This is a genomic window from Pseudomonas sp. Pmew2, assembly GCF_058129885.1.
The window spans coordinates 918944-974809 of the sequence record NZ_CM176702.1 but is presented as its reverse complement, the minus strand read 5'-3'; the positions used below and the strand labels follow the sequence as shown (position 1 = coordinate 974809).

Sequence of the window (55866 nt, the reverse complement as noted above, 5' to 3'; positions counted from 1 at the left end):
CCTTGACGTCAGCTGGATACACGCATGCCTTTTACCCTGGTCGGCCCTTGCGAGTCTCGTGAAGAAATCCGCAAGAGCCGCTTCATGACCCTCGCCGCCCCCATCGCCAGCCCGGCCGACGCCCAGGCGTTCATCGAGCAGCACAGCGACCTCAACGCCACCCACAATTGCTGGGCCTGGAAGCTGGGTGGTCAGTATCGCAGCAACGATGACGGGGAACCGGGCGGTACTGCAGGCAGGCCAATCCTGGCAGCCATCGAGGCGCAGGAATTCGATCAAGTCGTGGTGCTGGTGATCCGCTGGTACGGCGGCATTCAACTGGGGACTGGCGGCCTGGCCCGCGCCTATGGCGGTGGTGCCAACAAATGTTTGCAGCAGGCCGAGCGTCTGCCGCTGATTCAGCGTTCGTCATTCCAGCTTGAATGCAGCTTCAGTGAACTGGCGCTGGTCAAGTTGCGTCTCGCGGAAGTCAACGGCCTGCTGGAAAGTGAAAACTTCACTGCCACTGGCGTGCAGATGGCAATCGCGATAGGCCCCGAGCATGCCGACACGCTGCAACGACAACTGGCTGATCTGAGTCGCGGCAGAATTGTTTTGCACAAGGCCACAACAGAGTAGGCAACGCGTCAGCAATTGCCCACATCTACTGTGCATCCGGCTGTGGATAAGCTGAGTACACTCCACTGCGGGCCTTGCCGGGCTTGCGTTTCAGGCGAATGATCGTTTTTTGAGCAATCGCCTGTCATGGATCCATAAACGGTGCAAAAACAGTCTGTTAGCGCTCGTTAGTCCCTTTGGATGCTAACCACCGACGTATTATTCTCCGCTGACGCGCTTGCGCACAGTATCTGTGGAAGAACCTGTGGATAACAGGTGCAAGGGTCGCGCATCCGTATAACGCACCTCGCTTGACGCCTGCTGTACATTTTTCACTCAAATCAAAGAGCCACCTTTGCCCCTCGCTCCGCCAGCGCGCCCCGAACTGGTGCCGAAATGATCGCGTCAGGTTGTCACTGCACGGCCATGAATGTCGAAAACACCTTACTCAACCTTGATTGAACGCACAGGACAGGAATCCTGACTCCTTGGCCAGGATTTTGCTTTATCCACAAGCGACCCACTTCTGCCTTCGAGCCTTTCATGTCAAACCACGCGATACCTGCGCGTCTACAACTGCGCCACATCACTAAACGGTATCCCGGCTGCCTGGCCAACGACGCTGTCGACCTGACGATTCAGCCCGGCGAGATTCATGCCCTGCTGGGAGAGAACGGTGCCGGCAAAAGCACGCTGATGAAGATCATCTATGGCGTGACGCAGCCCGACGCCGGGTCGATCATCTGGCAAGGCCAGGCGCAGACCATGCGCAATCCGGCACAGGCCAGAAGCCTGGGGATCGGCATGGTGTTCCAGCATTTCTCGCTGTTCGAAACCCTCAGTGTCGCGCAAAACATCGCCCTGGCGATGGGCGCGGCGGCAGGCACGCCCAAGCAACTGGAACCGCGCATTCGCGAGGTTTCGCAACGCTACGGCATGGCAGTGGAGCCCCAGCGCCTGGTCCATAGCCTGTCGATTGGCGAGCGGCAGAAAGTCGAAATCATTCGCTGCCTGATGCAGGACATTCGTCTGTTGATCCTCGACGAGCCCACCTCTGTGCTCACACCCCAGGAAGCCGAAGAGCTGTTCGTGACCCTCAGGCATCTGGCCGCAGAAGGCTGCAGCATTCTGTTTATCAGTCACAAGCTGGGCGAGGTTCGTGCCTTGTGTCACAGCGCAACCGTCCTGCGCAACGGTAAGGTATCCGGGCACTGTATCCCGGCTGAATGCTCCGATCTGGAGCTGGCGCGCTTGATGGTCGGTGATGCCGAAGGGTTGACCGCGCACTACGACAAAGTCAGCGGCAGCGAAGCCTTTCTGCGCGTCGACAAGCTGTCCTGGCACAACCCGGACCCGTTCGGTTGCTCACTGAAAGACCTGAGCCTGGAAGTACGCAGCGGCGAAATCGTCGGCATCGCGGGCGTTGCCGGCAATGGTCAGGATGAATTGCTGGCGCTGCTGAGTGGCGAACAGACCCTGCCTCATGCCCAGGCGACAACCCTGCGTTTCCAAGACACCCCGGTCGGCGACCTGCGCCCCGACGCCCGCCGCAAACACGGGCTGGCGTTCGTTCCGGCAGAGCGTCTGGGGCATGGCGCAGTGCCGGAACTGAGCCTGGCCGACAACGCTCTGCTAACCGCTTTCCAGCAAGGACTGGTGAGCCACGGCTTGATCCAGCGCGGCAAGGTTCGCGCACTGGCCGACGAAATCATCCGTCGCTTTGCAGTCAAGACGACGGACGCACAGGCCGCGGCGCGCAGCCTGTCGGGCGGCAACCTGCAGAAATTCATTCTCGGCCGGGAAATACTGCAAAACCCCAAACTGCTGATTGCCGCGCACCCGACCTGGGGCGTGGATGTCGGTGCTGCCGCAGCGATTCACCGGGCATTGATTGCCTTGCGTGACGCGGGGGCGGCCATTCTGGTGATTTCCGAAGACCTGGACGAGTTGTTCCAGATCAGCGACCGACTCGCCGCCCTGAGCGGCGGCCAGCTTTCCGACCTGATCCCCACTGAACAGACCAGCACCGTGCAAATCGGCGGCTGGATGGCGGGACAGTTCGATCATTCTCACACCCAGGCCCATACGGCGGGTTAACGGAGCAAAAGATGCTGCTTTCTCTGGAACCGCGCGGCCAGCAATCGCGCGCCATGTTGTGGTGTTCCCCTTTACTGGCTGCCGTCCTGACACTGGTCTGCGGCTCGCTGCTGTTCATCGGCCTTGGGCTCAACCCTTGGGTGACGCTGCACACCTTGCTGATCGCACCGGTCAGCGACTGGTATGGCGTGTCGGAATTGATGGTCAAAACCTTGCCGATTCTGCTCTGCGCGCTGGGCCTGGCGGTCGCGTATCAAGCGCGCATCTGGAACATCGGCGCAGAAGGCCAGCTGCTGCTCGGCGCGCTGGCAGGCAGTGCCGTAGCGGTAAATATCATTGAGATGGAAAGTCGCTGGGCCTTGGTCATGGTGCTGCTGGCCGGCACCCTGGCAGGCGCGGCCTGGGCGGGCGTGACCGCCTGGCTGCGCACGCGCTTCAATGCCAATGAGATCCTTACCAGCATCATGCTCAACTATATCGCCCTCAACTTGCTGCTGTACTTCGTGCACGGGCCGCTCAAAGACCCGGCGGGCATGAATTTCCCGGAGTCAGCGACTTTTGGCGACGCCAGCCGCCTGCCGCTGCTGATGGAAGATGGCCGCGCGCACATCGGCGTGTACTTCGCCCTGTTTGCGCTGGTCGCGGTGTGGGTGCTGCTGCAACGCAGTTTCGTCGGTTTTCAGATCAAGGTGCTGGGCCTGGACAAGCGTGCTGCCGGGTTTGTCGGCTTTCGAGAAAAACGCCTGGTCTGGCTCGCACTGTTGATCAGTGGCGCGCTGGCCGGGCTGGCCGGCGTATCGGAAGTGACCGGGCCGATCGGTCAACTGGTGCCGCAGGTCTCGCCAGGTTACGGCTATGCCGCGATCACCGTGGCCTTTCTCGGCCGCCTCAACCCCATCGGCATTCTGTTCTCCAGCCTGTTGATCGCCCTGCTGTATCTGGGCGGAGAAAGCGCGCAAATGACCTTGAACCTGCCCTTGGCAATCACGCAGTTGTTTCAGGGGATGATGCTGTTCTTCCTGCTGGCCTGTGATGTGCTGATTCTCTATCGCCCAAGTTTGAAACTGCACTGGACCAAGCGCCAGATGACAGCCGTCACAGGAGCCGCATGATGGATATCGACCTGCTGAGCAACATTTTCTATGCCATGGTCCGCTGCGGAACCCCCTTGCTGCTGGTGGCGCTGGGCGAACTGATCTGCGAAAAAAGCGGCGTCATCAACCTGGGTCAGGAAGGCATGATGCTGTTTGGCGCGGTGATCGGTTTCATCATCGCCCTGAGTACCGGCAATCTATGGCTGGGCGTGCTGCTGGCGATGCTCGCTGGCATGCTGCTGTCGGCACTGTTTGCGCTGGTGGCACTGGTGTTCAACGCCAATCAGGTCGCGACCGGGCTGGCGCTGACCATTTTCGGTGTCGGCCTTTCCAGCTTCGTCGGCGCCGCCTGGGTCGGCAAGCCATTGAGCGGTTTCGAACCGGTGGTCATCCCGCTGCTGAGTGACATTCCGCTGATCGGCCGCATGCTGTTTGCCCAGGACTTGCTGGTCTACCTGTCCTTCGCCTTGTTCGCTTTGGTCGCCTGGGCGCTGCTGAAAAGCCGCGTCGGGCTGATTATCCAGGCGGTCGGCGAAAATCCCGATGCGGCCAGCGCCATGGGCTTGCCAGTGTTGCGTGTACGCACGTTGGCCGTGCTGTTCGGCGGCGCAATGGCTGGGCTGGCCGGGGCTTACCTGTCGCTGGCCTATACGCCGATGTGGGCGGAAAACATGAGCGCCGGACGCGGCTGGATAGCCTTGGCGCTGGTGGTGTTCGCCAGCTGGCGCGTGTGGCGCCTACTGCTCGGTGCGTACCTGTTCGGCCTCGCCAGCATCCTGCACCTGGTCGCGCAAGGCATCGGCCTGGCCATCCCGTCCAACCTGCTGGCGATGCTGCCTTACCTCGCCACCATCATCGTCCTCGTCCTGCTCTCCCGCGACGCCCTGCGCACCCGACTGTATGCGCCGGTATCGCTGGGCCAGCCGTGGCGGGCGGGGCATTGAGGGAGCTCGCGGCGCAGATGGTTGACGCAGAGCGTCATGAACGGCATTCCCACGCTGGAGCGTGCGGAACGATAATCCCGACTATCGCGCCGATGCTCAGCGTCAGACATCTACCTTGAACGTTTCCGGCTCACGGAGATTCCAACACTGCATAGGCAGTAGTACGCTGCGGGGTCGAAACTTTCGAGAGGTCCTGCTTGCGCTGCCATGGAGTCTGTCTCTCAATTTGCCAAGGAATCATTCATGACCACTACCAAGAAAACCGCCCTCATTATCGGTGCTTCGCGTGGCCTCGGGCTCGGGCTGGTGCAGCGCTTGACCGAACAGGGCTGGCAGGTCACCGCCACGGTGCGTGATCCGCAGAACGCCGAAAACCTCAAAGCGGTAGAAGGCGTGCGCATCGAAGCGGTGGATCTGGACGAACCTGCTTCGCTGGAAGTGCTGGTCCAGAAGCTGCGCGGTGAAGTGTTCGACGTGCTGTTCGTCAATGCCGGCATCAGTGGCGCGGCACACCAGAGCGCTGCGAAGTCGACCGCTGCCGAACTCGGGCAGTTGTTCCTGACCAACGCTGTAGCGCCGATTCGTCTGGCCGAGCGCTTCGTTGAGCAAATCCGTCCCGGCACGGGCGTCCTGGCGTTCATGAGTTCGTGGCTGGGCAGCGTCACTTGCCCGGACGGCGCAAACCTTGCGCTGTACAAGGCCAGCAAGGCTGCACTCAATTCGATGACCAATACCTTTGTCACCGAGCTGGGCGAGAACCGTCCTACCGTGCTGTCGATGCATCCGGGTTGGGTGAAGACCGACATGGGCGGCGAAAATGCCGCCATCGACGTCATGACCAGCACCACCGGGCTTGTCGAACAGCTCAATGCCTACGCAGGCAAGGGCGGCCATCACTTCATCGATTATCAGGGCAAGACGATTGCCTGGTAATCGGCTGCTCGACTAGAATCGCCGTCCTTCGCCGGGGCGCACCTGACCCCGGCGACCCTGGATCAGCAGACAGGGCAACACTGAGCTGGCTAACCTGAACCTGTCTTTCAGAGGAGCCGGCCCATGCCTGCGATCCGTATCTGGTTGAAAAATCCCCTTGCCGTGTTCACTGCCAATGACCTGGACGCCCGTGGCGGTCTGGTGATCGAAGGCGGCGTCATCACTGAAGTGCTGGCCGCCGGACAACAACCGTCGACGCCCTGCACACAGACATTCGATGCCCGCGAGCATGTGCTGCTGCCGGGGCTGATCAACACGCACCATCACTTCTATCAAACCCTCACCCGCGCTTGGGCACCGGTGGTCAACCAGCCATTATTCCCGTGGCTGAAAACCCTGTACCCGGTGTGGGCGCGCCTGACGCCAGAGAAGCTCGCGGTCGCCAGCAAGGTGGCGCTGGCCGAGCTGTTACTGTCCGGGTGCACAACCGCTGCCGACCACCACTATCTGTTTCCCGACGGGCTTGAACACGCCATCGATGTTCAGGTGCAAAGCGTCCGCGAGTTGGGTATGCGCGCAATGTTGACGCGTGGTTCGATGAGCCTTGGCGAAGCGGATGGAGGCTTGCCGCCGCAGCAAACCGTGCAGCAGGGCGAGGTGATTCTGGCCGACAGTCAGCGCCTGATCGAGACCTATCACGAGCGCGGCGATGGTGCGCAGATCCAGATCGCGCTGGCACCCTGCTCGCCGTTTTCGGTCACGCCGCAGATCATGTCCGAGAGTGCCGCCATGGCCGAAAAGCTCGACGTGCGCCTGCACACCCACCTGGCTGAAACCCTCGACGAAGAGGACTTCTGCCTGCAACGCTTCGGCCTGCGCACCGTGGATTATCTGGACAGTGTCGGCTGGTTGGGACCGCGTACCTGGCTGGCCCATGGCATCCACTTCAACCCCGACGAAATCGCCCGTCTCGGCGCAGCAGGCACCGGCGTCTGTCACTGCCCAAGCTCGAACATGCGCCTGGCTTCTGGCATCTGCCCGACGCTGGAGCTGATCGCTGCCGGCGCGCCGCTGGGGCTCGGGGTCGATGGTTCGGCGTCCAACGATGCATCGAACATGATCCTCGAAACCCGCCAGGCGCTTTACCTGCAGCGCCTGCGCTACGGCGCAGAGAAAATCACCCCGCAACTTGTGCTGGGCTGGGCCACCAAGGGGTCAGCGCACTTGCTGGGACGCACAGACCTCGGTGAACTGGCGGTAGGCAAACAGGCTGATATAGCGTTGTTCAAGCTGGACGAACTGCGCTTTTCCGGCAGCCACGACCCGCTGTCAGCGCTGCTACTGTGTGGCGCGGACCGTGCCGATCGGGTGATGATCGCAGGACAATGGCGAGTGATCGACGGCCAGGTCGAAGGCCTGGACATCAAGCAGTTGATTGCCGATCACAGCCAGGCCGCGCGGGAGTTGATTCGGGGCTGAACGTGCGGGGCGATAATCTCAACTATCGTGCGACGCTCCGCGTCGGCATGCCGTTCAGGACGCTCTGCGTCCTCTTGCGACGCAGAGCGTGGGAGCGATAGGCAATAGGCCCTAAAGCCCCAGACACGAGAGCATGATGAACGTCGCGAACAGCACGAAGTGGGTCATGCCTTCGATGGCGTTGGTTTCGCCGTCGTTGAGGTTGATGGCGGACACCAGCAGGGTGATGAAGATCATCACGGTCTGCACCGGCGTCATGGCCATCTGGAACGGCTGGCCACTGTAAAGCGCCATCGCTTCCATGACCGGAACCGTCAGAATCACGGTGGACAACGATGCACCCAAAGCAATGTTGACCACTGACTGCATGCGGTTGGCGAGTGCCGCGCGCAGGGCGGTCAGAATCTCCGGTGCAGCGGAAATGGCGGCCACCAGAATGGCGGTCATCACTGGCGGTGCCCCCGTCCCTTCCAGGCCCAGGTCGACCGTCTTGGACATCACTTCAGCCAGCGCGCCAATCACCACCACACCGATGACCAATGTGACAATTGAGCGGGTCAGGTTGACCGGCTCTGCATGCTGTTCAGCCTGATCCGAGCCCTGGCGCTTTTTCTTTTCCGGGTAGCTGTAGCTGAAAAAGTAGCTGTGCGGGCCGACCTGCATGCGCAGGAACAGCGTGTAGAGCAGAATCATCGCGCCAATGGTGAACGCCGAATAGATCTTCCAGTCGCCTTTGGGGATGAACTCGGGCACCACCATCGACACGCCCATGGCGGTGAGGATCATCACGCTATAGGTGCGCGCCGAGTCATCGTTATAGGACTGCTCGCCGTGCTTGATACCGCCCATCAGCGCGGCCAGGCCAAGGATGCCGTTGATGTCGAGCATGACCGCCGAGTAAATCGTGTCTCGCACCAGCGTCGGCGATGGTTCGTTGCTCATCATGATCGCCAGAATCACCACTTCGACCAGCACCGCCGAGAGCGTGAGGATCATCGTCCCGTAGGGATCACCGACCTTTTCCGCGAGCATTTCGGCGTGGTGCGCGACGCGCATCGAGGCGCAGACGATGAAGCCGACCAGCGCCAACCCGGAAACCAGTGCGACGACCTGTCCGTTGCCCAGCAGCACATGCTCCAGCGGATAGGCGACAAACATGGCAATGATTGCCAGCAGTAGAAACTTTTCTTGCTTGAGCAAAGCGCCCATTACTTTCTCCAAACCCTTGCGACAGATCGCCGCGGATAGTCATGAACGTGTCTGTCATTGAAGCCGTTCAGAGTGCGGTGTGTGACAAAAGGTTTCAACAAATGACCCGAATGAGAACTGCACCCACACGTAAATGACTTTTGATCCCGTCGTCACGATGTGAAATAGTGCCCGCCGTTTTCCAGGCGCCTTTTCTGGCGCGTCTGTTTTTCACGATTCAGCTTCTGTTAGAAAGGACATTCGCCGTGCGTGCTTTTCGACTTCCGCATTTATTGGCTTGCGGCCTGCTCACTCTGCTGGCGAGCGCCGCCCAGGCCGCACCTATCGACATCGATGACGGCCAACACAAAGTCCACCTGCCTGACACTCCCAAGCGCGTGGTGGTGCTGGAGTTCTCGTTTCTCGACGGCCTGGCGTCGGTCGGCGTAACACCCGTCGGTGCCGCGGACGATGGCGATGCCAACCGGGTACTGCCCAAAGTGCGTAAGGCGGTAGGCGAATGGCAGTCCGTGGGGCTGCGCTCGCAACCCAATATAGAAGTGATCGCGCGGCTCAAGCCGGACCTGATCATTGCCGACCTCGGCCGCCATCAGGCGCTTTACAACGATCTGGCCAGCCTGGCACCCACACTGATGCTGCCGTCGCGCGGCGAGGATTATCAGGGCAGTCTGAAATCTGCCGAGCTGATCGGCGTGGCGCTCGGCAAAGGCCCAGAGATGCAGGCGCGGATCGCGGAGAACCGCCAGCACCTGAAGACTGTTGCCGATCAGATTCCGGCCAACACCAACGTGCTGTTCGGCGTCGCCCGCGAAGACAGCTTCTCGATACATGGCCCGCACTCTTATGCGGGCAGCGTGTTGCAGGCGATCGGTCTGAAGGTCCCGGAAGTACGCAAAGACGCCGCGCCCACCGAATTCGTCAGCCTGGAGCAGTTGCTGGCATTGGACCCGAACTGGTTGCTGGTCGGTCATTATCGTCGCCCGAGCATCGTCGACAGCTGGAGCAAGCAGCCGCTGTGGCAGGTGCTTGGCGCAGTACGTAACAAGCAGGTAGCTGAAGTGGATGGCGACAGCTGGGCGCGCAATCGCGGGATCATGGCGTCCGAGCAGATCGCCGACGATGCGCTTGCCGTACTCAAGGGCGGCAAGGCCGTGCTGAACCCGTAAATGCGCCGCTGGCTGATGGCGGGCGTGATCACCGCGACCTGCCTGGGACTGTTCTGGGTGTCGCTGTTCGCCCTGTCTTCGTTCAGCATTCGTCAGGTAGATGCCTGGAACGGACTGTTCACGCAGGGTCGCGAGGGCGGCAACATCGCTTATATCGTTGCGCAATTGCGCGTGCCACGCGCCTTGTGCGCGGCGCTGGTCGGTGCCTGCCTCGGCGTGGCCGGGGCCTTGATGCAGGGCATCACGCGCAACCGTCTGGCCTCCCCCTCATTGTTTGGCGTTACGGCGGGCGCGGCGCTGGGGCTGGCGCTGTTTTCCACCGGGCTGGTCGCCCTGCCCTTCCCCGGCGGCGCGCTGCTGATGACCTGCCTCGGTGGTGCGTTGGCATGGATCACAGTGTTCAGTCTTGGCGGCGCATGGTCGCCTGCCACCGCTCAGGGGCGACTGGTGCTGGCGGGTGTCGCCGTCGCCGCGCTGTGCGCAGCCTTGACCCGCCTCACTGTGATTCTTGTCGAAGCACAGGCGCAAAGTGTCCTCAACTGGCTGGCCGGTTCACTGGCCAACGTCGGCGCGGCGCAGTTGCAACTGCTCTGGCCGTGCACGCTGATCGGTCTGGTGCTGGCGATTGCCTGTGCGCCGCGCCTGAACCTGATCAACCTCGGCGAAGACGCTGCCCGCTCACTGGGCGTACGCATCGGTGCCTTGCGCCTGCTGGTGTTCGTGGTCAGCTTGCTGCTGGTCGGCGCCAGCGTCTGTGCGGTGGGGCCGATAGCATTTGTCGGCCTGATCGCGCCGAACATTGCTCGCCAGTGGCTGGGCAATGACTACCGCTGGCTGATCCCGATCAGCGCCGGCCTGGGCGCGGCCATCGTGCTGGCCTCGGACCTGATCAGCCGCGCCGTGGCATTCCCCGTGGAAACGCCGGCCGGCGTGGTCACGGCGTTGATTGGCGCGCCGTTCTTTCTGTTTCTGGCGAGGCGCGCGCTATGAACCAGTCCCGCTCACGGCTGTTGTTGCTGATTGTGTTACTGGTACTGGCCCTGCTGTTGAGCCTCAGCGCGGGCACCGTCTGGCTGACGCCCGGCGCGGTGCTTGATCATCTGATCGCCCACGACAGCAAGGACTTCGAAGTCTGGAATCACCGCCTGCCACGCGGACTGATCGCAATCATGACCGGCTGCGCGTTCGGCCTGGCGGGTGCCATCGTGCAAGGTGTGATTCGCAACCCGCTGGCCTCGCCGGAAATTCTTGGCGTGACCCAGGGCGCAGGGCTGGCGCTGACCATCGCGATTATCGGCCTGCCGCAATTGCCGGTGGCCGCGCTGCCGTTTGTGGCGTGTCTGGGCGGTGCAGCGGGGGCATTGCTGCTGGCGTTGTACAACACCGGCGTGCAGTTTTCCGGCGTGCGTTTCGCGCTCTCCGGGGTAGCGATTGCCGTGACGCTGTCGAGCATCACCGAATTTCTGATTCTGTCCAACCCGCTGGATATCAATACCGCCCTGCTGGCCCTGACCGGCAGTTTGTGGAGCCGTAACTGGCACCATGTGTTGCTGGCCTCGCCGCTTCTGCTGCTGATCCCGCTCAGCTTGCTGCTGGCCAAACCGCTGAACCTGATCGGCCTGGGCGATGAAGCAGCGCAGAGCCTGGGTACCGGCCTCAAACGTACGCGCTGGCTGGCGATGAGCAGTGCCGTGCTGTTGACCAGCCTGGGCGTGGGCATCATCGGACCGGTGAGTTTTGTCGGGCTGGTCGCGCCACACATGGCACGCCGTCTGGTCGGCGGTCATCATCAATACCTGCTGCCCGCCTCCATGGTATTGGGCGCGTTATTGCTGGTGCTGGCCGATACGCTGGGGCGCACATTGATCGCACCCAGCGAGATCCCCGCCGGTATTCTCACGGCGGTGATTGGCGCTCCGTATTTCCTCTGGCTGCTGGCCCGATTCAAAGGTTGATCCCATGAGTATTCTGAAGGCGCAGCAACTCGACATCGGCTATGGCGCAACGCGGATCGTGCAAGACCTGTCATTCAGCCCGCCGCCTGCGCAGGTCACCGCGCTGATCGGCCCCAACGGTTGCGGCAAATCCACACTGCTCAAAGCGTTTGCACGGATTCTCACCCCGCAATCGGGCAGCCTCAGCCTGGACGGCAAAGCCTATAGCCAGCTCTCCGCCAAAGAGCTGGCCCGCAAGGTGGCTTTTCTGCCGCAAGTGCTGCCCATTCCAGAAGGCGTCAGTGTGCGTCAACTGGTGGCTTACGGTCGCAGCCCGCACAACAGTCTGTGGGGACGCTTGAGCGGGGCCGATCAGCACAGTGTCGAACAGGCGCTGCAACGCATGGAGCTGGAAACCCTGGCCGACCGGCCGCTGTCCGACCTTTCCGGCGGGCAGCGCCAACGAGCGTGGCTGGCGATGATCCTTGCGCAGGACGCGGCCATCGTCCTGCTCGACGAGCCGACCACCTATCTAGACATCAGCCATCAGGTCGAACTGCTGGACCTGATGCGCGAACTCAGCGCCGAAGGCAAAACCGTGATTACCGTGCTGCACGACATCAATCAGGCCTGTCGCTATGCCGACCATCTGGCGGTCATGCAGGGTGGACGTCTGGTGACCTGCGGCGCGCCGGGCGAGGTGCTGACAGCCGAGCTGGTCTGCCAGGTGTTCGATGTGCAGGTGCAGATCATGCGCGAACCCGTGGCCGGTACGCCAATGTGCATTGTCGAGCGCAGCACGCGCTGCACCAGTTAGCGGCGCAGCCCACCGCACCTGCACCTTCTCGCTGCACTACGCGTTACACACAAGTCTGTTTTAGATTCTGGCCGAAGGCCGTGGGAGCGAACTTGTTCGCGAAAGGGTCGGCATATTCTCCGAAAATGCATCGTCTGAACGACCTCCTTCGCGGACAAGTCCGCTCCTACACACGCACTATTGCTATAGGGTGAAGCACGCTAGCATCGTAAGTTGTCCTGTTGGTCAGTTATTTGCATTGTCGGGGTATGCACTCCAACAAGACCGCAAGGAGCTAGACCCGATGCACCTGACCAACCCACGTCGTCCTCTGAAAAAACTGCTGTGTGCCATGGCCGCCGTTGTCGGCATTGGCTCCAGCCTGCTCGCCTCGGCAGCCGATCCGCTGAAAGTCGGATTTGTCTACATCGGCCCCATTGGCGACCACGGCTGGACCTATCAGCACGAGCAGGGCCGCCAGGCGATGGTCAAGGCGCTGGGTGACAAGGTGACCAGCAGCTACGTGGAAAACGTGCCGGAGGGCGCGGACGCCGAGCGGGTTATCCGCAACATGGCCAAGGGCGGTTACGACCTGATTTTCAGTACCTCGTTCGGCTACATGAACCCCACGCTGAAAGTCGCCAAGCAATTCCCCAAGGTGAAATTCGAGCACGCGACCGGCTACAAGCAGGACAAGAACATGGGCACGTATCTGGCCCGCACCTATGAGGGTCGTTACGTGAGCGGTTACATCGCCGCGAAAATGACCAAGACCAAGAAAATCGGTTATGTCGCTTCATTCCCGATCCCTGAAGTGCTGCGTGACATCGACGCCATCCAGCTGGCGCTGAACAAATACAACCCGGGCACCGAGATCAAAGTGGTGTGGGTCAACTCCTGGTTCGATCCGGGCAAGGAAGCCGATGCTGCCAACGCACTCATCGATCAGGGCGTTGATGTGGTCTTCCAGCACACCGACAGCCCTGCGCCGATCCAGACCGCCGAGCGTCGTGGCGTCTATGCAGTCGGCTACGCTTCGGACATGGCGCACTTCGGGCCGAAAGCGGTACTGGCTTCCATCGTCAACAACTGGGGCCCGCATTACATTCAGGCCGCCGAGGGTGCCATCGCAGGCACCTGGAAACCACAGGATTACTGGGGCGGCCTGAAAGAGGGTACGGTCGAGTTGCCAATCAGCGACGTGGTACCTGCTGATGTGAAGGCTGAGGCGCAGAAGATCATCGCCAGCATCGAAAGCGGCGAATTCCATCCGTTCACCGGGCCGATCAAGGACCAGAACGGTACCGTGAAAATTGCTGACGGCGTGGTTGCAACCAACGCTGAGCTGGCGTCGATGAACTATTACGTCGAAGGGATCAAGGCCGAACTGCCTAAATAACCGCCTGGCGTCTCGTGCCTGCTTCGGCGGGCACGCTCATCGACAGCGAACACCACATGATTTCCAGGACCGTTAATGGACCAGCTTCCCGTCATCGACATAGCCCCGCTCTACGGCACCGACCTTGAGGCCTGGCAGAATGTCGCCCGGCAGATCGACAGTGCCTGTCGGCAATGGGGTTTCTTTTATATCAAGGGCCACCCGATCAGCGCGCAACGCATCGAGCAGGTGCAATCGGCAGCCAAAGACTTTTTCGCTCGTCCGGCAGCCGAAAAGCTCATCATCGACATCACGCAAAGCACCCATCATCGCGGCTACGGTGCCATCGCTACAGAGCAACTGGACCCCAGCCTGCCGAGCGACCTGAAGGAAACCTTCGACATGGGCCTGCATCTGGAGGCAGGCCATCCCGACGTGCTGGCTGGCAAACCATTGCGCGGGCCCAATCGGCACCCGGACATTCCCGGCTGGGAAAGCCTGATGGAACAGCATTACCTGGACATGCAGGCATTGGCGCAAACCCTGCTGCGCGCCATGACCCTCGCGCTGGGCATCGAACGCGATTTCTTCGATCAGCGCTTCAAGGACCCGGTCAGCGTGCTGCGCATGATTCATTACCCACCGCGTGATACGGCGACCTCGGCCGAGCAACAAGGCGCAGGCGCGCATACCGATTATGGCTGCATCACCCTGTTGTATCAGGACACGGCGGGCGGCTTGCAGGTACGCGACGTGCGGGGCGAATGGATCGACGCACCGCCGATTGACGGTACGTTCGTGGTCAATCTCGGCGACATGATGGCGCGCTGGAGCAACGACCGTTATCTGTCCACGCCGCACCGGGTTATCAGCCCGCTTGGCGTCGACCGCTATTCGATGCCGTTTTTCGCCGAACCGCATCCCGACACGCGTATTGAATGCCTGCCCGGTTGCCAGAGCGAAAGCCAGCCAGCGCGCTATCCTGTTACCACCTGCGCCGAGTTTCTGCTGTCGCGCTTTGCTGATACCTATGCTTACCGCCGCGATCAGGAGGCAAGTTGAACGTTCGGTCAGGTTTTACCCTGCGCAGCGACGTGCATCTGTAGAATGCCCGCGATCTGCACCTGATGAGAAAAGAATATGTACGACTGGTTGAACGCCCTGCCCAAGGCAGAACTGCACTTGCACCTCGAAGGTTCACTGGAACCCGAGTTGCTGTTCGCCCTGGCAGAGCGCAACAAAATTGCCCTGCCGTGGAATGACGTCGAAACCCTGCGCAAGGCCTATGCCTTCAACAACCTGCAGGAATTCCTTGATCTGTATTACCGCGGTGCGGACGTTTTGCGCACAGAGCAGGACTTCTACGACCTGACCTGGGCTTACCTGCTGCGCTGCAAGGAACAGAACGTTATCCACACCGAACCGTTCTTCGATCCGCAAACCCACACCGACCGTGGTATCCCGTTTGAAGTGGTGCTGGCCGGGATTACCGGTGCGCTGAAAGACGGCAAGTCGAAGCTGGGCGTCGACAGCGGTCTGATCCTGAGCTTCCTGCGTCACCTGTCCCAGGAAGAAGCCGAAAAAACCCTCAATCAGGCGCTGCCGTTCCGTGATGCGTTCGTCGCCGTGGGCCTCGATAGCTCCGAGATGGGCCACCCGCCAAGCAAGTTCCAGCGCGTATTTGATCGCGCCCGCAGCGAGGGCTTCCTGACCGTCGCCCACGCCGGAGAAGAAGGCCCGCCGGAATACATCTGGGAAGCACTGGACCTGCTGAAGATCGAGCGCATCGACCACGGTGTACGCGCCATTGAAGACGAGCGACTGATGCAGCGCATCATCGACGAACAAATCCCGCTGACCGTCTGCCCGCTGTCCAACACCAAGCTCTGCGTGTTCGACGACATGGCCCAGCACAACATCCTCGACATGCTCGAGCGCGGCGTGAAAGTCACCGTCAACTCGGATGACCCGGCCTATTTCGGTGGCTACGTGACCGAAAACTTCCATGCGCTGTACACCCACCTGGGCATGACCGAAGATCAGGCAAAACGCTTGGCACAAAACAGCCTGGATGCACGACTGGTCAAGCCCTAGGGAGTGATTGAGCGGCTACCCCATCGTTCCTCACGCTCCGCGTCGCAACAGGACGCGAAGCGTCCGGAACGGCATGCAAAAGCGGAGCGGTGACACGATAGTGGTGGAGCAAGCCACACCTGCGGTTCCCGTCAGGCCGCCGCGGCGATCTTGCTGATTTCCCGCTGCCCACTGGAGGAGACCTGCAAGGTGCTGGGCTCCTCGGTGGTGCGCAGCCAGCCCATTTGAAAGAATAACTGCAGTAGCCCCGCCCCCAGCGCGCCGCCCAGGTGCGGGTTGCGATCATTCCATTTCGGGCAGGCACATACCGTTTCACGCTTGCGCTGTGCCAGCGCCGGTATGTAAATACCGCGCTCGGCAAAACTGGCCACACCCTTGCTCGTGACCTCGACACGCTTCTCTTGCTGTTCTATCCAGCCCGCTTCCAGAAGGCGCTGATAAAGCTCGGCGGCCATTTCGCCGCCCAGATGATCGGAGCAGATTCTTGCACGGCGTAGCGGCAACGGCGGCATAGGCTGAGCAAACCTGCGGCTGATCTGTTCGGCACTGGCCAGCGAGGCACAGGCCAGAGCTTCTACAGCGGCCCCCACTTCCGGCGCGGCGAGGCGAAAGAAGCGCTTGCGACCCCGCGCCTCCTGTTTCAACAAACCGCCGCTGGTCAGACGCGCCAGGTGCGCGCCTGCAGAAGAAGTCGAGAGTCCCGCCAAAATCGCCAACTCATCGGCAGGACGAGCAGTACCATCCATCAGTGCCCAGATCATTGCGCTGCGCTTGGGGTCGGCCAGCAATGTTGCGATCTGGCTGATGCAAGGTCCGTATTCCATGTGTTCACTCCCTGTTGAAACATTCATCTATCGTGATGACTGGGTGAAAGCAATCACGCCTCGGTAGAGTTGAACGTGGTTCTTATATGAAATGACAAGTATAAACTCTATGCCCTTCGGCCCCAGTGGGCGAAAAACGATTCGTACAAACTGTTGTTGTACAACAGCTCGAAAAAACCCACGTTTCTCTCTCGCCCGATCGGCAGGAAGATCTTCCTGCCTTAACGGCGACCCCCTCTAGCAAAGGGGTTTCGACCATTACTTCAAAAAGAGATTGAAAAAACAAGCGTAATACCCATGACAAAAACGCCAAAACCACTCAACAACAGTCAGTTTTAACTTCGCCTGAGAGTTGAAACTTTGCACCATTGAAACACTTTCAAATATTATATTTTCCGACACTTCCGAAGGTTATTTCCTACCCGGACGTGGCTATTAAAACAAACCAACGGGCGACGGACCTACAGCCTGTTGCTTACAACGTGACCTGAGCATTTCCAGCAACAGAATGACCGGCTTGCTGAGCTGCGCCCGGTGCGCGCATAACAGGTTCAGCGGCGCTCGCTCGCCGATCAAATCTGGCATCAATACTTTCAGGTGCCCGGCCCGTACATCTGCGGCGACGTCCAGCCAGGATTTGTACGCCACACCTTCGCCCGCTACTGCCCAGCGGCGCACTACATCTGCGTCGTCACTGAACCGGTTGCCGCTGACCGTCAGGCTGATTTCGCGCTTGCCATCATTCAGCGTCCAGCGGTCATGCACACGGTCCCCGAGCATGAACAACAGGCAGTTATGCTGCGCCAGTTGCTCAACCTGCTGCGGTTCGCCATGACGCTGCAGGTAACTCGGCGCGGCACACAACACCCGCCGGTTGTCAGGCAACACCGGCAATGCGACCAGGCTTGAATCCTCCGGCTCGCCGTAACGCAGCGCCACATCGACCGGCTGGCGGAACAGGTCGGCAATACGATCACCCAGCAACAGGCGCACGGTCAGTTGCGGATGTTGCTGTTGAAATTCGTCGAGCCAGGGCAAGAGTACGTTACGTCCCAGATCCGACGGTGCCGAGAGTTGCAACACGCCTTCACAACGGTCCTGACTGCTGGCCAGCAGGCGCCGCCCCTCTTCCAGACTGCCCAGTGCGGCGCGGGCATACTCCAGAAACCCCTCGCCTTCGGCAGTCAGACGAAGGCTGCGGGTCGAACGTGCCAGCAAGCGCGCACCCAATTGCCGTTCAATACGTTTGAGCGCCGCGCTGGCAACCGCCGCAGACATGTCCATCACCCGCGCTGCGGCAGAAAGGCTGCCCAGGTCCGCTGCACGAACGAACAACTGCAAGTCGTCAAAACGCAACATCAATGCCTCGTATTATCAAAATAAAATTGAAAGAGCCTGCCGTTTTAGCGGGTTTTATCTTTACTGGAAATAGCCAATGATCTCTTCATCATTTTTCCCGAAGAGGCCCGTCATGAAAGCAATCGCGTATTACCACTCGCTGCCGATCAGCGACGCACTGTCATTGCAGGACATCGAACTGCCTGAACCGGTGGCTGGCGCTCGTGATCTGCTGGTCGAGGTCAAGGCCATCTCCGTCAACCCGGTGGACACCAAAATCCGCCAGAACGTCCAGCCCGAGGACGGCGCTCCGAAGGTACTGGGCTGGGATGTGACAGGTGTCGTGAAAGCGGTGGGTAGCCAGGTCACGCTGTTCAAGCCGGGTGACAAGGTGTTCTATGCCGGCTCCCTGACCCGGCCGGGTGGCAACAGCGAACTGCATGTGGTCGATGAGCGTATTGTCGGGCATATGCCGAAAACCCTGAGCTTTGCCCATGCGGCCGCGTTGCCGTTGACGGCGATCACTGCCTGGGAGCTGTTGTTCGAGCGCCTGCAGATCGCTCAGCAAAAAGGCGAAGGCTCGCACAGCCTGCTGATCGTCGGTGCAGCGGGCGGTGTAGGTTCGATCCTTACCCAGTTGGCACGTCATCTGACCACCCTGAAGGTCATCGGCACCGCTTCCCGGCCTGAGACCGAAAGCTGGGTCCGCGAACTGGGCGCACACGAAGTGCTGAACCACAGCAAGCCGTTGAGCGAAGAACTGAAGCGCGTCGGCCTGAACCAGGTGACCCATGTGGCTAGCCTGACCCAGACCGAACAGCATCTGGACCAGTTGGTCGAGGCGCTCAAGCCACAGGGCAAGCTGGCGCTGATCGACGATCCCAAGTCACTGGATGTATCGAAGCTCAAGCGCAAGAGCCTGTCGCTGCACTGGGAGTTCATGTACACGCGGTCGATGTTCGAAACCGAGGACATGATAGAACAGCACAACCTGCTCAACCGGGTGGCCGATCTGATCGACGCGGGAACGCTGAAAACCACCTTTGGTGAGCACTTCGGCAGCATCAACGCAGAGAATCTGCGCCGCGCTCATGCCCTGCTGGAAAGTGGCAAGGCCAAGGGCAAGGTTGTACTGGAAGGGTTCTGAACGCGATATGGTTGTGTCAGCGCATCGCGTGACTGACACAACCGTTGCGCCGAATCAGACAGGCTTCGCCTGTGCATCCCGCGTGCCTTGCGCACGGCGTGTCAGTACCGAAAGGCCGACCGTCAGCACACCGCAAAGGCTGATAACCAACGCCATGGGTGTGGCCGTGCCGTCATGCAACAAGCCCACCAGGCTGGCGGCGATGGCGGCAACACTGAATTGCAGACAACCCAGCAGCGCCGAGGCACTGCCCGCACGCGCCCACTGGCCGCTCATGGCGCAGGCTGACGCATTGGGGATGATGCACCCAAGGCTTGCCACGCAAATGAACAATGGCACCAGCAGCGGCCAAAGCGCTTCGGTGCGCAGCAAGCTGATCGCCAGCAACACCAGCGCCGCGGTCAGATAGATCCAGACCGTTCGTGACAACAAAAATGCCGGCCCCGTCTTGCGCAGCAGACGCGCATTGATCTGCGCGACCAGAATGAAACCCGCCGCGTTCATCCCGAACAGCCAGCCGTAATGCTCGGCAGGTACCCCGTACAGCTTGATGAACACGAACGGCGACCCGGCGACGTAAGCGAACATTCCGGCCATGGCAATGCCGCCCGTCAGGGCATGGCCGATGAAGACGCGGTCCTGCAGCAGGTTGACGTACTGGCGAAATGCGCCACTCAACGGCTGACGAGGCGTGCTGGCGGGCATGCTTTCCGGCAGCCCCAGTGCAACCGCCGCCAGGCAGGCACCACTGAAAAGCGCCAGGCTGACAAAGATCGATTGCCAGCCAAAGGTGCTGACCAGTACTCCGCCAAGCATGGGTGCCAGAATCGGAGCCAGGCCCATGACCAGCATCAGTTGCGAAAAGACCTTGGCCGACTCGACGGCATTGCACTTGTCACTGACGATTGCCCGCGACAACACTATCCCGGCACAGCCGCCCAACGCCTGAACGAAGCGCGCACCAATCAGCCATTCAAGGCTTGGCGCAAAGGCGCAGGCTATCGAGGCGAGCATGAACATGGTAACGCCGAACAACAGCGGAATGCGCCGACCGAACCGGTCAGCCACCGGACCATAGGCCAGTTGTCCCAGGGAAAGCCCAAGAAAGTAAGCCGCGAGGGTCAACTGAATATGTTTATCGTCGGTCCCGAAATACGAGGCCATGGCAGGAAACCCAGGAAGATAGAAGTCGATGGCCAGAGGGCCGAAGGCACTCAATGAGCCAAGGATAAGGATTGTGCGTAGATTCATCGGGTGTCCATTAACGGGTCCAGGGCAACGGGTTAGTCTAACCGGCTTACCTTGCAGAGAACGAAGGACAGGGTAATTAATTCAAAACTTTTCAAAGTTTACAGACAGGGAGACCGCTCCGGTCTCCCTGACCCGCGTCATGCCGGCTGCGCCTGATAACCCTCTTCGCTGATCAACCTGACGATCTGCTCGGGTGACAGACTGCTTTGCACCTTCACCTGCTTGCTGGCCAGTTCAATCTGAACATCAGCGCCTGGGTCATCGTTCTTGATCGCTTGAGTCACCGCGCGAACACAGTGCCCGCAGGTCATGCCTTGAACATTGAATAACTGCATGGTGTCACTCCCTCATTGATGGATAGCGAGCATCTTCAACCTTGTCATCGTGGCAAGGTCAAGTTTCTGTTATCGCTGCCGGGCTGGTATTCGAGCTGATCGTGAGCCAAGCTGACTCATCAACGTTTACATCAGGAGTATCAGCGATGCGCTGGTCAGCAGTGAGCCTCTTCAGCATTCTCGGTTTCTTGGCTATCGCACCCGCCACTCAGGCCGATCAGGATTACGGCATCCTGATCATTTCCCGAGAGCGCCTGGAAGTCGCGACCTCCTGTGAGATCGGCATCTATGTGCAGGACCGTCTGGCCGGAAGGCTTTTTCAGGAGGACTCGGTGTCTTTCAACCTGCCTCCCGGTGAAGTGTCGATAAGACTGAGCACCCTGCGGGGCACCGTGGTGGGCTGCGAACCGGGAATGGAAGCGCCGCGCAGTACCAAGATCCAGCTACGCTCGGGCGATATCCTCAAATACCGTATCGCCGCGGACCTGAACGGCATGTACCTCAAGAAAGCCGACCTCAACTATTGATTCGCGCTTGACCTTGCCCATGTGGCAAGGTTGATCCTTGCAGGTATCCAGCCTCAGGGAGTGATTCACATGCAACAAACCACCACCTTCGACCTGCCGATCAGCGGCATGACCTGCGCCAGTTGTGCGGGTCGGGTCGAGCGTGCTCTGGCCAAAGTGCCGGGGGTCAACAGCGTGACAGTCAACCTCGCCAATGAGCGCGCCCATGTAGACACCGCAGCACAGACCGATCCGCAAACGCTGATCGATGCTGTCAGCCGTGCCGGTTACAGCGCGACGCTGGTTGAGGATCGCCACGCCGAAGCTGACCAGAAAGCACGCCACCTGCACAACGAACGATGGGCCCTGCTGTTGGCCATCGCGCTGGCACTGCCGTTGATCGCGCCAATGTTACTGACGCTGCTGGGCGTGCACTGGATGCTGCCCGCCTGGGCGCAATTCGCACTGGCGACACCGGTGCAATTCGTTCTGGGCGCGCGTTTTTATGTGGCTGCCTGGAAGGCCGTACGCGCGGGCGCAGGCAATATGGACCTGCTGGTCGCCATCGGCACCAGCGCGGGCTACGGCTTGAGCGTCTATCAATGGCTGAGTGCTGCACCCGGCACCACGCCGCATCTGTATTTCGAAGCATCGGCGGTGGTTATCGCGCTGGTGCTGTTGGGCAAATACCTGGAAAGCCGCGCCAAGCGTCAGACGGCCAGCGCCATTCGTGCCCTCGAGGCACTACGCCCGGAACGCGCGCTGCGCGTGGTCGACGGCCTCGAACAGGACGTCGCGATCAGCTCACTGCAGCTTGGCGATCAAGTGCTGGTCAAACCTGGCGAACGGTTTCCTGTGGACGGCGAAGTGGTCGAAGGCAGCAGCCATGCCGACGAAGCGCTGATTACCGGTGAAAGCCTGCCGGTGGCCAAGCAGGCGGGAGACAAGATCACGGGCGGGGCCATCAACGGCGAGGGCCAGTTGCTGGTGAGAACTACAGCGCTGGGCGCGGAAACCGTTCTGGCACGCATCATTCGGCTGGTCGAAGACGCTCAGGCGGGCAAGGCCCCGATCCAGAAACTGGTGGATAAAGTCAGCCAGGTGTTTGTACCCACTGTACTGGCCATTGCCTTTTTCACGCTGGCAGGCTGGCTGCTGGCTGGAGCCACGCTTGAAGTGGCGCTGATCAATGCGGTCGCTGTATTGGTGATTGCCTGCCCCTGCTCTCTGGGCCTTGCGACACCCACAGCGATCATGGCCGGAACCGGCGTGGCGGCGCGCTATGGCATTCTGATCAAGGATGCAGAGGCACTGGAGCGCGCCCACGCTGTGGATGCCGTGGTATTCGACAAGACCGGCACGCTGACCGTAGGCACGCCGCGCATCACCAACATGAGTGCGGTGTCGGGCAATGAAGAACACCTGTTGCAACTGGCGGGCGCACTGCAACGCGGCAGTGAACACCCGTTGGCCAGGGCGGTGCTCGATGTGTGTCATGAATGGCAACTCAAGCTCGATGCAGCCGAAAACAGCCATGCCCTCAGCGGCCGGGGCATAGCGGGCACCGTTCAGGGCCGGGAGCTGGCGCTGGGCAATCGACGCCTACTGGATGAACGCGGCCTGCCCATCGGCGAACTGGCCGAATCTGCGCGTATCTGGGAAGCCGAAGGGCGAACGCTGTCCTGGCTGATCGAGCAGGCCCCGGAGCCGAAGGTCATCGGCATGTTTGCCTTTGGTGACACACTCAAGCCCGGAACGGATCAGGCGATCAGGGCGCTGAACGCACGCGGCATTACCAGCCATCTGCTGACCGGCGATAACCGTGGCAGCGCTCAAGTAGTCGCCAAGGCCTTGGGGATACACGATGTACATGCCGAAGTGCTGCCTGCCGACAAGACGGCCACCGTCACCCAGCTGAAAAACCATCATGTGGTTGCCATGGTCGGTGACGGCATCAACGATGCACCGGCGCTGGCGGCTGCGGATGTGGGTATTGCGATGGGCGGCGGAACGGACGTCGCGATGCATGCAGCAGGCATCACCCTGATGCGCGGCGACCCGCGACTGGTTCCAGCGGCGCTGGACATCAGCCGACGGACCTACGCAAAGATCCGTCAGAACCTGTTCTGGGCATTCGTCTACAACCTGATTGGTATTCCCCTCGCGGCGCTGGGCTACCTCAACCCGGTACTGGCTGGCGCGGCCATGGCGCTGTCCAGTGTCAGCGTGGTGAGCAATGCGCTGCTGCTGAAAACCTGGAAACCACATTATCTGGAGGACACGCCATGAACATCGGTCAGGCGGCGAAAAGCAGTGGCTTGAGCGCGAAGATGATCCGCTACTACGAATCCATCGGTCTGCTGCAAGCGGCACATCGCAGCGACAGTGGCTATCGCCTGTACAGCGCCGACGATTTACACACGCTGGCGTTCATCAAACGTTCGAGAGACCTGGGGTTCTCGCTGGAGGAAGTCGGCAAACTGCTGACCCTCTGGCAAGACCGCCAACGCGCCAGCGCCGACGTCAAGGCGCTGGCCCGTCAGCACATCGTGCAGCTGAATCAGAAGATCGACGAACTGGCCAGCCTGCGCGATACGCTTCAGGAACTGGTAGAACACTGCCACGGCGACGACCGCCCGGACTGCCCGATCCTCAAGGACCTGGCGTCGGGAGGGGTTGCTAGCCACCACCTAAGTTAGAGCTAGTCCAACACGCCCGTGGGAGCGAGCTTGCTCGCGAAAGGGCCGGTGCAAACTCCGAAAACAGCGAGCCTGATCCATCGTCTTCGCGAGCAAGCTCGCTCCCACAAAAGCTTTACTGCATCCACGGCGGCGGTGGTTCTTCGGTGGATTTGCTCGGTGGCGCATCGTCTGCCGCACGAGCTGCCTGACGGCGAGCCTCGTCGAGACGGGCGGCTTCGATTTCGCGCAGTACGCCGCCCACATCGGCTTCGTCCTCCGGCTCGTCGAATTCACCGGTCAGCACCGTGGCGGGCGACAAAGTGCCTGCCTCGTAGTACGACCACATTTCCTTGGCGTATTTGGTCTTTCTGAGTTCCGGCGCGAAGCGGCCGAAGTACAGCGCCATGTTGCCAACGTCACGCTCCAGCATGCTGAACGCGTGGTTGTTGCCCGCGGCGTCGACTGCTTGCGGCAAGTCGATGATGACCGGGCCGGACGGTGCCAGCAGCACGTTGAACTCGGAAAGGTCACCGTGCACCAGACCGGAACACAGCATCAGCACGATCTGCTCGATCAGGAACGCGTGATACTCGCGTGCCTGATCCGGCTCCAGCACCACATCGTTCAGACGCGGCGCAGCGTCGCCATACTCGTCGGCCACCAGTTCCATGAGCAGTACGCCTTCCAGGAAGTCGTACGGCTTGGGCACCCGGACACCCGCGCTGGCCAGACGAAACAGTGCAGCCACTTCGGCGTTCTGCCAGGCGTCTTCGGTTTCCTTGCGCCCGAACTTCGAGCCCTTGGCCATGGCCCGGGCCTGGCGACTGTTGCGTACCTTGCGGCCTTCCTGATACTCGGCCGCCTGACGGAAACTGCGTTTGTTAGCCTCCTTGTAAACCTTGGCACACCGCAGCTCATTGCCACAGCGCACCACATAAACAGCTGCCTCTTTACCACTCATGAGCGGGCGCAGCACCTCGTCGACCAGACCGTCTTCGATCAGGGGTTCAATGCGTTTAGGAGTTTTCATCAGCTTTTATTGTGGGTCCTTTGTTGCCAGATACGCGATTGTTGCCGTTATACGGCAATCCTCCGCCAGCGAGTAGGGGTAGTGGCCTTGGGATTGAAAGGTTTTTTAAGCAAAAACCACGCAATCCCCTGGTTTAAAGCACCTTTCGTGCCGTTCAGGCGATAAAAGATATTCCGGGACAAAACGTGTAAAGCCCGAAAATTCTTCGTTAAATGCACTCGTTAGTGCGCAATACAACCTGGCGTTACTTGAACAAATCACCGGGCGTATAGCCGAACAAGCCCTTGAACGCAGCGATGAAAGCCGACGTCGAGTCATAACCACAGGCCAGCGCGGTATGGGTCACACTGGCGCCCTCTTCCAGTGCAGAAAGTGAAGACAGCAATCGTGCCCGCTGACGCCAGCCACGAAAGCTCAACCCGGTTTCCCGCTGAAACAGGCGCATCAGGGTTTTCTCGGATGTGCCGAGACGTGCCGCCCAGTCGTGCAGGGTAATCAACTGGCCAGGTTCTTCGATCAACTCGTTGCACAGGCTCAGCAAACGCGGGTGACGCGGCAACGGCAGCGAAAAACCGACTTCCGGCAGGTGCGCCAACTGGTCCAGCAATACCTGCACCAGCCGCGCCTCATGGCTGTCCTGCTCGGGATAGTCCACGGGCAACAGACAGAAGCTCTTGATCAGTTCGCGGGCCAGCGGCGTGACTTCCAGCACCCGGCAACGCTGTGGTGCCCAGCCGGAATCAGCCGTGCGAATGTACAGGCTGCGCATTTCGGCACGCATGGAGGTCACGACCTCGTGTTCAAGCCCGGCCGGCACCCAGACGCCCCACTGTGGCGGTGCAAAAAAACTGCCCTCGGCGGTGTGCACACCCAATACCCCGCTGATCGCGTAGGAAAACTGCACCCAGTCGTGACGATGGGGCGGCGTCCACGAACCGGCACTGAGGCTTTCAGCGCGGGCATACAGCGGCCGCGGCAGACCGGACAGTGCCGGTATCTGCCGCTCGCCAGTGGGATGTCGCTGATCGATCTGTCCGTTAGTCGGCATCTTATGGCCTTATGTCGCAAGACGGCTGTTATGCAACAGAGTAGCCTGCGCACATCCTTGTTTACAAAAGTTGTCCGGGTCCGTCATGCAATCACTCAAACATTTCAAGCGCGTCGCCACCGACTGGTTCCTCTGGGGCATGGTTTTGGCGACGGTGCTCGCCTACTTTTTCCCGCGTTTCGGTGCTACTGGCGGCAGCATGCACGCTGAATACGTCATCAACATCGGCGTGTTCGTGGTGTTCTTTCTGCACGGCGTGAACCTGTCCAGCGAGCAGATCAAACGAGGGCTGACCAACTGGCGGCTGCACGTGATGATTCAGGTCTTCACGTTTGTGGTGTTTCCGCTGATCTGGCTGGTGTGCGACAAACTGCTCGGCTCGCATGTACCTGCGCTGCTGATGCTGGGCTTTTTCTATCTGTGTGCCCTGCCCTCGACCATTTCGTCCTCGGTGGCGCTGACCGGCAGCGCAGGCGGCAATGTTCCGGCAGCGATTCTCAACGCCAGCATGTCCAGCGTCATCGGGATTTTCATCACGCCGTGGCTGGTGAGCCTGCTGGTCGGCACCGGTGCCGGGGGGATTGATCTGGGCGACACGCTGCTCAACCTGTGCGCGATGCTTCTACTGCCGCTGATACTGGGCCAGTTACTGCGGCCGCTGCTGGGCAAGTTCTTCGCGCGGCACAAGAAGTACACCAACCTGATCGACAAGCTGGTGATCCTCCTGCTGGTTTACGCTGCGTTCTGCAACTCGATGATTTCCGGCATGTGGCAGAGCCAGGGCAACAGTGTGATCCTGACGGCGTTCGTCGGCACCGCGCTGCTGCTGGCGGTGATCCTGTTGATGACCACGCGCACCGCACGGGCGCTCAAGTTCGATCATGCCGATAAGGTCGCGGCGGTGTTCTGCGCCACCAAGAAATCGCTTGCAGCAGGGGCGCCGATGGCAGCGCTGATCTTCGGCAGTAATCCGGGGCTGGGCCTGATCCTGTTGCCGATCATGATCTACCACCCGATGCAGTTGATCGTCTGTTCGATCATCGCCGAGAGCTACGCCAGTCGTCATCGCCAGCAGCTTTCGCAGGCCGCGCTGGAAGAAGCCCAGGCCGCATGACCGCCGTTACATCAGCGCGTCATCGCCCAGCGTGACGCGCGCGTAAAAGACGATTGCCACTGTCGGGATCAACGCTGAATAACCCGGCCTGAGCGCCGTGCCAAAGTGCGTCAGCAGGCGCTGCACCGGTGCCTGGCGAATTGCGCCCAGCAACCCTTTGATCGTGCCGGGAGCTTTCTCGGCCTGCGCGGGCTTGAAGAATGCAGCTACGGTCAAACGCTCGGCCAGTGCATCGACATGTGCGGCATACACCTCCCAGCTCATCGCGCTGACACTGGCGCGAGGCATTTGTACCAGCGGGTGATCGTTGCTGAACGCCTGCCGGAAAAACGTCCGCAGCAGCAGTTCCTCCACTTCAACCACCGTCGCACAGTTGTGCAGCGAATCGCTCAGGCCGTATTGCCGCGCCAGCATGCCCAGCACTCGCGTGTAGGGCACGCCTCGACGCCGGGCGGCATTGATCAGAAAGTGTCCGGCGACCAGCTGGAATTCGCGCACAAATGCGTAGGTGCGATCCGCTTCGGTGGCCTTGAGGCGTGTCCATCGACTGCTGCACAAATGCTTGATGGCCGCCTCCAGCACGTAGTCTGGGGAGCGGGCCAGAACGCTGTGCAGCCAGATGTCCTGCAAGACCGGGTCGCGGGTGACTGTCGGTAAAACGGCAACGCCGGTTTCCAGCCCTTCACAGCCGCTGAAGCGAGTTGCGATCAGCACTTCCTGCAAGCGTCTCCAGTAATGGTGATGGCGATAACCCGGCATCCGCACATTCTCGAAATGCTCGACCGGTGTGCGTCCCAGGCTCTTCTCGCCCAGATTCAACAACAGCACGTGGTCTTCGCTGGAGTAAGCGTTGATCAGTCGTCCGCTGATTTTCTGCTTCAACACTTCGGCCTCGGCCGCGTCAATGCGCACCGCAGCAGCCATCAGCAACACATCGCCCACCACCAGCCCGTGTTCGGGCGTCTGTTGCAGGTTCTTGAGCGCGCTGACCAGTAGTCGTCCGCCCAGTGAGTGGCCAATCAGGTTGACCTGTTTTACGTCCGGATGATGTTCGAACAGGTAACGGTCCAGTTGTGCCAGCAACACTTTGCCCATATCGCGAGCCCGGTTGCGGATACGCGCAAAATGAACGACGCGGTCTCCCGCCAGCGGATGCACTCGGGCGGCGGCCATCAACAGGCCACGGGAACGGTTGTCCATCTGGGTAAAATGGCTGGATGGCCAGAACGCCAGAATATTCACGCTTTGGCGCAAGGCACCAGGAATACTGTTGGCCAGCATGCGCCGGTCGTCCAGATCATGCCCTGACGAATAGCCGTGAATGAAGACGTTGGCGACCTCGCCCGATGTCCTGGGCAAGGTCAGAAACTTGAAGTGATTTTCCACGTTGTCCTGTCACACATGGGCGGGTTGCACGCTCAATTTCTGACGATGAAGCGCCTGGCGATCAGTATGATCAGCCGCAGGCAAAACATGATACCGGTCACAGCGATCACCCATTTGGCAACCAGCAGGAAATAACTTTCGATTTCATCGGAAACCAGCCCCACCAGCAAGCCCATCCCGCCGATCAGCAACCCAATCAGCGCCAGGCCGATATAGGGCCTCAGCCAGCGGGTCCGCGCGCCTTTGTCGAACAGATAGAACACCGTGCCGATCAGAATCAGAAGTACCGATACCCAAATGATGAACCCCATGCCTTACCTCAACGTTACAGGCCAATAATGCTGACTGTTCATCCCGCGCACGGGTGTGACGCGGAGCGTCACGAAATGCATTCCCACGCTGGAGCGTGAGGAACGAGAGGTGTCCAGAAGAACCTTATCGTGCCAATGCTCCGCGTCGGCATGCCGTTCATGACGCTCCGCGTCATATCTCTTCAGACGTACCGTCCTTTTCCGCTGTGGATTATGCCCATGCCCCCAGTATTTGCCTAACGCTCCAGAATCGCCGTAACACCCTGCCCGCCAGCTGCGCAGATCGAAATCAATCCACGCCCGCTGCCTGCTGCATCGAGCAGTTTGGCCAGGTTGGCGACTATCCGGCCTCCGGTTGCGGCAAACGGATGCCCGGCTGCCAGCGAGCTGCCCTTGACGTTCAGTTTGCTGCGGTCAATAGCCCCCAATGGCGCGTCCAGTCCCAGACGGATCTTGCAGTAATCAGCGTCCTCCCAGGCTTTGAGCGTGCACAGCACCTGTGCAGCGAAGGCTTCGTGAATTTCGTAGTAATCAAAATCCTGAAGGGTCAGGCCATTGCGCGCCAGCAGGCGTGGAACGGCGTAGGCCGGGGCCATCAGCAGCCCTTCTGCGCCGTTGACGAAATCCACCGCCGCGGCCTCGCCATCCCGCCAATAGGCCAGCACCGGCAGGCCGCGCTCGTGCGCCCACTCTTCACTGGCCAGCAACACCACCGACGCGCCGTCGGTCAGCGGCGTCGAGTTGCCGGCCGACAGCGTGCCCTTGGCACTTCGCTCGAATGCGGGCTTGAGGCCAGCCAGCTTTTCGAGGGTCAGGTCCGGGCGCAGGTTGTTGTCACGGATCAGCCCAAGGTACGGCGTTATCAAGTCATCCTGCCAGCCCTCAGCGTAGGCTGCGGCCATTTTCAGATGGCTCTCGAGCGCCAGTTGATCCTGCGCCCCGCGTTCTATGCCCCAGTTCTGCGCCATCAGCTCACAATGCTGGCCCATGGACAACCGCGTACGTGGCTCGCCGTTACGGGGCAGCTCCGGTTTGAGGTGATGCGGACGCAACTGCATCAGGGCCTTGATCTTGTCGCCCGGCGTCTTGCTGCGGTTAACCTGTAACAGAATCTTGCGCAGCCCTTCATTGACACCTATCGGCGCATCCGACGTGGTGTCCACGCCCCCGGCAATGCCGCACTCGATCTGCCCCAGCGCGATTTTGTTGGCCACCAGCAACGCGGCTTCCAGCCCCGTGCCGCAGGCTTGCTGAATGTCATACGCCGGGGTCTGCGCCGACAGTCGCGAGCCGAGCACGCATTCGCGGGTCAGGTTGAAGTCTCTGGAGTGCTTGAGCACCGCGCCTGTCACTACCTCGCCCATGCGCAACCCGTGCAGATTGAAGCGCTCGATCAGCCCCTCCAGAGCGGCAGTGAGCATGTCCTGATTGCTGGCAGTGGCGTAAGGACCATTGGAGCGGGCGAACGGAATGCGGTTACCGCCAACGATGGCGACCCGACGAGGATGCGTCATGGAAAACTCCCTTTCTTCAAGCGAATGGATGAGCCGTGTCGATCGCAAGAACAAACGTCATGCCACCGTGGTCCATTCCTTTGAACCCCGACTTCAGGAGAGTGTTCCATGCCGTCAGATCGCTATATTGATTTCGCCAATTCCGACATGGGTCGGCGCCTGGTGAATGCCGTCGGTCTGCCCGCCCCCACGCACCTGGAGCGCTGGCAGGCCGGCCGGCTTCGTCCTGTAGAAGGCACACTGCTGATCAGTGCCGGGCCGCTGGGTGATCAGGTCCGTCAGTTCGCCAGTCGTCTGACCGACTCGCTTTACAGTTTCGGCAGTGACATGCCTGGCGCCACCACCTGGGTGTCCAACCAGGGGCCTCGCCTGAAAGCGGTGGTGTTCGACGCCAGCCAGATCCTGCGCACCGAGCAGCTCAGGCAGTTGCGGGACTTCTTTCAGCCGCTGCTGCGCAATCTTGACCACTGCGCACATGTGGTCATCCTCGGCAAATCCCCCGAAACACTCGCTGATCCGCTGGCGGCCAGCACTCAACAGGCCATCGTAGGTTTCAGCCGCTCGCTGGCCAAGGAAGTGCGCAACGGCGCAACGGTCAAGCTGCTGCAAGTGGATGACGACGCGCAGGATCAACTGGAGGGCGCCTTGCGCTTCTTCCTGACGCCCAAGGCTGCGTTCATCTCCGGTCAGTTTGTCCACCTGAGTGCCTGTCCGGGCAAAGTGCAGGACTGGACTCGCCCGCTGGCCGGACGCAAGGCAGTGGTGACGGGCGCGGCGCGCGGTATCGGTGCGTCGATTGCCGAGACCCTGACCCGTGATGGCGCGCAGGTCATCCTGCTGGACGTGCCACAGACCAAAAACGAACTGGAAGCACTGGCCTCACGGCTCGGCGGCCAGGCACTGGCGCTGGACATCTGCGCGGCGGATGCTCCAGCCCAGTTGCTTGAGCACCTGCCGGACGGCGTCGACATACTGGTGCATAACGCTGGCATCACGCGTGACAAGACGCTGGTCAACATGCCGGAGGACTTCTGGGACTCGGTACTGGCGGTCAACCTCAACGCTCCGCAAGTGCTGACTCAGGTGCTTCTCGACGCCGGTGCGCTGAGGGATAACGCGCGGATTGTGCTCATGGCGTCGATCAGCGGCATTGCCGGTAATCGCGGGCAAACCAACTACACCACCAGTAAGGCCGGTCTGATCGGTTTTGCCAAGGCGATGGCTCCCGGGCTCAAGTCGCGCGGCATCAGCATCAATGCCGTCGCGCCAGGCTTCATCGAAACGAAAATGACCGCGCACATGCCGTTCACCCTGCGTGAGGCAGGACGGCGCATGAGTTCGCTCGGTCAGGGCGGTTCGCCACAGGATGTTGCTGAAGCTGTGGCGTGGTTCAGCCAGCCGGGCAGCGGCGCGGTGAGCGGTCAGGTTCTACGTGTATGTGGTCAAAACGTGATCGGGGCATAAGCCCCAGCATCGAATTCAAGGAGATGGATGATGACGGCTCACTGGCGCTACCTCAATTCTCTGCAGCCCCTGTCCAACCTGTTCATCCAGGCAGCGCTCAGGCGCAAGGTCACAGGGTCGCAGTTACCCGATCTGGGATTGCGAAGCTGGATCGCGGTCGATACCGACAAGCTTGATGCCTACCGCAAGGTCTGTGGATTCGAAGAAAGCAGCCTGCTGCCGCCGACGTATCCGCATGTGCTGGCCTTTCCGTTACAAATGCAGCTGATGACCTCTCAGGAATTCCCGTTTCCGTTGCTGGGGCTTATTCACCTTGCCAATCGCATTCGCACTCATCGCCCGCTCGGCGGCGTAAGCCAGCTGTATATCAGCGTTCAGGCCACCGACCTGCGCCCGCACGCCAAAGGCGCCACCTTCACCATGGTGACTCAGGCCGAGGACGGCATGGGCCTGCTTTGGGAAGAAGAAAGCACCATGCTGTGCACCGCCGTGCATCTGGAAGACGCGCCTGTAGAGCATCCCGAGCTTGCGCCGCTGCCTTTGATCGAGCTGGACAACTGGCGTGCGTCGGCACAAATCGGTCGTGACTACGCCAAAGTATCGGGCGACTACAACCCTATTCACCTCAGCGCACCCAGCGCCAAGCTGTTCGGCTTACCGCGCGCCATCGCCCACGGCATGTGGCTCAAGGCACGTACGCTCGCGGCCCTTGGCGAGCACTTGCCAGCCTCGAATGTCGAGATCAGCGTGCAGTTCCAGAAGCCGGTACGCCTGCCCGCCGACGTCACACTCTCGGCCAGCGCCGCTGGCTCTCATGGTCAGTTCCGTGTCGAAGGCCAGGAGGGCATCGTGCATATGATCGGTAGCTGGCAGCCTGCAACCGAGTGATGCATCCCTGATAAAACCCTCTGACGGGAGCACCGCTCCCTTCAATGGCTGAACAAACCGCAACGCCCACTTGCCTGGCGACCCGTTCCCCCTGAAGCTATGCACCTTCAGGAGAGCACGATGAACCTCGACGAGTTGACCCAACGCCTGCACCGCATCCGCGACCAGAATGACTGGAAGCAATTTCACAGCCCGAAAAATCTGGCCATGGCTGCCAGCGTGGAAATGGCCGAGCTGGTGGAGATATTCCAGTGGCTGCGTGAAGACCAGTCCCGCGAGCTGCCTGCCGACCAACTGGAACATGCCGGTCAGGAAGTCGGCGATATCGTTCTTTATCTGTTGTTGCTGTGCAGCGAGCTGGGGCTGGACATGGAAACCGTGGTGCGCAACAAGCTGGCAGACAGCGAGCGGAGATTTGCCAAGTGAGTGATCGGCATTTCGACCAGCTGGCGACCCGCTTTGCAGAAAAGATCTACGGCGGTGCCAAGGGAGCCATTCGTCTGGCGGTGCTGCAGGCCGATTTGACCGAGACGCTGCCCGCACGACCGCTTCGCGTGCTGGATATCGGCGCGGGGCTGGGCCACATGTCACTGTGGCTGGCCGAACAAGGACATGAAGTGACCCTGGCCGAGCCCGCCGAACCCATGCTCGAAGGCGCACGTCAGCGCTTTGTCGAGGCCGGACAGACGGCGTCCTTCATTAAGGCTCCTTGGCAGGCGCTGCCCGGTTTACTGAGCGACACTTACGATCTGGTGCTGTGCCACGCCGTGCTGGAATGGCTGGCCGAGCCGCACGCCATCCTTCCAGTACTGCGCCGCTTGACCCGCGACGATGGCTGGCTGTCACTGGCTTTTTACAACCGTGATGCGCTGATCTATCGCAACTTGTTGAAAGGTCATTTCCGCAAGATGCGCAAAAATGACATGGCCGGGGAAAAGCAGAGCCTGACGCCACAACAACCGCTCGACCCTCGGGAACTGGCGACGCAACTTGAAGGCCTGTGGCAAGTCGAAACCCGTAGCGGGGTGCGGGTATTTCACGATTACATGCCGGTTGAATTCCAGGCTCGGGCCGAGCTGACGGATCTGCTGGAAATGGAACTGGCGCATCGGCGTCATCCAGCCTTTGCCGGGCTGGGTCGATATCTTCACTGGATGTGCCGTCCGGTCTGACATCACTGCGGAGCCCACCATGAAACACCGTTCTGCCTTGTTTGCCGTGCTGCTGGGGACCAGTCTGTTCGGGATCAGCGCCTGCCAGAGCGACAACCCGTATGTCGCCAGCTCTCTGCCCATGCCGCCCGCTCCTGCGCAGGCGGCAAGGACGCTGGACATGAGCGCCTACCCTGCGCCGCCGCGGGACTATGGGCGTTATCGGTCCTGGGGCTGGCTAAACGGCCAGCTGCCGCCCGGTACGGCGTGGGTGGATTCGGCGCAGGTGGTCGAAGCCGTGAGCAACGGTCTGGACCAGCGTGGTTTGCGACCGGCTCGCGGCAATCAGCCGGCAGACTTGTACGTCACTGCCACGACCCGCCAGGAAACCCGGCTGCGTCAGGTGCGTGAAGATTACGATCCCTACTATGGGGGCGGCATGGGCTATGGCCGCTACGATGGCTACCGGCCCGGTTACGGCGGCTACGCCAGCGTGCCGGTGGTACGCACCTATCAGGAAAAGGTCATGGTGGTGCAGATCAACCTGATCGACGCGCGCAGCAACCAGCCGGTATGGAGCGCCAGCGCCGATGCGCGCGCCAGCAATAATCTGGCCGACCGCAGCAGTGCGTTGCGCCAGGCCGTGCAACAGGCTCTGGCGGCCTACCCGCCTTCTTAACCCTTTCGGAGAACTGCCATGTTTCGCCGTATCGTTCTGCTGACCTGTGCCGTGCTGCTGACGGCCTGTCAGAGCAACTCGATCAATCGCGACTTCGATGCCCAGCGGGATTTCGGCGGCTATCGCAGCTGGAGCTGGAAGGAGCCCGCCGTTCAGTATCAGCCTGACAATGATCCGCGGCTCAAGAGCGACCTGACCGAGCAGCGTCTTCGCCAATCGATCGGCGAACAGCTGGACCAGCGCGGTCTGCGCATGGCAACAGCCGGTGCCCGGCCGGATTTGAAAGTGCAGGCCTGGCTGATTGTCGAAAACCGTCAGCAGACGGTCAGCACCAACTATGGCGGGGGCTGGAATCCCTGGGGTGGTTATGGCTACTGGAACGGGCCGATGAACACCGAAACCCGCAGCGTGGACTACAAGGTCGGCACCTTGCAGATTGATATGTTCGACGGTAAGGACGGCAAACTGGTCTGGCGCGGCAGCACCGAGCGCATCCTTAACGACAACGCTGGCAACCCGGCTGAACGGGAGCAGGCCATCCGCACCACGGTGGCAAAAATTCTGGAGCAATATCCGCCGCGCTAACCTCGCCTGACGTGTTGCGCAATGAGCAGCGCGATCGAGGCTCAGGCCTGCAGATCGCCCTGCATTTCATCGAGTAGCTCCTGAATCGCGTCGAGGCGTTCTTCGGGGTCGTCGATTTCCAGAAGCTCCACCTTGTCCTTTTCGGTGAACGGCAGCAGATAGGCAAGCTGGTTGGACAATGAATACTGCCCACCGGCCGACACGCCCATGTTCAAGGACGCCACCATCGGGTGCTCGGCCAGCGCTTCCAGCAGTGCAACGAGGTCGGCGTCTTCTTCCTGCAACGGACGCTCCACTGGCTCTTGCAGCCATTCAACCTCGGCCATCAGCAGTTGATCGCGCTGAACTTCAGCGGCGACCACCCGGAAGCGCCGCCCACCGACGACACGGATGCCCAGCAAGCCGTTGTCCTGCTGCTGGAAATCCGTGACCAGTGCTTCGCAGCCAATCGGCGAGTAGCCGCCCGGCACGGTGCCCACCTCACTTCCTTCGGTGATGCACACCACACCAAACCCTTCACCCTGCTTCATGCAGCGGCCGATCATGTCCAGATAGCGCGCTTCAAACAACTGCAGATCAAGCACGCAACCTGGAAACAGCACAGCGTTCAACGGAAACAATGGCAACGTCATGGAAAAGCCTCCTTTAAATGGCCAGCGACATTGCCAGCGGCAGGAACAGTGCCGTCGCAACGCCCATCAGACTCATTGCCAACGCAGCAAAAGCCCCCGATTCCTCTCCCTCCTGCAATGCCACGGAAGTCCCCACCGCATGAGCGGTAAGACCCAGTGCCATGCCGCGAGCCGCAGGGTTATCAACCCCGGCCAGCGACAGCAGACCGGGGCCGAAAATGGCACCGAATACGCCAGTAATCAACACAAAAACCGCCGCCAGGGCTGCGACGCCGCCGATCTGCTCGGCAACCAGCATGGCGATGGGCGAGGTGACCGACTTGGGTGCCATGGTCATCAGAATCATATGGTCGGCACCGAACAGCACCCCGAACCCGACACACAACCCGGTGGCAAAAACCCCGCCGACTACCAGCGTAGTCAAGACAGGCCAGAACAGCTGCCGGATTCGGCGCATATTCAGGTAAAGCGGCACCGCCAGCGCCACGGTCGCAGGCCCCAGCAGCGTGCTGAGAATTTCAGTGCTCTTGCGGTACTCGGTGTATTCAAGATCGCAGAACAGCACAACACTGATTACCACCACCATCGAGACCAGCACCGGCTGCAGAAACAGCCAACGGGTTCGCTCGTACACAGCCATCGCCAGTTGATAGGCACCCAGGGTGATCGCGATGCCAAAAAGCGGATGGTGAATCACCGACAGCCATGCACCGTGCCAGTCCATATTCATGACCCCTCCTGGCGTCGGGCCTGGCGCCTGATGAGTGTCTGCATCAGCCAGCCGACAAAGGTCACGGAAATCATCAACGACAGGGTCAGCGTACCGAAGATCGCCCAGAAGTCCTTGGCGATGGCCGACGCATACACCATAACGCCAACGGCAGGCGGTACCAGCAGCAGCGGCAGATAACGCAGCAGACTGCTGGCGGCCATGCTGATCGGCTCGCTCACTTCACCGCGCAGCACCAGATAGGCCATCAACAGCACAAGACCGATGATCGGCCCCGGCAATATCGATAGAAACAGATGGTTCAGCGCGGTTCCCAACAATTGGAACAGCACCAGCCATGTCAAACCCCGTAACAACATGAGGACCCCGGCAAATAAACGAATCCAGCAAATTATCGGCGTCATTATAAACACGCTGCGTTGCAGGTCATGAGCGGGTATTCGTATTGAGGCAGTTGCTTGACCAACCGGCAACACTCTGCTGATCTTGTGATTCGCCCGCAGGCGTTAGCTGATGCGGGCGGTGGCACCTCGACACAAAACCACATCAGACAAGGAGAGCGGCATGCCTTCTGTACCCGTCACAGAGCTCAAGCATTACATTGGCAAGGATGCAGAATGTTCAGACTGGCTGACCATCGACCAGGAGCGCATCAACCTGTTCGCCGAAGCCACAGGGGATTTCCAGTTCATTCATGTCGACCCGGTCAAAGCGGCGCAGACCCCGTTCGGCGCGACTATTGCGCATGGTTTCCTGTCGTTATCACTGATCCCCAAGCTGATGGAGGGCATCATGGTGCTGCCCGAAGGCTTGAAGATGGCGGTCAACTACGGGATGGACAGCGTGCGCTTCGTTCAGCCTGTGCTGGTCAACTCTCGCGTGCGTCTCAAGGTCCAGTTGACTGAAGTGACCGAGAAAAAACCCGGTCAATGGCTGCTCAAGGCAATCGCCACGCTGGAGATCGAAGGTCAGGAAAAACCCGCTTTTGTGGCCGAACCTTTAACCCTGTGTTTCGTGTAACACGTTTAAAACATGAAACAGTCGTAACAGACTGTTTCATCCCGCTTACTCGCTGCGGCATACTCCCCTGCGGTCGTGCCCCATAACATCTGCTCAAGCAGAGCCGGGCCCGCCCCTGAATCATTCTTCCGGGATCTCACATGCGCGCGCTCGCTCCATTGGCTTTGACACTCTTGATCGCAGGCTGCGGTGATGGCGAATCAATTTTGCCGCCCGACGGCCGCCTCTCCGACGGCGGGCGCTATCGCGGCGATCTGGTCAACGGCGTATTGCAGGGCCAGGGCCGTATCGACTACCCCAACGGCAGCTGGTACTCAGGCCAGTTCGAAAACGGCCTGCGCCAAGGCCAGGGTGAATGGCACGCCAGCAACGGCGACGTCTACAAGGGTGGTTTCGAGCAAGGCCTGTTCAACGGTCAGGGCAGATTAACGACTCGCAATGGCGCGAGTTATGTCGGTAACTTCAAGCTCGGGCTGCGCGACGGCGAAGGCACTCAGAAAGACAAGGGCGTGCTTTATCGCGGTCAGTTCAAGGCAGGCCTGTACGACGGCCCCGGACGTCTGGAGCTTGAAGACGGCAGCCAGCACCAGGGCATGTTCGCCAATGGCAAGGCCAACGGCGAAGGTTCGCGCAGTGACGCCAGTGGCAATCAATACAGCGGTAATTTTGTCGACGGTCAATTGCAGGGCACCGGCAGCTTCACCAGCGCTGATGGCGATCAATACGTCGGCAACTTTCGCAACAGCCAGCTCGACGGCAAAGGTCGCTATGAAAATAGCGACGGCGACGTCTGGAGCGGTGATTTCAAGGAAGGCGCGCTGACCGGCAAAGGCGAATTGATCGGTGCTGACGGCAGCCGTTATCAAGGCGACTTCGACAACTGGCGCTTCATGGGGCAAGGCCAGCTGCAACTGGCCGACGGCAGCCGCTATGTCGGCCAGTTCGCCGATGACACCTATCAGGGCGATGGCGTGCTGATCTCCCCGGACGGCAAGGAGCAGCGCGGTATCTGGGCCAATGGCCAACGGGTGCGCGACGCCAAAGGCAAACTGCTGCCCGACGCACTTGAAGCAGGGCTGCTGGTACAAGGCACCCTGCTGGAAAAAGCGCTGGCCGCAGTCCCTGCGTCAACGCCCGCCACCGAGCTTTACACTCTGGTCGTGGGCGGCGACGGCAAGCAGAGCGTGTTCATGCGCGAGGCAGACTATGTCAGCAACCTGCTGAAGTCGCGTTTTGGAGCCGTCGGGCAGGTCAGTCTGGTCAATCATCGCGACCACATGGATGACCGGCCAATGGCAACCCGCGAGACCATCTCCCGCGCAGCCCAGACACTCGCGCAACGTACCGGCCCGGAAGACCTGATCTTCATTTACCTGACCAGCCACGGCACCCAGGACCATGAGCTGGTGCTGGACCAGCCGCGTCTGTCGCTGGCCGACCTGCCCGCCGATGCCCTCGCCGCGGCCCTTGCGCCACTAAAGAATCGTGACAAGATCGTGGTGATTTCGGCCTGTTATTCCGGTGGTTTCATTCCAGACCTGAAAGATGAACGCACGTTGATCATGACCGCCTCACGCGCCGACCGGGTGTCGTTCGGCTGCTCGGAAGAGGCTGATTTCACTTACTTTGGCGATGCACTATTCGCCAGGGCACTGGTCGAAACCGATGACCTGCAACACGCTTTCAACGAAGCAAAAGCCTATGTTGCCCAACGAGAGAGCGAAGACAATTTCGACGCCTCCGAACCGCAGATATGGGCACCGAAAGGAGTTCTGGCGCGCTGGCAGCAGTTGCGCAAAAGCCAGGCCGAACGCGCTTTGAATACGGCGTTGAACCGCACGGAAGCGAAGACCTCGACTAGCCACTAGGCTATCAGTGTATGAAGGGAGAACAGTTATGTATCTGACGCCGCAACACATCCTGCTTGCAGGGGCCACCGGCCTGACGGGCGAGCACTTGCTTGACCGCCTGCTCAACGAACCGACAGTCAGCCGCGTGCTGGCACCAACGCGCAGGCCCTTGGCAGAACACCCGCACCTTGAAAACCCGGTCGGCGAGCTGACCACTCTGCTGCCAACATTGGCTGGCCGTGTGGATATCGCGTTCTGCTGCCTGGGCACCACGATCAAGCAAGCGGGCTCACAGGATGCGTTCAAGGCGGTTGATCTGGACCTGGTCACAGCGTTCGCCAAACGAGCGCGTGAGCTGGGCGCGCGCCACTTGCTGGTAATCAGTGCGATTGGTGCAGACCCCAAGTCCAGCACCTTCTACAACCGTATCAAAGGCGAGACGGAACAGGCATTGCGCGCGCAGGACTGGCCGCAACTGACCATCGCCCGCCCTTCATTGCTGGTAGGCAGCCGCACCGAAACCCGCTGGGTCGAGCAACTGGCAGCCCCCATCGCCAAACTGATCCCCGGTAAGTATGGCGCTATCGAAGCCTGCCAGCTGGCCCGCGCCATGTGGCGCCTGGCGCTGGAAGAACAGAATGGCGAGCGTATCGTCGAGTCGGATGAACTGCGCAAGCTGGGCAAGTAGATGACGGTCGCTGCGGCCGGACGATGATCGTTTCCTAGCCCATCGCATGATCGTTCCCATGCTCCGCGTGGGAATGCAATTCGTGACGCTCTGCGTCACCCAAGGGAGCATTACCTGATAGCGCAGGTGTTGCACCGGTAACCCTAAAGCCCGCCCGTAGCCTGAACCCCTAGTCCCGCTGCCGTCAGCAATGACAGCGGCAGCAACAAGGTGTCGAGCAGCGCGCTGCCCGGCAGGTCCAGGCCCGGATAGCTCGGTGCTTCGGCACCGAAACGGTCAGCCGCACAGCAACCACCCTGCAGCGCATACATATTCAACCGCGTGCCTGCATACACCACCGGCGCGCCGGGTTTGGCCGCATCGAGCGTGCGCGCGGTGGCGCAGCCGGTCAGTGCCAGCGCAAGTGATATCAATATCAGCTTATTCATCGCCGCCAATGTGGTGCTCGCCCCAACGCGGCAGCATGTCCTGAGGAATATTCAGCAGATTGAGAATCCGCGCGACGACAAAGTCCACCAGGTCGTCGATGGTCTGCGGCTGATGATAAAAGCCCGGAGATGCGGGCAGAATCACCGCACCCATGTTCGACAGCTTGAGCATGTTCTCCAGATGAATACTGGAAAACGGAGCCTCGCGGGGCACCAGAATCAACTGGCGACGCTCCTTGAGCGTGACGTCGGCAGCGCGTTCGATCAAATTGTTGCAGGCCCCGGTAGCAATTGCCGACAGCGAACCGGTGGAGCATGGCACCACCACCATTGCGCTGGGCGAACCAGAACCTGACGCCACTGGCGACATCCAGTCGTCACGACCATAAACGCGAATCTGCCCGGCAGACGCGCCGGTGTATTCCGTCAGAAACGCCTGCATCATCATCGGTTTGGGTGGCAGGCGTACGTCGGTCTCGGTGGCCATTACCAACTGCGCGGCCTTGGAAATCAGGAAGTGCACCTCCCGGTCCTCACGCACCAGACAATCCAGCAAGCGCAGGCCATATTGCGCGCCAGAAGCGCCGGTCATCGCAACCGTAACGCGCTCCGGACCGCTCATTTCAGCGCCTCGGCCAGTTTGCCGTGCAGGCCGCCAAAGCCGCCGTTGCTCATGATGACGATATGCGTGCCGGGCCGCGCCTGGCTATGGACTCGCGCGATGATTGCTTCAAGCGAATCACATACCGTCGAGGGTACGCTGCCTCCTGCGACCGTAGCCGCCAGGTCCCAGCCAAGATTGGGCGGGGCATACCAGACCACCTGATCTGCCTGACTCACGCTTTCCGGCAGACCATCGCGGTGCGCGCCAAGCTTCATGGAATTGGAACGCGGTTCGATGACGGCAATGATCGGCGCATCACCGATTTTCTTGCGCAGGCCATCCAGCGTGGTGGCAATGGCCGTCGGGTGGTGAGCGAAGTCATCATAAATAGTGATGCCGCGCACTTCGGCGACCTTTTCCATGCGCCGCTTGACGCTCTTGAAGGCGCTGAGTGCCTGCACGCCCAGCGAAGGCACAACGCCCACGTGGCGAGCAGCCGCCAGCGTTGCCAGGGCATTGGCCACGTTGTGCTGACCGGTCATGTCCCACTCGACGCAACCTTGAAGCTGGCCTTCGAACAACACTTCAAAACGCGAACCGTCTTCACTCAACAGTCGAGCCTGCCACTGACCGCCTTCGCCAGTGGTTTGCACCGGCGTCCAGCATCCCATTTCGATGACCCGCGACAACGCAGGCTCGGTGGTCGGATGGATCACCAGGCCTTCACTCGGAATGGTACGCACCAGATGGTGAAACTGGCGTTCGATAGCGGGCAGATCCGGGAAGATGTCGGCATGATCGAACTCAAGGTTATTGAGGATCGCAGTGCGCGGGCGGTAATGAACGAACTTGGAGCGCTTGTCGAAAAACGCACTGTCGTATTCATCGGCCTCGACTACGAAGAACGGTGTGTCACCCAGACGCGCCGACACGGCGAAGTTCTGCGGGATGCCACCGATCAGGAAGCCGGGGCTCATGCCGGCATGTTCCAGCACCCAGGCCAGCATGCTGCTGGTGGTGGTCTTGCCGTGCGTACCGGCCACCGCCAATACCCAGCGGTCTTGCAGCACATGGTCGGCCAGCCATTGCGGGCCGGACACATACGGCAAACCTTTATTCAGGACATATTCAACCGCCGGGTTGCCACGCGACAGCGCATTGCCGATCACAACCAGATCAGGTGCGGGGTCCAGTTGCGCAGAATCGTAACCCTGGGTCAGCTCGATGCCCTGGGCTTGCAGTTGGGTGCTCATCGGCGGATAGACGTTGGCGTCGGAGCCGGTGACCCGGTGCCCCGACTCTTTGGCGAGCACCGCCAGAGAACCCATGAACGTGCCGCAGATACCAAGGATATGAATATGCATGACCAACCTCTCAGAACATCTGCGCAGGTTAACGTAGGGACGGTGAAATGGCACCCTGAGTTTGTCCGCTGCATTGCCTGCACAGGCCATTTCAATGACCGGCAGATAAGCCTAAAGTCCTAACCACGGCCGGATGCAATTGGCCTATTCTTGAACGCTTATTGCCATATGCCCGAAAGCAGAATCGACACAGACTCCCTCACAACAAGAACCAGGAGACATATCATGCGTTACGCTCATCCCGGTACCGAAGGCGCTATCGTCAATTTCAAGGAACGCTACGGTAACTATATCGATCGGCGGCGAGTTCGTCGCACCGGTGAAAGGCCAGTATTTCACCAACACCTCGCCGGTCACCGGCAAGGCCATTGCAGAGTTTCCGCGCTCCACCGCCGAAGACATCGACAAGGCCCTCGACGCTGCGCACGCTGCCGCTGCGGCCTGGGGCTCGACCTCGGTGCAGGCACGCTCGCTGGTCCTGCTGAAGATTGCCGATCGCATCGAAGCCAATCTGGAAGTCCTGGCCATCACCGAAACCTGGGATAACGGCAAGGCAATCCGCGAAACCCTCAACGCCGATATTCCGCTGGCCGCCGACCATTTCCGCTACTTCGCCGGCGTGCTGCGTGCGCAGGAAGGCAGCGCCGCCGAAATCGACGGCAATACCGTGGCCTATCACATTCATGAGCCGCTGGGCGTGGTCGGGCAGATCATCCCGTGGAACTTCCCGCTCCTGATGGCCGCCTGGAAACTCGCCCCTGCGCTGGCTGCCGGTAATTGCATCGTGCTCAAACCTGCCGAGCAGACGCCGCTGGGCATCAGCGTGCTGATCGAACTGATCGGCGACCTGCTGCCTCCCGGCGTGCTGAACATCGTGCAGGGTTATGGCCGCGAAGCGGGTGAAGCGCTGGCCAGCAGCAAACGCATCGCCAAAATCGCCTTTACCGGCTCGACACCGGTCGGCTCGCACATCATGAAACTGGCGGCGGACAACATCATCCCGTCCACCGTGGAACTGGGCGGCAAGTCGCCGAACATCTTCTTCGAAGACATCATGAGCGCCGAGCCGGAGTTCATCGACAAGGCCGCCGAAGGCCTGGTGCTGGCGTTCTTCAATCAGGGCGAAGTCTGCACCTGCCCGTCCCGCGCGCTGGTGCAGGAGTCGATCTATCCGCAGTTCATGGAAGCGGTGATGCGCAAGGTCGAGAAGATCAAGCGCGGCGACCCGCTGGACACCGACACCATGGTCGGCGCTCAGGCATCCGAGCAACAATTCGACAAGATTCTTTCGTATCTGGACATCGCCAAGGGCGAAGGCGCCGAGCTGCTGACCGGCGGCAAGGTCGAGAAGCTTGAGGGCAGCCTGTCCACTGGCTACTACATCCAGCCGACGCTGCTCAAAGGCAACAACAAGATGCGTGTGTTCCAGGAAGAAATCTTCGGCCCGGTGGTCAGCGTCACCACCTTCAAGGACGAAGCAGAAGCTGTGGCCATCGCCAACGACACCGAGTTCGGTCTGGGCGCAGGCTTGTGGACCCGCGACATCAACCGCGCCTACCGCGTGGGCCGGGCGATCAAGGCCGGGCGAGTCTGGACCAACTGCTACCACCTGTACCCGGCCCACGCCGCATTCGGTGGCTACAAGAAGTCCGGCGTCGGCCGCGAAACCCACAAAATCGCGCTTGAGCACTATCAACAGACCAAAAACCTGCTGGTGAGCTACGACACCAACCCGTTGGGTTTTTTCTAGGGTCTGTTCCCGTTTCACATTGGCAGCCACAGAAAAGCGCAGGCCATTGCTATGACGCTTTCATAGTTTCTCTTGAGTTTGTCGAACCGAGAAGCCGCCGCCCGGAAATGCTTCAACCGGGCAAAGGCGTTTTCTACGAGATGTCGATTGCGATATAACCCTTTGTCCAGATCTGCGTTCCCTTTCAGAGAATTGCGCTTTCGTGGAATCACCACTTTGCTGCCTTGCTGCTCGACCTGAGCGCGTATCGCTTCAGTGTCGTAGCCCTTGTCCGCAATGATCACTTCTGCATTGGGCATCTTGGCAATCAACGAGGCCGCCTGCGAACAATCATTGGTCTGGCCTCCGGTCACGTCAAATGCAATGGGCAGCCCACAAGCGTCTACAGCCAGGTGAATCTTGCTGGTGTTACCGGCTCGGCTTTTTCCGATGGCCTGGTCCTGCGTGCTGGCAGCACCTGCACTGTGCTGATGAGCCTTTACATAGCTGCCATCAATGAAAACCCACTCCATGTCAGGATCGGTCATCAGCACCTCAAGCACCTTGACCCACTTGCCTGAAGCAGACCAGGCATTGAACCGCTTGTAGACCTTGCTCCAGTTTCCAAACGCTTTCGGCAGGTCTCGCCAAGGGCAACCCACACGCATGCGGTACAGCATGCCTTCAACCGTGGTGCGCAAATCTCGCTTGTTGTAGATCGATTCGTGCAGCAAAATTTCTCGAAGCTTCGGCCAGTGCTCATCACTGAGCATTAATCGGGGCATTGCAGGCTCGTATTGGTGTTGTGTGAGAACTCCAACAATACGGGCCTGTTCTCATAGAGATCAATGGGTTACGTCGAAACGGGAACAGACCCTAGGCCAGTTGATTGTCCGACGATCGTTACCACGCTCCAGCTGAACTGCCCCCAAGAAGTTGGACACCAATCCGACCTCACGGGGGTGTTCAAATGGGTAAGTATTCAGAGCAGTTCAAGCTCACTGTCGTCAAAGCGTATCTTGAAGACAACATGGGCTTTCGTATGGTAGCCCGCCAGTTCTCGATCGATTTCAGCCTGCTTCGACGCTGGGTCGCTAACTACAAGAGTCATGGTCACACCGGCCATCGCAAGCCTGGTCTTCGATACAGCGAAGCTTTCAAGCGCTCAGTGCTTGAGCACAGGCGTGAACACAAGCTATCGCTCCGTCAGGCCGCTGCGCATTTTGGTATCGGGGATCCCGGCCAAATAGTCATTTGGGAAAAGCGGCATTACAGTAGCGGTACAGCCCCGTATGTTCCTGCCAGAAGAAAGCCTGTCGCCATGCCAAAGAAGCCTTATCCCGCCAAACCAGTAACCGCCGACGATACGCAGAAGACGCGCGACCAGTTGATGAGCGAGCTTGAATATCTGCGCATGGAGAACGCTTACCTAAAAAAGTTGGAAGAGCTGAAGGAGCAGAAACGACGGCAACCGAAAAAGCCCTGAGCATCAAGCAACTGAGGGGCCGGTTCCCGCTTTGCGCTCTGCTGAGGCTGGCGGGCTTGGCACGCAGCACGTTTTACTATCAGGTTCAGGTGCAATCCAGACCCGATCCCTATGCTGCTTTGAAACAGTTAGTCGAAAGCATTTACCACGAGGAGAAAGGCCTTTATGGCGCTCGGCGTATCACGGCGGTCATTCGCACTGCAGGTATTTTGGTCAACAAGAAGGTTGTAGAACGACTGATGGCAGAACTGGGCCTGCGATCAGTGGTGCGCCCCAAAAAATACCGCTCCTATAAGGGCGTAATCGGAACCATTGCGCCGAATTTGCTGGAGCGCAATTTCAGCGCGCAACGCCCGAACCAGAAGTGGGTGACCGATGTGACTGAGTTCAAGGTAGGCAATCGAAAGCTGTATCTCTCACCCGTGATGGACTTGTACAACGGTGAAATCGTGGCGTATGAAGTGTCGACAAGGCCGAGCTTTGAGCTGGTCACCAGCATGCTGGACAAGGCGCTTCAGCAGTTGCAGGACGAGCCGAAGCTTGTGATGCACTCGGACCAGGGCTGGCAGTATCAACACGCGCAGTATCGCCATAAGCTATCGGTACGAGGCGTCAAACAAAGCATGTCCCGTAAGGGCAACTGCCTGGACAATGCGGCAATGGAAAGCTTTTTCGGTACACTGAAATCCGAGTTTTTCTACCTGAAACAGTTTGAAAGCATCGATGAGTTGAAAGCAGGTCTGGATGAGTACATCCACTACTACAACCATGACCGCATCAAGCTGAAGCTCAACGGCCAAAGCCCCGTAAAATACAGGGCTCAGGCGGCAAGCTAAAACCGTCCAACTTTTGGGGGGCAGTTCATCCAATCCTGAATGCGCGCTGGCAGCACGAGCTTGTGACGCAGGGCGTCACGAACTGCATGCCGACGCGGAGCATCGGCACGATAGTCGCCTCAGGATGTTCATCGTTACCACGCTCCAGCGTGGTAACGCCGTTCTGGACGCTCCGCGTCCGATCCTGAATGCGCGGGGTCAGTACGAGCTTGTAACGCAAAGCGTCACGAACTGCATGCCGACGCGGAGCATCGGCACGATAGTCGTCTAAAAATGTTCATCGTTCCCATGCTCCGCGTGGGAATGCCTTTCTGGACGCTCTGCGTCCGATCTCAAATGCGCGGTGTCAGCACGAGCTTGTGACGCAGAGCGTCACGAACTGCATGCCGACGCGGAGCATCGGCACGATAGTCGTCTAAAAATGTTCATCGTTCCCATGCTCCGCGTGGGAATGCCTTTCTGGACGCTCTGCGTCCAATCCTGAATGCGCGCTGGCAGCACGAGCTTGTGACGCAGGGCGTCACGAACTGCATGCCGACGCGGAGCATCGGCACGATAGTCGTCTCAAAATGTTCATCGTTCCCATGCTCCGCGTGGGAATGCCTTTCTGGACGCTCTGCGTCCAATCCTGAATGCGCGCTGGCAGCACGAGCTTGTGACGCAAAGCGTCACGAACTGCATGCCGACGCGGAGCATCGGCACGATAGTCGTCTCAAAATGCTCATCGTTCCCATGCTCCGCGTGGGAATGCCTTTCTGGACGCTCTGCGTCCAATCCTGAATGCGCGCTGGCAGCACGAGCTTGTGACGCAGAGCGTCACGAACTGCATGCCGACGCGGAGCATCGGCACGATAGTCGTCTCAAAATGTTCATCGTTCCCATGCTCCGCATGGGAATGCCTTTCTGGACGCTCTGCGTCCGATCTCAAATACGCGGTGTCAGCACGAGCTTGTGACGCAGAGCGTCACGAACTGCATGCCGACGCGGAGCATCGGCACGATAGTCGCCTCAGGATGTTCATCGTTCCCATGCTCCGCGTGGGAATGCCTTTCTGGACGCTCTGCGTCCGATCTCAAATGCGCGGTGTCAGCACAATAGTCATCTCAAAAAGCATCGCGCACCAACCCTGTGCATGGCGCCTTGGCATACTGCCTTGGCGTGATGCATCTTTGCTCTGAATCCTCTGTTCATGGTTGCAAACTCGCACTCCCGGCCGGGATGGAGTATTAATTGCTTGCATCGCTTCCCTCAGTCGTTTGAACCGGGACGTCACCGGTTCACCCGAAAGACTACGTCCGACGCAAGCAGCGCGGCGTCATGGAGAATCTGTATGGCGAGCTTTTCCCATTCTGTCGGTGCGCAGACGTACCGCTTCGACAGCCTCAAAGAAGTCATGGCCAAGGCCAGCCCCGCGCGCTCCGGTGATTATCTGGCCGAGGTTGCGGCGCAAAGCGACGGCGAGCGCGTTGCAGCGCAAATGACGCTGGCGAATATTCCGCTCAAGCACTTTCTTGAAGAAGCCCTGATCCCGTACGAACAGGACGAAGTCACCCGGCTGATCATCGACACCCACGACAAACTGGCGTTTGCCCCGGTCAGCCATCTGACGGTCGGCGGCTTTCGTGACTGGCTGCTCAGCGAGCAGGCCGATGAAACCAGCCTGCGCGCCTTGGCTCCCGGCCTGACACCGGAAATGGCCGCTGCCGTGTCGAAAATCATGCGCGTGCAGGACCTGGTTCTGGTGGCACAGAAGATCCGGGTGGTGACGCGCTTTCGTAACACCATGGGCCTGCGCGGGCGGCTGTCGACACGCCTGCAACCCAATCATCCCACCGACGACCCGTCCGGCATTGCCGCCAGCGTGCTCGACGGCCTGCTGTACGGCAATGGCGATGCCATGATCGGTATCAACCCGGCAACCGACAGCACCTCGTCCATCGTCGCCTTGCTGGAAATGCTCGACGCCATCGTCCAGCGCTATGAAATCCCGACCCAATCCTGCGTGCTGACCCATGTCACTACGTCCATCGAAGTGATAAACCGTGGCGTACCGGTGGACCTGGTGTTCCAGTCGATCACCGGCACCGAGGCCGCCAACGCAAGCTTCGGCATCAGTCTCAAGCTGTTACAGGAAGGCTACGAAGCGGGCCTGAGCCTGAACCGCGGCACCCTCGGAAAAAACCTGATGTATTTCGAGACCGGGCAAGGCAGCACGCTGTCGGCCAACGCACATCACGGCGTCGACCAGCAGACCTGCGAAACCCGAGCCTATGCCGTCGCCCGGCATTTCAATCCGTTTCTGGTCAACACCGTGGTCGGTTTCATCGGCCCCGAGTACCTCTACAACGGCAAGCAGATCATCCGTGCCGGTCTGGAGGATCACTTCTGCGGCAAGCTGCTGGGTGTGCCGATGGGCTGTGACATCTGCTACACCAACCACGCAGAAGCCGATCAGGACGACATGGATACCCTGCTGACGCTGCTGGGAGTTGCCGGGATCAACTTCATCATGGGCATCCCCGGCTCGGACGACATCATGCTCAATTATCAAACCACCTCGTTCCACGATGCGCTGTATGCCCGGCAAAGCCTGGGCCTGCGTCCCGCACCGGAATACGAGGCCTGGCTGGAGAAAATGGGCATCTTTACCCAGACCGACGGCCGCGTCCGCTTCGGTGACAGCCTGCCGCCTGCGTTCCGCCAGGCACTGGCGCACCTCGCATGAGTGATCAGCCAATGAACGAAATACAAGACAACGCCGCACCAGCCAATCCCTGGCTGGAGCTACGCCGCCTGACCTCCGCACGCATCGCGCTGGGGCGAACCGGCACCAGCCTGCCCACCTCCGCGCAGCTCGACTTTCAAGCGGCGCATGCCCAGGCGCGCGATGCCGTGCATCTGGCCTTCGATCATGCCGCGATCAGCGCGCAACTGACCGAGAAAGGTCGTGAAACCATTTTGCTGCACAGCGCTGCTGCCGACCGCGACAGCTACCTGCAACGCCCGGACCTGGGCCGACGCCTGAATGAAGAGTCTGCGCAGGCACTGCGCGAGTACGCGGCGGCTCATCCGGGCGGCCTCGATCTGGCGGTAGTGGTCGCCGACGGTCTGTCAGCCCTGGCCGTGCATCGACATGCCGTGCCTTTTCTCATTCGCCTTGAAGAGCAGGCAAACGCCGAAGGCTGGTCCCTGTCGCCAGTGATAATGGTCGAGCAGGGCCGCGTCGCCGTGGCTGACGAGGTGGGTGAACTGCTCGGCGCGAAAATGGTGGTTATCCTTATCGGCGAGCGCCCGGGCCTAAGCTCACCGGACAGTCTGGGGCTGTATTTCACCTACGCGCCGAAGGTCGGGCTGAATGATGCGCACCGCAACTGTATTTCCAACGTGCGCCTGGAGGGCTTGAGCTATGGCATGGCAGCCCATCGGCTGCTGTACCTGATGCGCGAGGCCTGCAGGCGGCAGATCTCGGGGGTCAATCTTAAAGACGAAGCGCAACTGCAGACCCTTGAGTCAGACGGATCTGCCGAGCATTCAGGCAAGCCGATCGGCAATTTCCTGCTCGACGGCCCGGCCGCACCACATTAGATTGTGCTTTCTAAAGTCGCCGGGCAGGATCGCGTAATCATCCCGGCGCACTGCATCAGCCCATAGGGAAGTTGAGGCCAACCATGCGGATCATCAAAGCGACTCTCGAACACCTGGACCTGCTCTGCCCATTGTTCATCAAATACCGCGAGTTCTACGGTGAGTCACCGTTCCCGGACTCCTCACGGGACTTTCTCGAAAAACGTCTGCGTCGTGACGAGTCAGTGATCTATCTGGCGCTGGCCAAGGATGACGAGAGCAGACTGCTGGGCTTCTGCCAGCTGTATCCCAGCTACTCATCGCTGTCGCTCAAGCGGGTATGGATTCTCAACGACATCTATGTTGCCGAGGACGCGCGCCGCCAACTGGTCGCCGATCACTTGATGAAACAGGCGAAGAAGATGGCCAAGGAAACACATGCGGTGCGACTGCGCGTGTCGACCAGCAGCAATAACGAGGTGGCGCAAAAAGTCTATGAGTCCATCGGTTTCAAGGAAGACACGCAGTTCAAAAACTACGTGCTGCCCATCAACCAGGACTGATCACCCCCTCGCCAGCACGCGGCAGCAAAGCCGCGTCAGCGCAACATACCGCTCCAGTCGTCACACATCAAAAACCCAGCGTTTATTCCCAAACCCCTTCTGCGCATTCTGCTCCTATAATGCCGCGCATACTGAACAGTCGTTTCTTCCGCATGCGACCCCGTACAGGGTTCTCGCCTCAGGTGCCTTAATGGATTTCAACCCGCTTGACCTTATTCTGCATCTCGACGTCTACCTTGACCTGTTGGTGACCAACTACGGTACGTGGGTCTACGCGATTCTGTTTCTGGTGATTTTCTGCGAAACCGGGCTGGTGATCATGCCCTTCCTGCCAGGCGACTCGCTGCTGTTCATCGCCGGAGCCGTGGCTGCCGGCGGCGGCATGGACCCGGTCCTGCTGGCCGGGCTGCTGATGCTGGCGGCGATTCTGGGCGACAGTACCAACTACGTCATTGGCCGCACTGCGGGCGAAAAACTGTTCAGCAACCCCAAATCGCGCATCTTCCGCCGCGACTACCTGCTGCGCACCCAGGACTTCTATGAGCGCCACGGCGGCAAAACCGTAACACTCGCGCGTTTCCTGCCGATCATCCGCACGTTCGCTCCATTCGTGGCCGGTGTGGGCAAAATGTCCTATCCGCGCTTCGTGGGTTTCAGCGTATTGGGCTCAGTGCTGTGGGTCGGCAGCCTGGTGACACTGGGCTTCTTCTTCGGCAACGTGCCGTTCATCAAGCACAACCTGACCTTGCTGGTGCTGGCAATCATCCTGCTGTCGCTGGTGCCGATGATCATTGGTGTGGTTCGCAGCCGTAGCGCGCCTCCGGCAGACGCACGCTGAATCATGTGGTCGTTCAGCAACTGGCGCAGGCAGCGCACGCTCGCCAGACACCCGGTTGCTGACGAGCTGTGGCAGAAGGTGCGTGGACGTCTGCCGATCCTCGATGGGCTGAGCAGCGGGCAGCATGCGCAATTGCGTGACGCCTGCGTACTGTTTCTAAATGACAAACACCTCAGTGCACTGCCGGGCGTTGATCTGGATGACGAGCAGCGATTGTTTCTCGCCGCCCAGGCGCAACTGCCTCTGCTGAATCTGGGCGAACTGAACTGGTATCAGGGCTTTCACGAGATCGTGCTGTACCCCGACGACTTCGTCAGCCCGCAGCGCCATCGCGATGCCAGTGGCGTGGAGCACGAGTGGGATGGCGAACACAGCGGCGAAGCCTGGCTGCAGGGCCCGGTGATTCTGGCCTGGCCGGGCGTGTTGAGCAGCGGCGACTGGGATGGCTACAACCTGGTGATCCATGAACTGGCGCACAAGCTCGACATGCTCAACGGCGACGCCAATGGGCTGCCGCCGCTGCACAGCGATATGCAGGTGACCGAATGGGCTCGCGTCATGCAAAGCGCGTTCGATGATCTCAACCGGCAACTGGACCACAACCCCGACGCCGAGCCCGCCATCGATCCCTATGCCGCAGAAGACCCTGCCGAGTTTTTCGCCGTGACCAGCGAATACTTCTTCAGCGCACCCGACCTGCTGCACGACAGTTACCCGGCAGTCTACGAACAACTGAAGGCGTTTTACCGGCAAGACACTCTCGCCAGACTGAACCTGCTGCGTCAGCAGGACCCGGCTTACCGGGACAACTGACAGCCGCCAAGGCCATGCGTGGCAACCAAAACAGAATATGCCTATAATCCGGACCACTTTTTGGCGGTTCGCGCCAAAATCTGTCTGGTCAACTATGGGGGCAATGCCCAATGAGCTACAGCAAGATTCCGGCAGGCAAAGACCTTCCGAACGACATCTACGTCGCGATCGAAATCCCGGCCAACCATGCGCCGATCAAGTACGAAATCGACAAAGAAACCGATTGCCTGTTCGTTGACCGTTTCATGGCCACCCCGATGTTCTACCCGGCCAACTACGGTTTCATCCCTAACACGCTGGCTGACGACGGCGACCCGCTGGACGTGCTGGTGGTGACGCCTTACCCGGTGTCCCCAGGTTCGGTCATCCGTGCCCGCCCGGTCGGCATTCTGCACATGACTGACGACGGCGGTGGCGATGCCAAGGTTATCGCAGTGCCACACGACAAGCTGTCCCAGCTGTATGTCGACGTCAAAGAGTACACCGACCTGCCAGCCCTGCTGCTTGAACAGATCAAGCACTTCTTCGAGAACTACAAGGATCTCGAAAAAGGCAAATGGGTAAAAATCGAAGGTTGGGGCAATGCTGACGCTGCCCGCGCCGAGATCACCAAATCGGTTGCAGCGTTCAAAGGCTGATCACTGATCTGGCGTTTCAGGGCACGCCACACACGTGCCCTGAAACACGCTTGACCCCTTCCCTGCCGCTGCTCCCCGCTAATACCGTTCCTTGAAACACACCTATCCATTTTTTTGCAGCGCACACGTTTAAAAATGCGTTCGACTTTTAGGCGCTCGATAAACAGTTCGTTAACTCCCGTATAGCAAGGGTAAACGCCCGATAAGTCGTTTAGCCAAAAAAGCGCTATTACGGAATCTGCCTACACGATGTTCATTCCATCCGTAGTCCGAATAGCCGCCACCCCCTTGGGATAACGTCGATCTCAACACCTCGTTCATTTAAACGCCCAAGCGACGTCCGTAGACTTCGCCCTATGAATACATCAGGCGATCGACTCCGCATCCTCCTTCGGGAGTGCCATCTCACAGCGACTGACTTTGCGGCCAACCGCAAAATCACGCCGCAACACGTCAATAACTGGTTCAAGCGTGGCGTGCCCATGGCGCGGATCGATGAGGTGGCTGAACTGTTAACCGTAAACGCACGCTGGCTGCGCACGGGCGACGGGCCCAAACATCCCAATGAATCGGCCAATGAAAACACTGGTGAAGACACACGCATGGTCATCCAGCAGACCAGAAACGTCCTGCGCGGCGATGTGGAAATTCAGATCTACACGGAGGTTGAATCCACTCATGGCGTCGGCAAAACCGTCCTTTCCGAAGCCCCTGGGCAAAAAATCCGCCTGCCCGTGCAAGTTCTGCAAACCATGGGCATCGACCCAAAAAACTGCATGTGTGTCGCCATGGTCGGCAACAGCATGGCCGACAAGATCCAGGACGGCTCGATTCTCGGCGTCGACCGCGAACTGACCCAGGTCATCGACGGCGAAATCTACGCCCTCGAGCACGGCGGCATCCTGCGCGTGCGCTACCTCTACCGCATGCCCAATGGCGGTCTGCGCCTGCGCAGCCATAACGACGCCGAATACCCGGACGAACTGTTCAGTGCCGAAGACATCGACCGGGAGAAAATACGGATTCTGGGCTGGATATTCTGGTGGTCGACACTCAACAGTCGGCGCAATGCGATGCTGCTGTTGTGAGGCGTTTGGGGTTGAAAGGCATTCGGGCTGGGCATTGGCGGAGAATTTCAGTATTCTGTGCGCCATCCAGAGCACCTGACGCAGTCATGCGATGCGGTGTTTGAATGGGGCATGTGATCCGTTTGCCCTGTTGCCTATTCGCGCTTCTTCAAGAGGCGCATCTGTTGAAGGCGATTGCGGTCTATCAAAAATAGATCGGAACCGCCTACGAGAAGCCGGCCACAAGCCGGCTTTTTAATGCCTCCCGCGTTCTTCTCGCGGCTGGGCAGTGGATATCATCTACTTGAGAAGCTTCCCGCCAAATCAGCCGTTGACAGTACTTTGCTGGTTGTCCCGGTCGAAACCCACTTTAGGATAATCCCAAGTCAGGTTTATTCAGGTAACCGGACTATTAGAGGGTTTGCCACGTGAAAACCATCCATAACGCCCGCTACCAAGCGTTGCTTGATCTTTTGCTGGAAGCGCGCAGCGCAGCCGGTATGACGCAAAAAGAATTGGCCGTCAGGCTAGGGTCTGTTCCCGTTTCGACGTAACCCATTGATCTCTATGAGAACAGGCCCGTATTGTTGGAGTTCTCACACAACACCAATACGAGCCTGCAATGCCCCGATTAATGCTCAGTGATGAGCACTGGCCGAAGCTTCGAGAAATTTTGCTGCACGAATCGATCTACAACAAGCGAGATTTGCGCACCACGGTTGAAGGCATGCTGTACCGCATGCGTGTGGGTTGCCCTTGCGAGACCTGCCGAAAGCGTTTGGAAACTGGAGCAAGGTCTACAAGCGGTTCAATGCCTGGTCTGCTTCAGGCAAGTGGGTCAAGGTGCTTGAGGTGCTGATGACCGATCCTGACATGGAGTGGGTTTTCATTGATGGCAGCTATGTAAAGGCTCATCAGCACAGTGCAGGTGCTGCCAGCACGCAGGACCAGGCCATCGGAAAAAGCCGAGCCGGTAACACCAGCAAGATTCACCTGGCTGTAGACGCTTGTGGGCTGCCCATTGCATTTGACGTGACCGGAGGCCAGACCAATGATTGTTCGCAGGCGGCCTCGTTGATTGCCAAGATGCCCAATGCAGAAGTGATCATTGCGGACAAGGGCTACGACACTGAAGCGATACGCGCTCAGGTCGAGCAGCAAGGCAGCAAAGTGGTGATTCCACGAAAGCGCAATTCTCTGAAAGGGAACGCAGATCTGGACAAAGGGTTATATCGCAATCGACATCTCGTAGAAAACGCCTTTGCCCGGTTGAAGCATTTCCGGGCGGCGGCTTCTCGGTTCGACAAACTCAAGAGAAACTATGAAAGCGTCATAGCAATGGCCTGCGCTTTTCTGTGGCTGCCAATGTGAAACGGGAACAGACCCTAGGGCGGCCGCAGTCATTTGTCTCAAAGACGGAGAACGCCGAGCGCAGGCTCGATGTCATTGAGTTCATGGATGTCTGTCGGGGGATCGGGACTGACCCGTATGCGCTGCTCAGCAAGCTGGACTCTATGGCTCGCCTGTAATCGACAATCGCGAAGCTTTGCTGGATGAGCGCTTGCGTGAAAAACGACTCATAGCGATTCAATGCAGTGCGTTTTGGTCAGATATAGGACGATCACGGACACACATCTACGCCCCGCCCTCTCCACAGCTTCCAGACCTGTTCCCAACCGTCTTCGTGACTCGGCCCCGAGACGACAATCAGTTGGCTGCACGCACCGTTGCCCAGTTGCCTGCTGTAACCCTTTGCAAGTTCAGTCGGGATCATTTCGTCACGCGTGCCCGACAAGTGACGCTGAGGTATCAATGCCAGGCGCTGAATGTAATCGAGTGGGTCCAACGATCCATTGAGAGGCGAAAGTCCTTTTAGTGCTGTCCACTGATTCGGGGCCAGATTGCCAGCGATGGTCTGGATCCGGGTGATGTCGTTTCGTTGTCCAGCCAGTAGCAACGCGAGGGTTGCGCCGCCTGAATAACCAATCAGCTCGAACTCGTTATTACCGTAACGTTGTTTCATATGGTCCAGCGCACTGCTGA

The 55866-nt window shown here is 59.8% G+C and carries 55 protein-coding genes and 2 pseudogenes (1 of these 57 running past the window's edge); 39 read left to right on the top strand and 18 right to left on the bottom strand.

From position 1 onward, the window contains the following. Positions 1–24: 24 nt before the first annotated feature. The 6 genes from AC4ANK_RS04375 (at position 25) to AC4ANK_RS04350 (ending at position 7144) form a co-directional block, all read left to right on the top strand. The gene (locus tag AC4ANK_RS04375; RefSeq protein WP_002555511.1) at positions 25–618 is read left to right on the top strand and encodes an IMPACT family protein; all 594 of its coding nucleotides are present in this window, start codon (positions 25–27) and stop codon (positions 616–618) included. Positions 619–1140: 522 nt separating this feature from the next. Further along, on the top strand, positions 1141–2694 hold the full coding sequence (locus AC4ANK_RS04370) for an ABC transporter ATP-binding protein (protein ID WP_002555512.1): 1554 nt from the start codon (positions 1141–1143) through the stop codon (positions 2692–2694). 11 nt (positions 2695–2705) lie between these two features. Next, a complete protein-coding gene (locus tag AC4ANK_RS04365; protein ID WP_002555513.1) occupies positions 2706–3806 on the top strand; it encodes an ABC transporter permease in 1101 nt (366 codons plus the stop codon). Then, entirely contained in the window at positions 3806–4732 is a 927-nt protein-coding gene (locus AC4ANK_RS04360; protein WP_002555514.1) for an ABC transporter permease, read from the top strand. Before AC4ANK_RS04365 ends, AC4ANK_RS04360 begins: the two co-directional genes overlap by 1 nt. Positions 4733–4975: 243 nt before the next feature. After that, positions 4976–5665: an SDR family oxidoreductase gene (locus AC4ANK_RS04355; protein ID WP_002555515.1), complete on the top strand. Its 690-nt coding sequence runs from the start codon at positions 4976–4978 to the stop codon at positions 5663–5665. A 123-nt stretch (positions 5666–5788) separates the two neighbouring features. After that, entirely contained in the window at positions 5789–7144 is a 1356-nt protein-coding gene (locus AC4ANK_RS04350; RefSeq protein ID WP_002555516.1) for an 8-oxoguanine deaminase, read from the top strand. 111 nt (positions 7145–7255) lie between these two features. Here AC4ANK_RS04350 and AC4ANK_RS04345 read toward each other — a convergent pair whose 3' ends face one another. Beyond that, positions 7256–8353, bottom strand: coding sequence for a calcium:cation antiporter (locus AC4ANK_RS04345; protein WP_002555517.1), 1098 nt, complete (start codon positions 8351–8353; stop codon positions 7256–7258). Positions 8354–8598: 245 nt separating this feature from the next. Between AC4ANK_RS04345 and AC4ANK_RS04340 the strand changes: the two genes are divergently transcribed. The 7 genes from AC4ANK_RS04340 to AC4ANK_RS04310 all read left to right on the top strand — a co-directional run bounded on the left by AC4ANK_RS04340 (position 8599) and on the right by AC4ANK_RS04310 (position 15721). Further along, positions 8599–9519: a Fe(3+) dicitrate ABC transporter substrate-binding protein FecB gene (locus AC4ANK_RS04340; RefSeq protein ID WP_002555518.1), complete on the top strand. Its 921-nt coding sequence runs from the start codon at positions 8599–8601 to the stop codon at positions 9517–9519. Beyond that, complete coding sequence (gene fecC, locus AC4ANK_RS04335; protein WP_002555519.1) at positions 9520–10509, top strand: iron-dicitrate ABC transporter permease FecC; 990 nt, start codon at positions 9520–9522, stop codon at positions 10507–10509. Continuing rightward, positions 10506–11474, top strand: coding sequence for an iron chelate uptake ABC transporter family permease subunit (locus AC4ANK_RS04330; RefSeq protein WP_002555520.1), 969 nt, complete (start codon positions 10506–10508; stop codon positions 11472–11474). Before fecC ends, AC4ANK_RS04330 begins: the two co-directional genes overlap by 4 nt. Positions 11475–11478: 4 nt before the next feature. Continuing rightward, positions 11479–12270, top strand: coding sequence for a Fe(3+) dicitrate ABC transporter ATP-binding protein FecE (gene fecE, locus AC4ANK_RS04325; RefSeq protein ID WP_002555521.1), 792 nt, complete (start codon positions 11479–11481; stop codon positions 12268–12270). Positions 12271–12553: 283 nt separating this feature from the next. Beyond that, positions 12554–13648 (top strand): BMP family ABC transporter substrate-binding protein, encoded by a 1095-nt coding sequence (locus AC4ANK_RS04320; RefSeq protein WP_002555522.1) that lies wholly within the window; start codon positions 12554–12556, stop codon positions 13646–13648. Positions 13649–13723: 75 nt separating this feature from the next. Beyond that, positions 13724–14689, top strand: coding sequence for a 2-oxoglutarate and iron-dependent oxygenase domain-containing protein (locus AC4ANK_RS04315; RefSeq protein WP_002555523.1), 966 nt, complete (start codon positions 13724–13726; stop codon positions 14687–14689). A gap of 78 nt (positions 14690–14767) precedes the next feature. Next, positions 14768–15721, top strand: a complete 954-nt coding sequence (locus AC4ANK_RS04310; RefSeq protein WP_460384272.1) for an adenosine deaminase — start codon at positions 14768–14770, stop codon at positions 15719–15721. 131 nt (positions 15722–15852) lie between these two features. On the opposite strand, the gene AC4ANK_RS04305 is transcribed toward AC4ANK_RS04310, so the two are convergent. After that, the gene (locus AC4ANK_RS04305) at positions 15853–16545 is read right to left on the bottom strand and encodes an ArsR/SmtB family transcription factor (RefSeq protein WP_002555525.1); all 693 of its coding nucleotides are present in this window, start codon (positions 16543–16545) and stop codon (positions 15853–15855) included. Positions 16546–16980: 435 nt separating this feature from the next. Next, on the bottom strand, positions 16981–17904 hold the full coding sequence (locus AC4ANK_RS04300) for a LysR family transcriptional regulator (protein ID WP_002555526.1): 924 nt from the start codon (positions 17902–17904) through the stop codon (positions 16981–16983). Between the two features lie 112 nt (positions 17905–18016). Between AC4ANK_RS04300 and AC4ANK_RS04295 the strand changes: the two genes are divergently transcribed. Further along, a complete protein-coding gene (locus tag AC4ANK_RS04295) occupies positions 18017–19030 on the top strand; it encodes a zinc-binding alcohol dehydrogenase family protein (RefSeq protein WP_002555527.1) in 1014 nt (337 codons plus the stop codon). A gap of 54 nt (positions 19031–19084) precedes the next feature. Here the strand turns inward: AC4ANK_RS04295 and AC4ANK_RS04290 are convergent, their stop codons facing one another. Continuing rightward, positions 19085–20281: a multidrug effflux MFS transporter gene (locus tag AC4ANK_RS04290; RefSeq protein ID WP_002555528.1), complete on the bottom strand. Its 1197-nt coding sequence runs from the start codon at positions 20279–20281 to the stop codon at positions 19085–19087. 137 nt (positions 20282–20418) lie between these two features. Beyond that, complete coding sequence (locus tag AC4ANK_RS04285) at positions 20419–20616, bottom strand: heavy-metal-associated domain-containing protein (protein ID WP_002555529.1); 198 nt, start codon at positions 20614–20616, stop codon at positions 20419–20421. A 146-nt stretch (positions 20617–20762) separates the two neighbouring features. On the opposite strand from AC4ANK_RS04285, the gene AC4ANK_RS04280 reads away from it, so the two are divergent. From AC4ANK_RS04280 to cueR, 3 genes are all read left to right on the top strand, one after another. Further along, positions 20763–21143, top strand: coding sequence for a hypothetical protein (locus AC4ANK_RS04280; RefSeq protein ID WP_002555530.1), 381 nt, complete (start codon positions 20763–20765; stop codon positions 21141–21143). A gap of 69 nt (positions 21144–21212) precedes the next feature. Further along, positions 21213–23411 (top strand): heavy metal translocating P-type ATPase, encoded by a 2199-nt coding sequence (locus tag AC4ANK_RS04275; RefSeq protein ID WP_002555531.1) that lies wholly within the window; start codon positions 21213–21215, stop codon positions 23409–23411. Beyond that, positions 23408–23821, top strand: coding sequence for a Cu(I)-responsive transcriptional regulator (gene cueR / locus AC4ANK_RS04270; RefSeq protein ID WP_002555532.1), 414 nt, complete (start codon positions 23408–23410; stop codon positions 23819–23821). The genes AC4ANK_RS04275 and cueR overlap by 4 nt, the downstream gene beginning before the upstream one ends. A 115-nt stretch (positions 23822–23936) precedes the next feature. On the opposite strand, the gene AC4ANK_RS04265 is transcribed toward cueR, so the two are convergent. Further along, entirely contained in the window at positions 23937–24833 is an 897-nt protein-coding gene (locus AC4ANK_RS04265) for a PA4780 family RIO1-like protein kinase (protein ID WP_002555533.1), read from the bottom strand. Between the two features lie 244 nt (positions 24834–25077). Then, positions 25078–25881: an AraC family transcriptional regulator gene (locus AC4ANK_RS04260; protein ID WP_002555534.1), complete on the bottom strand. Its 804-nt coding sequence runs from the start codon at positions 25879–25881 to the stop codon at positions 25078–25080. 85 nt (positions 25882–25966) lie between these two features. Here AC4ANK_RS04260 and AC4ANK_RS04255 point away from each other — a divergent pair, with 85 nt between their 5' ends. Further along, on the top strand, positions 25967–26995 hold the full coding sequence (locus AC4ANK_RS04255; RefSeq protein WP_002555535.1) for a bile acid:sodium symporter family protein: 1029 nt from the start codon (positions 25967–25969) through the stop codon (positions 26993–26995). A 6-nt stretch (positions 26996–27001) separates the two neighbouring features. On the opposite strand, the gene AC4ANK_RS04250 is transcribed toward AC4ANK_RS04255, so the two are convergent. From AC4ANK_RS04250 to AC4ANK_RS04240, 3 genes are all read right to left on the bottom strand, one after another. Continuing rightward, positions 27002–28381, bottom strand: coding sequence for a DUF726 domain-containing protein (locus AC4ANK_RS04250; RefSeq protein ID WP_460384266.1), 1380 nt, complete (start codon positions 28379–28381; stop codon positions 27002–27004). Positions 28382–28413: 32 nt separating this feature from the next. Then, positions 28414–28692, bottom strand: a complete 279-nt coding sequence (locus tag AC4ANK_RS04245; protein WP_002555537.1) for a hypothetical protein — start codon at positions 28690–28692, stop codon at positions 28414–28416. Between the two features lie 236 nt (positions 28693–28928). Then, a complete protein-coding gene (locus AC4ANK_RS04240) occupies positions 28929–30206 on the bottom strand; it encodes an acetyl-CoA C-acetyltransferase (RefSeq protein ID WP_031595955.1) in 1278 nt (425 codons plus the stop codon). A gap of 108 nt (positions 30207–30314) precedes the next feature. Between AC4ANK_RS04240 and AC4ANK_RS04235 the strand changes: the two genes are divergently transcribed. From AC4ANK_RS04235 to AC4ANK_RS04210, 6 genes are all read left to right on the top strand, one after another. Further along, entirely contained in the window at positions 30315–31670 is a 1356-nt protein-coding gene (locus tag AC4ANK_RS04235; RefSeq protein WP_002555539.1) for a 3-oxoacyl-ACP reductase, read from the top strand. A gap of 30 nt (positions 31671–31700) precedes the next feature. Continuing rightward, a complete protein-coding gene (locus tag AC4ANK_RS04230; protein WP_002555540.1) occupies positions 31701–32558 on the top strand; it encodes a MaoC family dehydratase in 858 nt (285 codons plus the stop codon). 120 nt (positions 32559–32678) lie between these two features. Then, positions 32679–32984, top strand: coding sequence for a MazG-like family protein (locus AC4ANK_RS04225; RefSeq protein WP_002555541.1), 306 nt, complete (start codon positions 32679–32681; stop codon positions 32982–32984). Further along, complete coding sequence (locus AC4ANK_RS04220) at positions 32981–33730, top strand: methyltransferase domain-containing protein (RefSeq protein WP_002555542.1); 750 nt, start codon at positions 32981–32983, stop codon at positions 33728–33730. Before AC4ANK_RS04225 ends, AC4ANK_RS04220 begins: the two co-directional genes overlap by 4 nt. Positions 33731–33749: 19 nt before the next feature. Beyond that, complete coding sequence (locus AC4ANK_RS04215) at positions 33750–34388, top strand: DUF4136 domain-containing protein (RefSeq protein ID WP_002555543.1); 639 nt, start codon at positions 33750–33752, stop codon at positions 34386–34388. Between the two features lie 18 nt (positions 34389–34406). Beyond that, positions 34407–34973: a DUF4136 domain-containing protein gene (locus AC4ANK_RS04210; protein WP_002555544.1), complete on the top strand. Its 567-nt coding sequence runs from the start codon at positions 34407–34409 to the stop codon at positions 34971–34973. Between the two features lie 41 nt (positions 34974–35014). Here AC4ANK_RS04210 and AC4ANK_RS04205 read toward each other — a convergent pair whose 3' ends face one another. The 3 genes from AC4ANK_RS04205 to AC4ANK_RS04195 are packed head-to-tail and all read right to left on the bottom strand — an operon-like array spanning position 35015 to position 36694. After that, complete coding sequence (locus AC4ANK_RS04205) at positions 35015–35605, bottom strand: LON peptidase substrate-binding domain-containing protein (RefSeq protein WP_002555545.1); 591 nt, start codon at positions 35603–35605, stop codon at positions 35015–35017. A 13-nt stretch (positions 35606–35618) separates the two neighbouring features. Further along, entirely contained in the window at positions 35619–36335 is a 717-nt protein-coding gene (locus tag AC4ANK_RS04200) for an LrgB family protein (RefSeq protein WP_002555546.1), read from the bottom strand. Next, complete coding sequence (locus AC4ANK_RS04195) at positions 36332–36694, bottom strand: CidA/LrgA family protein (protein ID WP_002555547.1); 363 nt, start codon at positions 36692–36694, stop codon at positions 36332–36334. The genes AC4ANK_RS04200 and AC4ANK_RS04195 overlap by 4 nt, the downstream gene beginning before the upstream one ends. 205 nt (positions 36695–36899) lie before the next feature. Between AC4ANK_RS04195 and AC4ANK_RS04190 the strand changes: the two genes are divergently transcribed. From AC4ANK_RS04190 to AC4ANK_RS04180, 3 genes are all read left to right on the top strand, one after another. After that, positions 36900–37355 carry a MaoC family dehydratase gene (locus tag AC4ANK_RS04190; RefSeq protein WP_002555548.1) on the top strand — a complete coding sequence of 152 codons (456 nt, stop codon included), beginning with the start codon at positions 36900–36902 and terminating at the stop codon, positions 37353–37355. A 140-nt stretch (positions 37356–37495) separates the two neighbouring features. Then, complete coding sequence (locus tag AC4ANK_RS04185; protein ID WP_002555549.1) at positions 37496–39223, top strand: C13 family peptidase; 1728 nt, start codon at positions 37496–37498, stop codon at positions 39221–39223. Positions 39224–39251: 28 nt separating this feature from the next. After that, positions 39252–39893, top strand: coding sequence for an oxidoreductase (locus AC4ANK_RS04180; protein ID WP_031595959.1), 642 nt, complete (start codon positions 39252–39254; stop codon positions 39891–39893). Positions 39894–40036: 143 nt separating this feature from the next. On the opposite strand, the gene AC4ANK_RS04175 is transcribed toward AC4ANK_RS04180, so the two are convergent. From AC4ANK_RS04175 to mpl, 3 genes are read right to left on the bottom strand one after another with little or no spacing between them, the layout of a single operon-like run. Then, entirely contained in the window at positions 40037–40321 is a 285-nt protein-coding gene (locus AC4ANK_RS04175; protein ID WP_002555551.1) for a YceK/YidQ family lipoprotein, read from the bottom strand. After that, a complete protein-coding gene (gene ubiX, locus AC4ANK_RS04170; RefSeq protein ID WP_002555552.1) occupies positions 40314–40943 on the bottom strand; it encodes a flavin prenyltransferase UbiX in 630 nt (209 codons plus the stop codon). The genes AC4ANK_RS04175 and ubiX overlap by 8 nt, the downstream gene beginning before the upstream one ends. Then, positions 40940–42289 carry a UDP-N-acetylmuramate:L-alanyl-gamma-D-glutamyl-meso-diaminopimelate ligase gene (mpl, locus tag AC4ANK_RS04165; protein ID WP_002555553.1) on the bottom strand — a complete coding sequence of 450 codons (1350 nt, stop codon included), beginning with the start codon at positions 42287–42289 and terminating at the stop codon, positions 40940–40942. The genes ubiX and mpl overlap by 4 nt, the downstream gene beginning before the upstream one ends. A 225-nt stretch (positions 42290–42514) precedes the next feature. Between mpl and exaC the strand changes: the two are divergent. Continuing rightward, positions 42515–44039: pseudogene (exaC, locus tag AC4ANK_RS04160) on the top strand (acetaldehyde dehydrogenase ExaC). Positions 44040–44053: 14 nt separating this feature from the next. Here exaC and AC4ANK_RS04155 read toward each other — a convergent pair. Further along, complete coding sequence (locus AC4ANK_RS04155; RefSeq protein ID WP_460382697.1) at positions 44054–44803, bottom strand: IS5 family transposase; 750 nt, start codon at positions 44801–44803, stop codon at positions 44054–44056. A gap of 185 nt (positions 44804–44988) precedes the next feature. On the opposite strand from AC4ANK_RS04155, the gene AC4ANK_RS04150 reads away from it, so the two are divergent. From AC4ANK_RS04150 to AC4ANK_RS04100, 11 genes and pseudogenes are all read left to right on the top strand, one after another. Continuing rightward, a protein-coding gene (locus tag AC4ANK_RS04150; RefSeq protein ID WP_095077641.1) for an IS3 family transposase occupies positions 44989–46340 on the top strand; the annotation gives its coding sequence in 2 pieces (ribosomal slippage) (positions 44989–45448 and positions 45448–46340; 1353 coding nt in all). Positions 46341–47670: 1330 nt separating this feature from the next. After that, positions 47671–49065, top strand: coding sequence for an ethanolamine ammonia-lyase subunit EutB (locus AC4ANK_RS04145; RefSeq protein WP_460384259.1), 1395 nt, complete (start codon positions 47671–47673; stop codon positions 49063–49065). Beyond that, a complete protein-coding gene (gene eutC, locus AC4ANK_RS04140) occupies positions 49062–49925 on the top strand; it encodes an ethanolamine ammonia-lyase subunit EutC (RefSeq protein WP_010212896.1) in 864 nt (287 codons plus the stop codon). Before AC4ANK_RS04145 ends, eutC begins: the two co-directional genes overlap by 4 nt. 83 nt (positions 49926–50008) lie before the next feature. After that, positions 50009–50467: a GNAT family N-acetyltransferase gene (locus AC4ANK_RS04135; protein ID WP_002551873.1), complete on the top strand. Its 459-nt coding sequence runs from the start codon at positions 50009–50011 to the stop codon at positions 50465–50467. A 190-nt stretch (positions 50468–50657) separates the two neighbouring features. Next, entirely contained in the window at positions 50658–51305 is a 648-nt protein-coding gene (locus AC4ANK_RS04130) for a DedA family protein (protein ID WP_002551872.1), read from the top strand. A gap of 3 nt (positions 51306–51308) precedes the next feature. Continuing rightward, entirely contained in the window at positions 51309–52118 is an 810-nt protein-coding gene (locus tag AC4ANK_RS04125) for a M90 family metallopeptidase (protein ID WP_002551871.1), read from the top strand. A gap of 110 nt (positions 52119–52228) precedes the next feature. Further along, complete coding sequence (gene ppa, locus AC4ANK_RS04120) at positions 52229–52756, top strand: inorganic diphosphatase (protein ID WP_002551870.1); 528 nt, start codon at positions 52229–52231, stop codon at positions 52754–52756. Between the two features lie 356 nt (positions 52757–53112). Beyond that, entirely contained in the window at positions 53113–53844 is a 732-nt protein-coding gene (locus tag AC4ANK_RS04115; RefSeq protein ID WP_002551869.1) for a LexA family transcriptional regulator, read from the top strand. Between the two features lie 407 nt (positions 53845–54251). Continuing rightward, positions 54252–54356 (top strand): annotated as a pseudogene (locus tag AC4ANK_RS04110) (helix-turn-helix domain-containing protein); the annotation flags it as partial. 89 nt (positions 54357–54445) lie between these two features. Then, a protein-coding gene (locus AC4ANK_RS04105) for an IS5 family transposase (protein ID WP_460384254.1) occupies positions 54446–55194 on the top strand; the annotation gives its coding sequence in 2 pieces (ribosomal slippage) (positions 54446–54581 and positions 54581–55194; 750 coding nt in all). Then, entirely contained in the window at positions 55167–55352 is a 186-nt protein-coding gene (locus AC4ANK_RS04100; RefSeq protein WP_460385130.1) for a hypothetical protein, read from the top strand. Before AC4ANK_RS04105 ends, AC4ANK_RS04100 begins: the two co-directional genes overlap by 28 nt. A gap of 92 nt (positions 55353–55444) precedes the next feature. Here the strand turns inward: AC4ANK_RS04100 and AC4ANK_RS04095 are convergent, their stop codons facing one another. Then, a protein-coding gene (locus tag AC4ANK_RS04095; RefSeq protein WP_002551867.1) for an alpha/beta hydrolase crosses the window boundary here: on the bottom strand, positions 55445–55866 show its 3' portion. The gene runs 430 nt beyond the window's last position; only the last 422 of its 852 coding nucleotides appear in the window; the start codon falls outside the window, past its right edge; the stop codon is at positions 55445–55447.

What these genes read in the sequence shown, in the direction of transcription:
- AC4ANK_RS04180 (WP_031595959.1), top strand. Translation starts at nt 39,252, where the DNA reads ATGTATCTGACGCCGCAACACATCCTGCTTGCAGGGGCCACCGGCCTG.
- AC4ANK_RS04215 (WP_002555543.1), top strand. Translation starts at nt 33,750, where the DNA reads ATGAAACACCGTTCTGCCTTGTTTGCCGTGCTGCTGGGGACCAGTCTG.
- AC4ANK_RS04345 (WP_002555517.1), bottom strand. Translation starts at nt 8,353, where the DNA reads ATGGGCGCTTTGCTCAAGCAAGAAAAGTTTCTACTGCTGGCAATCATT.
- AC4ANK_RS04135 (WP_002551873.1), top strand. Translation starts at nt 50,009, where the DNA reads ATGCGGATCATCAAAGCGACTCTCGAACACCTGGACCTGCTCTGCCCA.
- AC4ANK_RS04210 (WP_002555544.1), top strand. Translation starts at nt 34,407, where the DNA reads ATGTTTCGCCGTATCGTTCTGCTGACCTGTGCCGTGCTGCTGACGGCC.
- AC4ANK_RS04155 (WP_460382697.1), bottom strand. Translation starts at nt 44,803, where the DNA reads ATGCCCCGATTAATGCTCAGTGATGAGCACTGGCCGAAGCTTCGAGAA.
- ubiX (WP_002555552.1), bottom strand. Translation starts at nt 40,943, where the DNA reads ATGAGCGGTCCGGAGCGCGTTACGGTTGCGATGACCGGCGCTTCTGGC.
- AC4ANK_RS04320 (WP_002555522.1), top strand. Translation starts at nt 12,554, where the DNA reads ATGCACCTGACCAACCCACGTCGTCCTCTGAAAAAACTGCTGTGTGCC.
- AC4ANK_RS04300 (WP_002555526.1), bottom strand. Translation starts at nt 17,904, where the DNA reads ATGTTGCGTTTTGACGACTTGCAGTTGTTCGTTCGTGCAGCGGACCTG.
- AC4ANK_RS04365 (WP_002555513.1), top strand. Translation starts at nt 2,706, where the DNA reads ATGCTGCTTTCTCTGGAACCGCGCGGCCAGCAATCGCGCGCCATGTTG.
- AC4ANK_RS04255 (WP_002555535.1), top strand. Translation starts at nt 25,967, where the DNA reads ATGCAATCACTCAAACATTTCAAGCGCGTCGCCACCGACTGGTTCCTC.
- AC4ANK_RS04130 (WP_002551872.1), top strand. Translation starts at nt 50,658, where the DNA reads ATGGATTTCAACCCGCTTGACCTTATTCTGCATCTCGACGTCTACCTT.
- AC4ANK_RS04355 (WP_002555515.1), top strand. Translation starts at nt 4,976, where the DNA reads ATGACCACTACCAAGAAAACCGCCCTCATTATCGGTGCTTCGCGTGGC.
- ppa (WP_002551870.1), top strand. Translation starts at nt 52,229, where the DNA reads ATGAGCTACAGCAAGATTCCGGCAGGCAAAGACCTTCCGAACGACATC.
- AC4ANK_RS04260 (WP_002555534.1), bottom strand. Translation starts at nt 25,881, where the DNA reads ATGCCGACTAACGGACAGATCGATCAGCGACATCCCACTGGCGAGCGG.
- AC4ANK_RS04195 (WP_002555547.1), bottom strand. Translation starts at nt 36,694, where the DNA reads ATGTTGTTACGGGGTTTGACATGGCTGGTGCTGTTCCAATTGTTGGGA.
- eutC (WP_010212896.1), top strand. Translation starts at nt 49,062, where the DNA reads ATGAGTGATCAGCCAATGAACGAAATACAAGACAACGCCGCACCAGCC.
- AC4ANK_RS04245 (WP_002555537.1), bottom strand. Translation starts at nt 28,692, where the DNA reads ATGGGGTTCATCATTTGGGTATCGGTACTTCTGATTCTGATCGGCACG.
- AC4ANK_RS04175 (WP_002555551.1), bottom strand. Translation starts at nt 40,321, where the DNA reads ATGAATAAGCTGATATTGATATCACTTGCGCTGGCACTGACCGGCTGC.
- AC4ANK_RS04315 (WP_002555523.1), top strand. Translation starts at nt 13,724, where the DNA reads ATGGACCAGCTTCCCGTCATCGACATAGCCCCGCTCTACGGCACCGAC.
- AC4ANK_RS04310 (WP_460384272.1), top strand. Translation starts at nt 14,768, where the DNA reads ATGTACGACTGGTTGAACGCCCTGCCCAAGGCAGAACTGCACTTGCAC.
- AC4ANK_RS04280 (WP_002555530.1), top strand. Translation starts at nt 20,763, where the DNA reads ATGCGCTGGTCAGCAGTGAGCCTCTTCAGCATTCTCGGTTTCTTGGCT.
- AC4ANK_RS04225 (WP_002555541.1), top strand. Translation starts at nt 32,679, where the DNA reads ATGAACCTCGACGAGTTGACCCAACGCCTGCACCGCATCCGCGACCAG.
- AC4ANK_RS04305 (WP_002555525.1), bottom strand. Translation starts at nt 16,545, where the DNA reads ATGGAATACGGACCTTGCATCAGCCAGATCGCAACATTGCTGGCCGAC.
- AC4ANK_RS04115 (WP_002551869.1), top strand. Translation starts at nt 53,113, where the DNA reads ATGAATACATCAGGCGATCGACTCCGCATCCTCCTTCGGGAGTGCCAT.
- AC4ANK_RS04285 (WP_002555529.1), bottom strand. Translation starts at nt 20,616, where the DNA reads ATGCAGTTATTCAATGTTCAAGGCATGACCTGCGGGCACTGTGTTCGC.
- AC4ANK_RS04230 (WP_002555540.1), top strand. Translation starts at nt 31,701, where the DNA reads ATGACGGCTCACTGGCGCTACCTCAATTCTCTGCAGCCCCTGTCCAAC.
- AC4ANK_RS04275 (WP_002555531.1), top strand. Translation starts at nt 21,213, where the DNA reads ATGCAACAAACCACCACCTTCGACCTGCCGATCAGCGGCATGACCTGC.
- AC4ANK_RS04265 (WP_002555533.1), bottom strand. Translation starts at nt 24,833, where the DNA reads ATGAAAACTCCTAAACGCATTGAACCCCTGATCGAAGACGGTCTGGTC.
- cueR (WP_002555532.1), top strand. Translation starts at nt 23,408, where the DNA reads ATGAACATCGGTCAGGCGGCGAAAAGCAGTGGCTTGAGCGCGAAGATG.
- fecE (WP_002555521.1), top strand. Translation starts at nt 11,479, where the DNA reads ATGAGTATTCTGAAGGCGCAGCAACTCGACATCGGCTATGGCGCAACG.
- AC4ANK_RS04235 (WP_002555539.1), top strand. Translation starts at nt 30,315, where the DNA reads ATGCCGTCAGATCGCTATATTGATTTCGCCAATTCCGACATGGGTCGG.
- AC4ANK_RS04350 (WP_002555516.1), top strand. Translation starts at nt 5,789, where the DNA reads ATGCCTGCGATCCGTATCTGGTTGAAAAATCCCCTTGCCGTGTTCACT.
- AC4ANK_RS04185 (WP_002555549.1), top strand. Translation starts at nt 37,496, where the DNA reads ATGCGCGCGCTCGCTCCATTGGCTTTGACACTCTTGATCGCAGGCTGC.
- AC4ANK_RS04145 (WP_460384259.1), top strand. Translation starts at nt 47,671, where the DNA reads ATGGCGAGCTTTTCCCATTCTGTCGGTGCGCAGACGTACCGCTTCGAC.
- AC4ANK_RS04360 (WP_002555514.1), top strand. Translation starts at nt 3,806, where the DNA reads ATGGATATCGACCTGCTGAGCAACATTTTCTATGCCATGGTCCGCTGC.
- AC4ANK_RS04240 (WP_031595955.1), bottom strand. Translation starts at nt 30,206, where the DNA reads ATGACGCATCCTCGTCGGGTCGCCATCGTTGGCGGTAACCGCATTCCG.
- AC4ANK_RS04205 (WP_002555545.1), bottom strand. Translation starts at nt 35,605, where the DNA reads ATGACGTTGCCATTGTTTCCGTTGAACGCTGTGCTGTTTCCAGGTTGC.
- AC4ANK_RS04200 (WP_002555546.1), bottom strand. Translation starts at nt 36,335, where the DNA reads ATGAATATGGACTGGCACGGTGCATGGCTGTCGGTGATTCACCATCCG.
- mpl (WP_002555553.1), bottom strand. Translation starts at nt 42,289, where the DNA reads ATGCATATTCATATCCTTGGTATCTGCGGCACGTTCATGGGTTCTCTG.
- AC4ANK_RS04190 (WP_002555548.1), top strand. Translation starts at nt 36,900, where the DNA reads ATGCCTTCTGTACCCGTCACAGAGCTCAAGCATTACATTGGCAAGGAT.
- AC4ANK_RS04375 (WP_002555511.1), top strand. Translation starts at nt 25, where the DNA reads ATGCCTTTTACCCTGGTCGGCCCTTGCGAGTCTCGTGAAGAAATCCGC.
- AC4ANK_RS04295 (WP_002555527.1), top strand. Translation starts at nt 18,017, where the DNA reads ATGAAAGCAATCGCGTATTACCACTCGCTGCCGATCAGCGACGCACTG.
- AC4ANK_RS04290 (WP_002555528.1), bottom strand. Translation starts at nt 20,281, where the DNA reads ATGAATCTACGCACAATCCTTATCCTTGGCTCATTGAGTGCCTTCGGC.
- fecC (WP_002555519.1), top strand. Translation starts at nt 9,520, where the DNA reads ATGCGCCGCTGGCTGATGGCGGGCGTGATCACCGCGACCTGCCTGGGA.
- AC4ANK_RS04330 (WP_002555520.1), top strand. Translation starts at nt 10,506, where the DNA reads ATGAACCAGTCCCGCTCACGGCTGTTGTTGCTGATTGTGTTACTGGTA.
- AC4ANK_RS04125 (WP_002551871.1), top strand. Translation starts at nt 51,309, where the DNA reads ATGTGGTCGTTCAGCAACTGGCGCAGGCAGCGCACGCTCGCCAGACAC.
- AC4ANK_RS04370 (WP_002555512.1), top strand. Translation starts at nt 1,141, where the DNA reads ATGTCAAACCACGCGATACCTGCGCGTCTACAACTGCGCCACATCACT.